At 42.6% G+C, this 57,671-nt stretch carries 44 protein-coding genes and 1 pseudogene (1 of these 45 running past the window's edge); 9 read left to right on the top strand and 36 right to left on the bottom strand.

The window, feature by feature from the left end:
- The 9 genes and pseudogenes from DQQ10_RS28450 to DQQ10_RS27780 all read right to left on the bottom strand — a co-directional run.
- Positions 1 to 2,251, bottom strand: a pseudogene (locus DQQ10_RS28450) (two-component regulator propeller domain-containing protein) (its annotated part extends 410 nt beyond the left edge of the window); the annotation flags it as partial.
- 1,217 nt (positions 2,252 to 3,468) lie between these two features.
- Complete coding sequence (locus tag DQQ10_RS21540; protein ID WP_112748999.1) at positions 3,469 to 4,398, bottom strand: RHS repeat domain-containing protein; 930 nt, start codon at positions 4,396 to 4,398, stop codon at positions 3,469 to 3,471.
- A 12-nt stretch (positions 4,399 to 4,410) separates the two neighbouring features.
- Positions 4,411 to 4,785, bottom strand: coding sequence for an NTF2 fold immunity protein (locus DQQ10_RS21535; RefSeq protein WP_112748998.1), 375 nt, complete (start codon positions 4,783 to 4,785; stop codon positions 4,411 to 4,413).
- A 3-nt stretch (positions 4,786 to 4,788) separates the two neighbouring features.
- Positions 4,789 to 10,071, bottom strand: a complete 5,283-nt coding sequence (locus DQQ10_RS28015; RefSeq protein ID WP_165824046.1) for an Ig-like domain-containing protein — start codon at positions 10,069 to 10,071, stop codon at positions 4,789 to 4,791.
- Between the two features lie 4 nt (positions 10,072 to 10,075).
- On the bottom strand, positions 10,076 to 10,477 hold the full coding sequence (locus tag DQQ10_RS21525; protein WP_112748997.1) for a hypothetical protein: 402 nt from the start codon (positions 10,475 to 10,477) through the stop codon (positions 10,076 to 10,078).
- Positions 10,474 to 14,088, bottom strand: coding sequence for a hypothetical protein (locus DQQ10_RS21520; protein WP_112748996.1), 3,615 nt, complete (start codon positions 14,086 to 14,088; stop codon positions 10,474 to 10,476). The genes DQQ10_RS21525 and DQQ10_RS21520 overlap by 4 nt, the downstream gene beginning before the upstream one ends.
- A gap of 284 nt (positions 14,089 to 14,372) precedes the next feature.
- Positions 14,373 to 15,860 carry a hypothetical protein gene (locus DQQ10_RS21515; protein WP_133259718.1) on the bottom strand — a complete coding sequence of 496 codons (1,488 nt, stop codon included), beginning with the start codon at positions 15,858 to 15,860 and terminating at the stop codon, positions 14,373 to 14,375.
- Positions 15,861 to 16,012: 152 nt separating this feature from the next.
- Entirely contained in the window at positions 16,013 to 16,369 is a 357-nt protein-coding gene (locus tag DQQ10_RS21510) for a hypothetical protein (protein ID WP_133259717.1), read from the bottom strand.
- Positions 16,366 to 16,587 carry a hypothetical protein gene (locus DQQ10_RS27780; protein WP_133259716.1) on the bottom strand — a complete coding sequence of 74 codons (222 nt, stop codon included), beginning with the start codon at positions 16,585 to 16,587 and terminating at the stop codon, positions 16,366 to 16,368. The genes DQQ10_RS21510 and DQQ10_RS27780 overlap by 4 nt, the downstream gene beginning before the upstream one ends.
- A gap of 604 nt (positions 16,588 to 17,191) precedes the next feature.
- Here DQQ10_RS27780 and DQQ10_RS21500 point away from each other — a divergent pair.
- A complete protein-coding gene (locus DQQ10_RS21500; protein ID WP_112748992.1) occupies positions 17,192 to 17,701 on the top strand; it encodes an immunoglobulin domain-containing family protein in 510 nt (169 codons plus the stop codon).
- A gap of 373 nt (positions 17,702 to 18,074) precedes the next feature.
- On the opposite strand, the gene DQQ10_RS21495 is transcribed toward DQQ10_RS21500, so the two are convergent.
- From DQQ10_RS21495 to DQQ10_RS21450, 8 genes are all read right to left on the bottom strand, one after another.
- Positions 18,075 to 18,899, bottom strand: a complete 825-nt coding sequence (locus tag DQQ10_RS21495) for a hypothetical protein (RefSeq protein ID WP_112748991.1) — start codon at positions 18,897 to 18,899, stop codon at positions 18,075 to 18,077.
- A complete protein-coding gene (locus DQQ10_RS21490; protein ID WP_112748990.1) occupies positions 18,871 to 19,125 on the bottom strand; it encodes a hypothetical protein in 255 nt (84 codons plus the stop codon). The genes DQQ10_RS21495 and DQQ10_RS21490 overlap by 29 nt, the downstream gene beginning before the upstream one ends.
- Positions 19,126 to 19,431: 306 nt before the next feature.
- A complete protein-coding gene (locus DQQ10_RS21485) occupies positions 19,432 to 22,662 on the bottom strand; it encodes a hypothetical protein (protein ID WP_112748989.1) in 3,231 nt (1,076 codons plus the stop codon).
- 916 nt (positions 22,663 to 23,578) lie between these two features.
- Positions 23,579 to 24,295: a hypothetical protein gene (locus DQQ10_RS21475; protein ID WP_112748987.1), complete on the bottom strand. Its 717-nt coding sequence runs from the start codon at positions 24,293 to 24,295 to the stop codon at positions 23,579 to 23,581.
- A gap of 33 nt (positions 24,296 to 24,328) precedes the next feature.
- Entirely contained in the window at positions 24,329 to 25,003 is a 675-nt protein-coding gene (locus DQQ10_RS21470) for a hypothetical protein (protein WP_112748986.1), read from the bottom strand.
- 681 nt (positions 25,004 to 25,684) lie between these two features.
- On the bottom strand, positions 25,685 to 26,431 hold the full coding sequence (locus tag DQQ10_RS21460) for an SOS response-associated peptidase (RefSeq protein ID WP_112748984.1): 747 nt from the start codon (positions 26,429 to 26,431) through the stop codon (positions 25,685 to 25,687).
- Positions 26,418 to 26,621 (bottom strand): hypothetical protein, encoded by a 204-nt coding sequence (locus tag DQQ10_RS21455; protein WP_112748983.1) that lies wholly within the window; start codon positions 26,619 to 26,621, stop codon positions 26,418 to 26,420. Before DQQ10_RS21455 ends, DQQ10_RS21460 begins: the two co-directional genes overlap by 14 nt.
- A gap of 229 nt (positions 26,622 to 26,850) precedes the next feature.
- Complete coding sequence (locus tag DQQ10_RS21450; protein WP_112748982.1) at positions 26,851 to 27,318, bottom strand: JAB domain-containing protein; 468 nt, start codon at positions 27,316 to 27,318, stop codon at positions 26,851 to 26,853.
- Between the two features lie 498 nt (positions 27,319 to 27,816).
- On the opposite strand from DQQ10_RS21450, the gene DQQ10_RS21445 reads away from it, so the two are divergent.
- From DQQ10_RS21445 to DQQ10_RS21435, 3 genes are read left to right on the top strand one after another with little or no spacing between them, the layout of a single operon-like run.
- On the top strand, positions 27,817 to 28,287 hold the full coding sequence (locus tag DQQ10_RS21445) for a (2Fe-2S)-binding protein (RefSeq protein ID WP_112748981.1): 471 nt from the start codon (positions 27,817 to 27,819) through the stop codon (positions 28,285 to 28,287).
- Positions 28,280 to 29,293, top strand: a complete 1,014-nt coding sequence (locus DQQ10_RS21440; RefSeq protein ID WP_112748980.1) for an FAD binding domain-containing protein — start codon at positions 28,280 to 28,282, stop codon at positions 29,291 to 29,293. Before DQQ10_RS21445 ends, DQQ10_RS21440 begins: the two co-directional genes overlap by 8 nt.
- A 29-nt stretch (positions 29,294 to 29,322) precedes the next feature.
- On the top strand, positions 29,323 to 31,578 hold the full coding sequence (locus DQQ10_RS21435; protein ID WP_112748979.1) for a xanthine dehydrogenase family protein molybdopterin-binding subunit: 2,256 nt from the start codon (positions 29,323 to 29,325) through the stop codon (positions 31,576 to 31,578).
- A gap of 25 nt (positions 31,579 to 31,603) precedes the next feature.
- Here DQQ10_RS21435 and DQQ10_RS21430 read toward each other — a convergent pair whose 3' ends face one another.
- Both DQQ10_RS21430 and DQQ10_RS21425 read right to left on the bottom strand, forming a co-directional pair.
- A complete protein-coding gene (locus DQQ10_RS21430) occupies positions 31,604 to 35,536 on the bottom strand; it encodes a choice-of-anchor tandem repeat GloVer-containing protein (protein WP_112748978.1) in 3,933 nt (1,310 codons plus the stop codon).
- Positions 35,537 to 36,026: 490 nt separating this feature from the next.
- On the bottom strand, positions 36,027 to 36,854 hold the full coding sequence (locus DQQ10_RS21425) for a carcinine hydrolase/isopenicillin-N N-acyltransferase family protein (RefSeq protein ID WP_112749075.1): 828 nt from the start codon (positions 36,852 to 36,854) through the stop codon (positions 36,027 to 36,029).
- 304 nt (positions 36,855 to 37,158) lie between these two features.
- Between DQQ10_RS21425 and DQQ10_RS21420 the strand changes: the two genes are divergently transcribed.
- Together DQQ10_RS21420 and DQQ10_RS27775 are read left to right on the top strand one after the other, a co-directional pair.
- Positions 37,159 to 38,433, top strand: a complete 1,275-nt coding sequence (locus DQQ10_RS21420; RefSeq protein ID WP_133259715.1) for a hypothetical protein — start codon at positions 37,159 to 37,161, stop codon at positions 38,431 to 38,433.
- 317 nt (positions 38,434 to 38,750) lie between these two features.
- On the top strand, positions 38,751 to 38,987 hold the full coding sequence (locus DQQ10_RS27775; protein WP_133259714.1) for a hypothetical protein: 237 nt from the start codon (positions 38,751 to 38,753) through the stop codon (positions 38,985 to 38,987).
- A 23-nt stretch (positions 38,988 to 39,010) separates the two neighbouring features.
- On the opposite strand, the gene DQQ10_RS21410 is transcribed toward DQQ10_RS27775, so the two are convergent.
- The 3 genes from DQQ10_RS21410 to DQQ10_RS21400 form a co-directional block, all read right to left on the bottom strand.
- Positions 39,011 to 41,914: a sensor histidine kinase gene (locus tag DQQ10_RS21410; protein WP_112748975.1), complete on the bottom strand. Its 2,904-nt coding sequence runs from the start codon at positions 41,912 to 41,914 to the stop codon at positions 39,011 to 39,013.
- Positions 41,911 to 42,612, bottom strand: a complete 702-nt coding sequence (locus tag DQQ10_RS21405) for a LytR/AlgR family response regulator transcription factor (RefSeq protein WP_112748974.1) — start codon at positions 42,610 to 42,612, stop codon at positions 41,911 to 41,913. The genes DQQ10_RS21410 and DQQ10_RS21405 overlap by 4 nt, the downstream gene beginning before the upstream one ends.
- Positions 42,613 to 42,777: 165 nt before the next feature.
- Positions 42,778 to 43,572 (bottom strand): hypothetical protein, encoded by a 795-nt coding sequence (locus DQQ10_RS21400; RefSeq protein ID WP_112748973.1) that lies wholly within the window; start codon positions 43,570 to 43,572, stop codon positions 42,778 to 42,780.
- A gap of 638 nt (positions 43,573 to 44,210) precedes the next feature.
- Here DQQ10_RS21400 and DQQ10_RS21390 point away from each other — a divergent pair.
- The 3 genes from DQQ10_RS21390 (at position 44,211) to DQQ10_RS21380 (ending at position 45,978) form a co-directional block, all read left to right on the top strand.
- Complete coding sequence (locus DQQ10_RS21390) at positions 44,211 to 44,417, top strand: hypothetical protein (RefSeq protein WP_112748971.1); 207 nt, start codon at positions 44,211 to 44,213, stop codon at positions 44,415 to 44,417.
- 56 nt (positions 44,418 to 44,473) lie between these two features.
- Positions 44,474 to 44,773, top strand: coding sequence for a hypothetical protein (locus DQQ10_RS21385; RefSeq protein ID WP_112748970.1), 300 nt, complete (start codon positions 44,474 to 44,476; stop codon positions 44,771 to 44,773).
- Between the two features lie 74 nt (positions 44,774 to 44,847).
- Positions 44,848 to 45,978 (top strand): DUF748 domain-containing protein, encoded by a 1,131-nt coding sequence (locus DQQ10_RS21380; protein ID WP_112748969.1) that lies wholly within the window; start codon positions 44,848 to 44,850, stop codon positions 45,976 to 45,978.
- 148 nt (positions 45,979 to 46,126) lie between these two features.
- Here DQQ10_RS21380 and DQQ10_RS21375 read toward each other — a convergent pair whose 3' ends face one another.
- From DQQ10_RS21375 to DQQ10_RS21310, 14 genes are all read right to left on the bottom strand, one after another.
- Positions 46,127 to 46,561, bottom strand: coding sequence for a DUF6943 family protein (locus DQQ10_RS21375; RefSeq protein ID WP_133259713.1), 435 nt, complete (start codon positions 46,559 to 46,561; stop codon positions 46,127 to 46,129).
- A gap of 94 nt (positions 46,562 to 46,655) precedes the next feature.
- Positions 46,656 to 47,429, bottom strand: a complete 774-nt coding sequence (locus DQQ10_RS21370) for a hypothetical protein (protein WP_112748967.1) — start codon at positions 47,427 to 47,429, stop codon at positions 46,656 to 46,658.
- A gap of 30 nt (positions 47,430 to 47,459) precedes the next feature.
- The gene (gene traN, locus DQQ10_RS21365) at positions 47,460 to 48,302 is read right to left on the bottom strand and encodes a conjugative transposon protein TraN (protein WP_112748966.1); all 843 of its coding nucleotides are present in this window, start codon (positions 48,300 to 48,302) and stop codon (positions 47,460 to 47,462) included.
- Positions 48,292 to 49,533, bottom strand: a complete 1,242-nt coding sequence (gene traM, locus DQQ10_RS21360; protein WP_112748965.1) for a conjugative transposon protein TraM — start codon at positions 49,531 to 49,533, stop codon at positions 48,292 to 48,294. The genes traN and traM overlap by 11 nt, the downstream gene beginning before the upstream one ends.
- A 48-nt stretch (positions 49,534 to 49,581) precedes the next feature.
- Positions 49,582 to 49,956: a hypothetical protein gene (locus DQQ10_RS21355; RefSeq protein WP_112748964.1), complete on the bottom strand. Its 375-nt coding sequence runs from the start codon at positions 49,954 to 49,956 to the stop codon at positions 49,582 to 49,584.
- A 4-nt stretch (positions 49,957 to 49,960) separates the two neighbouring features.
- Positions 49,961 to 50,578: a conjugative transposon protein TraK gene (gene traK, locus DQQ10_RS21350; RefSeq protein WP_112748963.1), complete on the bottom strand. Its 618-nt coding sequence runs from the start codon at positions 50,576 to 50,578 to the stop codon at positions 49,961 to 49,963.
- Positions 50,579 to 50,596: 18 nt separating this feature from the next.
- Positions 50,597 to 51,706, bottom strand: coding sequence for a conjugative transposon protein TraJ (gene traJ, locus DQQ10_RS21345; RefSeq protein ID WP_245970492.1), 1,110 nt, complete (start codon positions 51,704 to 51,706; stop codon positions 50,597 to 50,599).
- Between the two features lie 38 nt (positions 51,707 to 51,744).
- Complete coding sequence (locus tag DQQ10_RS21340; RefSeq protein ID WP_133259712.1) at positions 51,745 to 52,383, bottom strand: TerB family tellurite resistance protein; 639 nt, start codon at positions 52,381 to 52,383, stop codon at positions 51,745 to 51,747.
- On the bottom strand, positions 52,380 to 53,039 hold the full coding sequence (locus tag DQQ10_RS21335; RefSeq protein ID WP_112748960.1) for a hypothetical protein: 660 nt from the start codon (positions 53,037 to 53,039) through the stop codon (positions 52,380 to 52,382). The genes DQQ10_RS21340 and DQQ10_RS21335 overlap by 4 nt, the downstream gene beginning before the upstream one ends.
- A gap of 2 nt (positions 53,040 to 53,041) precedes the next feature.
- Positions 53,042 to 53,725, bottom strand: a complete 684-nt coding sequence (locus DQQ10_RS21330) for a conjugal transfer protein TraI (protein ID WP_221409769.1) — start codon at positions 53,723 to 53,725, stop codon at positions 53,042 to 53,044.
- Positions 53,722 to 56,193, bottom strand: coding sequence for a TraG family conjugative transposon ATPase (locus tag DQQ10_RS21325; RefSeq protein ID WP_112748959.1), 2,472 nt, complete (start codon positions 56,191 to 56,193; stop codon positions 53,722 to 53,724). The genes DQQ10_RS21330 and DQQ10_RS21325 overlap by 4 nt, the downstream gene beginning before the upstream one ends.
- 10 nt (positions 56,194 to 56,203) lie before the next feature.
- A complete protein-coding gene (locus tag DQQ10_RS21320) occupies positions 56,204 to 56,533 on the bottom strand; it encodes a DUF4133 domain-containing protein (RefSeq protein WP_112748958.1) in 330 nt (109 codons plus the stop codon).
- A gap of 2 nt (positions 56,534 to 56,535) precedes the next feature.
- On the bottom strand, positions 56,536 to 56,811 hold the full coding sequence (locus DQQ10_RS21315; RefSeq protein WP_245970498.1) for a DUF4134 domain-containing protein: 276 nt from the start codon (positions 56,809 to 56,811) through the stop codon (positions 56,536 to 56,538).
- 104 nt (positions 56,812 to 56,915) lie between these two features.
- Complete coding sequence (locus tag DQQ10_RS21310; RefSeq protein WP_112748956.1) at positions 56,916 to 57,404, bottom strand: hypothetical protein; 489 nt, start codon at positions 57,402 to 57,404, stop codon at positions 56,916 to 56,918.
- Positions 57,405 to 57,671: the final 267 nt, after the last annotated feature.

Genomic DNA, 57,671 nt, shown 5'->3' with positions numbered 1-57,671 from the left:
TGAACTCATATGTACCGGGATCGATGTTTGTGTATATTGCACTGTGGTTGGATCCAATACAATTCCAGTCTTTGTCAAAACCTTTTAGCATGTAACAATAGTTGTAGTCCGGCGACAGCGCGAGATCAAGTGCAACGAAATCGATGACAAATGATCGCTGGTCGTAAGCAAGTGTGACATCCGATGTTAAGCTAATGTGCTTCTTTAATGGTGAATCAATATCGCCAGGTTTAATCGACCGATTATTGATTTTCAGGTCACACAACATCAATGCTGCTTGTGTCGGTGTTGTACGAATGCTGTCTGGAAAAAAACTGTCTATACCGCGGTTTCCACCAAAAAGAAAATTACCAGCCCGCGTTGCAAGACACGCCTTCCTGTTAAAATTGGTTGACTTCAGCCCGTCTTCACGCGTGTAGTTAATAAAGGTTTTCGTCTTCGCATCAAATTTCAACAACCCGTTACTAGCACCGAGCCACACGTTCCCGTGATTGTCTGGAAGAATGGACCTGACTGTGTTTGCCAATCCATTCCTTTGCAGTGGATATCGAATAAAGTCACTCGTACCATGCCTCCGTACATTCAGCGCTTCGGTGGTACCAACCCACAAGTCTTTGTTTTTATCCTCGACAACAACCTGAATTTGTGCTCCAATAATAGTTGTATCTGTCGCATCTGGCAGATGTAGGCGATACGAAAACGAGTTGGTTACGTCCGGTGTTAATTCGTACAACCCATACAACGTTCCTACCCAGAATGTACCTTTTGAATCTTCCATCATATCTGATACATACGCCGTGTTTGGGATATGATTGACCTTCTTGTATTCTGTCGCACTTACAAATTGATGCCGCTGCGAATCAAAGTAAAACAGTCCACTGCCCCATGTTCCAGCCCACACCACGCCTTTCCTATTTTCATACACACAAAATACCTGATCGTTTCCAAAGCCCTCTGACGTCAAAGAGTAGTTGGTGACTTCAAACGTTTTTAGATTTACTTTGAAAATTCCTTTCCCAGCAGTGCCTAACCACAATGCACCGAATCGATCACAAATGATCGAAGTAATATTCTTGTTACTGATCTTGCGATTGATTTTATCCATCAATTGAACACGCTGCTGAACGGGATTCATCTGCGCAATACCAATACCATTCAACGCTAACCAAAGATTGCCCTGATCATCTTCAGCAAAACTTCTAACCTCATTTGCCAATCGCGGAAAATTATTGATTGATGACGTGTTAAATTTCTTGGCGTTGTTTTCCAACAAAAATGCGCCGTTGTTGAATGTGCCAATCCAAATAGTACCTGAGTTGTCTACATAAATGGACTGAATGTAGTTAGACGGTAGACGCTTTAGATTATCTTCCTCAGCAAGTAATCGCCGCACGCGAGTACCATCGTGCGAGATTATGTTAAAGCCAGAGTTTTCACCACCAGCAAGAATATTTCCATTTGCATCAACACAGAGACTGAGAATCTTATTTGCGCTTTCGCCCAGCATAGTTCCTGACAATACTTTATCCACGTCATAGTCGCCGTTTCCTGGCGTCACGCGCATAATCTCACCGCCCACGGTGCTAACCAGAAGACTTCCTTTTTTTTCTGGTACAATGGCGCTGATCTGCGCGTTCGAAAATTGCTCCAGAGACCCAAGCGGAAGACGTTTGAAAGAGTGCGTGTCATATAACAACAGGCCACCCTTTGTGGAGCACCACATTTTATCATCCATATTAACCAAACTGTTGACAAAATTGGATGACGGTAACCTTCCACTGCGAGGCTGATCGACAAGATAAGTGAACGCTTTCTTTACAGGATCGTACACGTTGATGCCACCTTCGTGTGTACCTATCCACAACATGCCCTTAGCATCAAATTCAAGGTCGGTTATGTATCTGTTGTTAAGATAATTTCTATTTCCTTTGATGGAATCTACGGTAATAAAGTTATCCAGCTCTCGGTTATAAATACTGAGACCTTGTGCCGTGCCAATCCACAACTGTTTCTCATCGTCTTCAGCCATGCAGTTGATTGTATTGTGTGGAATTGAATTCTTGTCGCTAACGTCATGCGTGTAGCGATAGGTATAATTTCCATCATATCTAATCAGCGCATCTTCCGTTGCTATCCACATAAATCCACGACTGTCTTTGTAAAAGCAGCGAACAAATGAATTCGATAATACATCGGGGGCTACGGCATGAAAGGTTGGCGATTGCTCTTGCGCGAATGAAGGGTACGCCATCGAGAAAATGCATCCAAAAAAAATTAATAAACGAAGAGCCCAATTGGATGAAGTCTTCACATGTTTATAGCCTAACGTGATCATTTTCATCATCTGCATCTGCATTCATTTTAGCTCCTTCAGTACGCACACGTTTATTCGTGTATAAATCGAATAAGTGTTTAATATACTATTATACGAATTTTCAATCGAATGCAATGAATTTAAATTAGGGGTGCACCCATGACATGGCGCCGCATGGCGAGCGAGCCCACATTGTCGACGAATTGGCACGAATTGTTCGAGGAAACAAAAAAAGACCATTTTCATACGAAAAATGGCCTTTTTGCTTTAATGATAGTATAATCGCGGAGAGACAGGGATTCGAACGTTCAACTTAAGTTGTTGGTAGTCAACGTTGTTCTATTCAGTCAAAATCAGCTACACCGAATTTTACACCGATCAATTCGTATTCAAAAGACAATCCGAAGATATAAAAAAATCGCTGGTAGAAATATGGATCTGACATTTTACCCTTACAGCTTATTGCGAAAACAATAACGATAAAATTACAAAGGGTAGGCCTCGGCGTAAACGCTCTGTCAAAAAATTAAATTTGGTTCGCGATTGCTTGTAGTCGTAGCATGAGACCGTACTGATTGACATCAATATATCGAATTCCGAAACACCATAATGTCTAACACATCCTAACCTTTCACCAGCCAAAATTAACGTGCTTCTTAGCGCGGATTACCGAATATATTCACCTTTACTATTTCTGCGATAAATTATTGCGAGGTCATCGCTATCATTCGATTTAATGGTCAAAGTCGTAACCACGTCTATTCCATACCAACGCTTAACCCGAGGATATTGACTCTTTTTAATCGGGCGTCGATCGACCTTAAGGGTCCACGATGTTCCCTCGTAAAACAATTTGAGCAATTTTGGATATAGGATATCGCTAAGAAGGACCCCTTCAGAATTTTCAATGATCAATTCAAAAGGCATGTTTGTCGTGTCTACAAGCGAAAAACAGAACTTCTGATCATCGATTTTGGCTAAGAAAATCTCATTCTCTGAAATTAACTTGATTACTAGGTCTTCATTTCTAATTGGGATCTCTTCAACTTTTACAGAAATGTTTAAACATGTCTGACTGCAAGCAATAGTGGAACATAGGAAACACATAACAGTTAATACTGTAATCTCAGGGAAGAATCTATAATAGATTTTGGTCATGGTGCTGTTGCAGATTGAAAAGTGTTTAATGGAAAGGTTGCTACCTCACCGGTTTTGTCAAAAAATCTCACAAGGTTGTTTGCAGGATCAAATAAAATATGTGGCCCTTTTACATCGGGATGAAGTTTTGCTGCAGTTTTGTCGCCTTCTGACACTGTAGGGTAGGAAAAAAGAGTACCTCGGCTGGTGTTTATTTCCCCAGTTGGATGCACATGGAATGTTGTTATTGTTGTTTTTATTTTTGCACTAATGTCCGGTTCCGCGGAGTTATATGGGCCTAAAGTCGCTTCATTAACCTTTCCATTTTTATAACTCATTGGTTTGCCCGGCTTCGCATTGGCAACGACTTCATTTCCGTCGCTGTCCTCACCCACCACACCGCCTTCTTCATGCAAAGCACCTACCGGGTCCGTAGAACTGGGCGCTCGCATTCTCCCAATTGAACTGTACATTTTTTGTCTGTTTTCGAAAGTAGGTAGGGTAATAACTTTGGCCTGCCCTTGCTTCAGATCATTTACAGTCTTAGTAGCATCTTTTTTATTACCCTTATACATCTTGCTGAGAGTCTTAGTACTCGTATTTACAACATGAATTTTGCCATCTTTTTTTCCATCAGAAAAAACTTTATCGCCTTCGCTGGAATAATAGTCGCCAAATGGCTTTCTACCGTCGGGGTCTACGAACCTTACCGCGTTACAGTAAGCATAATTATATACGCTATGTCTTCTCATCTGATCAGCCAACGGATCTACCACCATCCATCTACAACTCGCGGGGTCATACATGCGAGAGCCATAATCAAACCAGTTTAAACTAATCTCATTTTGCAATTCTTTACCATTGTACTGTAGATCCTGCGCTTTAGTGTTTTCCCTCGTATATTGATTAAACGGCAAGCCAAATGGATAATAATCATTCAAACGCACGAACGCATCTCTCTACCTGCTATGACCAAGCTGAACAAATCTACCGTCCATCGCATTTATGACAACTTCAAAAGTGCCGCCATCTGCACCTTTGGGCAAGGTGCCATTAATTACCCAATACCCGTTGATCAAATAAGCTTCATAAGGTTGTTCACTCCGTATTTTGTCCTCACCATAAAACTCAAATAGCGCTGCCTCGGCAATCGTAATGGCAGATTTTTCATTTTTAATGAGCGTGTCTCCCCGAATTAACACATATGACGTATCTGATAAAATTTTCTCAAGCCTCTTCTGAGCACGCTCCTTACCTAAATACCTTGGATCCTTTTGACAAGCCACAATAGCACAAAAACAAATCAAAATAACAAATGATACTTTATTTTTCATAATCTAGTTCTTTATGGCTGACGCGCCTTTCATTAATGGCAAAATTATGTTGTCCAGAATGTAGCTTCCAACTCCACGCACCGGTTCATCTTTTGGCAAGTCTTTGCTGTTGATATTATTTTTCCGTCCATTTTTTGCGTGATGATTTTCATCGCTCGGAATGCTTTCCGAAACAGTGGAAATCTTATCAGAACTCACATCATATTGTAAAAGACTTCCGTTTGGAGTAGCGACATAAGAATTCAATCCTAAGTCTTTCGCATTTTCTATATCGGTATCAGAAAATTCATCGACAGCTGCCACGGGAGGATCAGCACCGTGAGTATGAGCACGTGCCACAACTTCACCGTCTTGCATAACGTTTGGATAGTAGGTCGTAAAATCCTCAAATCCTTTGTTAGGCACATTGTATGTATAATGTGTTTCACCGCTCTCCTTGTCGGTCACTTTATAAATTTTAGTGGCATATTCCTTATTATCAGCTATAGAATTATCATTATACAGCATGGCAAAGTCCGTTGCCGCATCTTTTTCCGTTTTAAACTTGTCTCCCGGATCCATAGCTGCATTACCATCCGGATCGATGAATCGCATTGGGTTATTAAACACATAGGCATATGGACTATGTCTTCTAGATATTTCAGAAAGTGCGTCTACCACACCCCACCTTCCAATATCGCTCATGTACATCCTAGCACCGTAATCATACCATCCAAGATCAAGTTCATCTTGTTTCTCTTTTCCGTTGTACAGAAAGTTTTGTTTGGTGCTGCTCTCTCTAGAATAAGAGTTGTAAGTCAACCCGAATGGATAATAGTCATTTACACTCTCAATAGCCGATGGTTTAATTGCGAATGTAACATCGTCAAAGTACACGTCTACGTGATTGTAATGCTCATTACTTAAAAACACATATGCATATCCAGCCTCAGGCGCCTTTGCCGAAATCTCAATTAGATCATGCGGTCCCTTCACAGTCGAGCTTGTTTGCGCACCAACCGTCGAAATCTGATCAAATGCGGCGTCAAGAAAGTTATAATCTTTATCGAAAAACAAAATCGTAGCAAATACCTTAGGTGCTGTGTCATCGTCGTCTTCGTGATCCCCGCCAACTACGCTTAGACTGTAACTCTCCAATGCGTCATATAGAATACGTTCGTCTCCCGTTGAAGAAGATGAAACACCAAACGCACTTGACAACGAATTTATTAATCCCGCTGGGCTTGCTGACGTACTAAGATTCATGTACTTCGCCCAAGCTTTCACAGAAATTTCGTCTCCAGGCATCACCGTGTACGATCGTGCGACCCCGACTCTGCCGTTCCCATACCCATTGAGTTTCTGCGTGTGAGTCGAAACGTTGGCTGCGTCAGTATGCTCGACCAAATCAAAATCATGCCGAGTGTAATTCTCAAATTCCGGATTTGTAGCAGTTTCAAAATTTGCAAAAGCAGTGGTCGCTTGTTTGGGCCTCGCGGTAAACGCGATGCGTACGTTGCCAAGGTGATCCTTTAAAAAATATTGGTATTCCCAGTCTGACCCCTTTGGTAGAACGCGTCCTTCTGGATGAAGGATAAACTGCAATACATCGTTCTCATAAATCATTTCTCCTATGTAGTCAGTCCGTTTTACTAAGACATTATTACCGTTGAATACTTCCTGCGCCAATTTTCGGCCAGTAGCATCGTACGTATACCTCACTTTTTCAGTACCCTTAATTACCTCAACCGGCAAATTCAAATGGTTGTATTTAATTGCTGCCACATCCGTAAGGCCCTTATTCCTGTCGCTAGTCAAGTTGCCATTTACATCATAGCTGTAATCGTTCGCACCAGTATTTCCATTTACAAATCCCTTAGTCGCGTCAGCTGCATCGTTAACGTACATAAGCTGATTCCCTGAATATCCATAGGCCAATTGATCCATGCTAGTGCCAGAAAATCCTTTTCGGACTAGTGAGCGTATATTTCCATTCAGGTCATATGAAAGTTCTTCTCCAAACCCGTTGTTATTACTCTTCCATTCCCAAACAGTTTCGTCCTTCTGCAAGTCGTAGTGATTTGCAGTCATTAATCTATTTAAACTATCGTAGACATATGCATAAGCATGCTTTTTCACAGGACCACCATTCCCCTTGCTCCACTTTACGGCCGAAATATTTCCATTAAAGTTTCCCGACGTAGGTAGCCCATTTATTGTGTCATTGTATGCAAGCCTCATTCCAAAGTAATCAACACTATTATCACCAGATGCTATCGCGCCAACATCTGCGTCATTAATATTGGTCAGCCAACCACGAATATTATAACGATAATCTATACTCTGCTTTGCATCATTCCCAGATCCGTTCACACAGTGTAACTTCTTGTCAACAAGCTGACCTATTTCATTGTATTGATTTGCAAGCAGCACCACGGCAGTATCACCGTCAACGGAATGTGTTGCAAATTTTAATCTTGACGCGTGATCATAGGAGAAAGTCTCGCGAATGGACGTCGTCACGTTATTAGTCGTTATAGACCTTCGTGCCGAAATAACTTGCCCGCTGAAGTCAAAGAGACTAGTCGTTACAGTTTTTCCTTTTTGGTGGCCCGATACAACCTGGATAATTCTATACTTATCATCATAATAGTTGGTTGACCATAGGTATGTCGTCGTGCCCAAGACGATTACTTTTGTTCCAGTCATTTTCCCAACAACGATATTATTTTCGCTTCCGGGTTGTCCTTCTATTTCCGAGTTTGAGTAGTTGTAAGCGGCACTTCCGATTAACGTCTTAAATCCATAACTATCATAGTATGTTACTGTCAACACTGTTAGTCCAGAAGTTGGCCACACTACGTTCGTATAACCATGCGTTGCAGCCGTTCCATTGTAAGATTCAAAAAAGTTTGTTGCACTAATTTGACCTGCCATGGTAAATTGGCTAACCATCGTAGCATGCGTATAGATTCCGGTAATAATTGGACGGTTCAACGCATCGTACTTCGTAAAACTCCATTGTTTTGACATACGCTGTATACCATCTTGAGAAAGCACCAACCTATCACGCTTATCATAAACCATCAACACCGAATCTGACCCGGGGGCTTTCTTCATGATCATTCTTCGTGATGCATCAAACCGGTAACAGAATGCAAAATCGTGCAAGTCGGTTGCCGTCGGATTTAATTTCCCACTCACTGAGAGTTTTTTCGATAACTCTGGTTGAAGTACAAAACGCAACTGATTAAAATCATCATACACATAGTAAGTCTCCGTCCAGTTTCCTGCTGTATTGAATTTTGCTTTGACACCCTTCACATACATCTTCTTAAGCAATAGCCTGCCCAACTTGTCTTTATACTCTCTACTTTCATGGCCTTGCTCATCTTTAACAACATTTACGGTTAATGATGATGAAGGAAAATATCCTTTTCCACTTCCCGAGATAACCGTCGTATCCCTAGTCGGCATATTTCCAGAAACTTTCCACACAATTATTTTTTCCTTGCCATCAGTAGCCCCATCAACATTGTACAAATAGCCAGTTTCAACAGCTTTGCTTCTGTCAAACCAATCTTTGCCCGATCCAAAACTTTTCAATGGCCGGTTCAAAGGAGATATTTCAAAAACAGTTTCGGAAAATGGTCGCTGATCTTGAGCGATCATTCCTGAAGAATTGTTACTGTAAAAATTTGCGGCTATGCCAGAATAATTGCCGGAAACGTCATACGTGATTGTCTTAAAGCGCCCGTCTTGTCCATACGTTATGGGAAGATACTCGCGATGCTGCCGGTTGAATGCGTCATACACTACCGGTTGAATAACATCTTTCTTAGACGGTGACCCTTGTGCAATTATAGTCTCTAATGGTCTTCCGAGACCATCGAAATACTGGATGGACTGAGAGCGTTGATCAACGGTGAGGCCTTCTATCGAAGCCACATCAATAACGCTATCTTTTAGAATTGTGTTAGTGACTATGTAATTTACATTCTGGCCGTCTAGCTGACCTTTAAGTTCAAAGGGATTGGCCGTATCCGATAGCCCCCCTTTTGTCACTGTAACCGTGTAGCTGCCTTTGATGTTAGTTGAAAGTGTACGTGCGTTTCCGACTACTACGCCGGACGAATTCTTCCATTGATACGAGTCATACCCAACGCCTGCATCCATTGTCACTGACTTATTCATCACAATGAACGATGTTGGTGCTGTAATAACTGGTTTCGCGTACACACTGACGTGAATCAAAGAAAAGGGACTCTCACAACCTGCGGCACTCACTGCCTTCACACGCATGTATGAATTGGTGGTAGCGCTCAAAACCGGCGTTACATAAGTTGGCGCCGTGGCTAGTAAAGTGCCCGCACTGTTATACCATTTATATGTTCCACCCGTAAGCGCGCCAGTCCCGGTTAAAATGAGCGTTCCACTACCAAAACGAGCGTTACCGGTCGCGGTCGCAATTGGAACGTTTTCAATGGAAACTGCAACAGGCGTTCGTTGCGTGCCCTCGCAATTTGTAGATGCATTGAAGCTAGCTGCATAATATGTTGTATTCGCCGTCAATACAGGCGTTGTAAATGTATTGCTCGTCGCAAGAAGGCTACCACCCGAGGCCGCACTGTACCACTTTATTGTTGTCGCGTTCGGAGGTGGCGTTGCATTAACCTGCGTGGATGTACTAGCACAAAACGAAACATTATTTGCCGTCGGCGCCGCCGGTGGACCAACGAATGCTGTTACTGGTACCCTAGCAGAGTAGGCGCCATTGTATGGGACCATCGTAGCTGCGTAAAAAGTCGTCGTCGTAGATAAGGATGGTGTGGTATAGGAGGTTCCTGAATTAAGAGGGCTGCCGCCAGATGCCGCTGCATACCAAAATACAACTTGGTAGGTATAAATTTGTGAAGCATTCAATGTCAACGTTCCCGTATTACATCGACTGCTCACCGACGACACTACTGGTGGAGCTGGCACTGGGTCATAGATAATTACGTTTGCAATCCCCTTCTGCGTGCTGCCATCAAAGAAAGCAATAAATGAGTTTTGTGGCGTGGTCGTCCATTGCACTTGGATATTGTAGGTAGATCCATCCTGCCACTCAGCTAGGACTGTACTCGCGCCATTTCGTTCCCAACGTGGCATCACCGCAACACCAGTGTACTTGTAAGTACCGGTGGACCCAACAACAATGGGTCCTGATGTTCCAGTAAACTGTGCATATGATTGGCCCGCTAGAATTGGCAACATGAAACACGCAACCAAGGAAACTCTTAGAACAAAAAAAATTCTTTCACGCATGGTATTACTCTGTTTCACTGATGATATATCGTTGATGCATGGCTGTCGCGGCAGCTTGTGTAAAATCCACAACAACTGCAATCACATTATTTATTCGTTCGAACTTAATGTGACCTTGATGATTTTGATAATTAACAACGTACGTCAGGAAGCCATCTTCGTTAATATTATTCCAAGTACCTTCCACTGAAACGATTTCGAATGAAAACGTTTCACTTGAATAAACAAGCTGAATTGGATTGTTTGCATGTGTCTCAAACCGGCAAGTGGCGGCAACTTCAACATTCGAATGCAATTCATTGCTTCGATTGGAATGCCATATCAAATGCTGATCAGCTAATGATGATTGTCCTGCAACGAGAAAAGGACAGAGGATAAAACAGAAAAGAAATATGTAGTTGATCATTGCTGTGTACGGTAATGATATTGATAGTGCTTAACAATTTTTTTTTGATCGTCAGACACGGTGAGTAATCTGTTAAAGTTGTCATACTCGTAGTAAGTGAACACACCATTCGGATCACACGAAGATTTTAATCCTTTCAAAGGTTCATAGACATATGTTGTCATTTGTGCCTCTTGAGGATACAATCTAAGCTCATCTATAGTGACCGAACCAGAAATCGTAATTGAAGTTACATTCGCCGCCATGACGTGACGGTATAGCGTCCAGCCATTCCGGCTCTTTAATACTTGTGCCGCAACATTATTAACGTTCGCCGCCGCGCCACTAGACCAGTAAGAAACGACATAAATCTTACCTGCAGGAAGTGACGTCTTGGTAATCGAGCCACTTATCGTATAAGATCTTTCTCCTGATACACCGCCAATGGCGCGTGACGCGCTTACTCCAGACCATCCACCAGTCCCTTCACTTGTTTCAAAGCTGGTATATGCGATATGCGTCGAGAGTGCATTAACAACCGACGCTGTTTGATAATTGTTGCTATATCCCCATACATAGGTTGTTATTGTGTTACTAGTGGGTTGGATACTTTTGATGTTTCCTGACCCATCGAATTCAATAGTTCCCTTGAGTTTGAACTCTGCTGGAACCGTACCTGTGGTTGTCGAAGCAATTACTTTTGGTGCTGTTGTTTCAATAGCATAAAGCTCATTCGGAGTTGTCAGGCCGGAAGTAGTTTTATACTTTGTAAAACTTCCTCCTATTACTTTACCGTTTACTTTTTCAAGTGTCTCAAGTGGCGAACTCATCATATTCTTGGACTTTAAATCATTCAGCCATGTCCAGCCTGTTGCGACGTAATCATTTGGATATTTTATTTCCTTTGTTGAAAAAATATTGTTGCTATTTTGAATGGATTCGGAGGACACATAACCCATGCTATTGTACTGAAAATCTTTGCGGGTCTCGAAGGTCAAACCATTTTCATAAAAACGTTCAAAGCTAGTTTTTAACGCTGCCTTAGCCGCTCGTATTGGATAGAAGTGTAAGATCTCCATTCCGCACGTTTTACAGTTTGTTTGAAAATGCGCTTGTTCCAGTGGACAAGACACAAGAGGAAATTTGATGACCGTTTTAAAACCCCAAAAAAGCTTTTTATTGAATAAGTAGTATTCGTTTTCAACCTCTTTTACTTTAACGTACATATTATTCTCAAACTTAAAATCCCTTCGAAACTTCATGAGCCCATTGTCCAAAATATTCTCAGTAGGAATTCCAGGAGGCAACCTTTCAACGCTATCGCGCGGTGCACGAAGGGTGAATACATATTCCGTTTTGCCGCTCTGTGCACCGTCGAATTCTTCTGTCACAAAACGATATCCCACTGGTGATCCATTAGCAGAATTAGAGTACCGCACGAAAGTATCAGAATAAAGAGAAACAATTTTACCAGGACGCTCGACCAAACATGGCACTGGTGCGGCTTGCGTAGGCGTTCGTGTTTCAAAACACATGACTAACTTTTGATCGTTCTTATCCTCGTATGTCATGATTGGCATGTTCAAGTTTAGACTCTCCCCATACGTGTATTTCTTTTTCCACGAAGTATTTGTAACAGGCTCATTAAATTCGATACGCTTTATACGAAGGCCACCACCTTTTAGGGTTGCATTATCCTGAGTTGAAACAAAGTACTGCACGTCAATTGTGGCGTACGAATTATTACGAATGTCTCCCACAAACTGATCCGGATAATGGGCTTGAACCCGATATGTGCCCGCCGGTAGAGATAAGTTCAATATGTTACTCATCACGTTTGTGCCTTGGTAGCGCCATGATTCAAAAATTGACCATGTGCCATTCGCGTTCTTTTTTTCAATAGAAGCCCACATGCAATCACCCAGCGGGCCTGCGGTGCAATTCATTAACTCTGAAGAACTTTTGGTGAGCGCATAGTTTATTTTAACCACCTGTGCAAGAATTGTGAATTCGTTAGAGACAGGATTATTATATACAACATCCTGCGATGTGGCAAGTGGATTAAAATCTGTAGCACCCCTGTTTTGAACTTGAGACCCATTAATTGAGTTTCTAAAGCGATTGGATTCGTAAGTAAACTTTATTGATCCCCCCGTTGGGTATCTGATTTCAGTAAGAATACCAGCTTGCATCTTAACTGTATCAGCTTCACGGTTTGCACCGATGTAATTCATAAACCAATCATGAACTCTATAGTACTTCATGAGCTGTGCTCCTGTTGGAAGTAATGTGTTGTTGTTTACCCCATTGAAATTACCCCAATAGTCTGTGGCAAGCGAAGTTTTATAGGGAAGGCTTGTGTTATTATAGACGAATTCATGGCGCAGCACTGCACCATCTGATCCGACCTCATCAAGTGACACGAGTTTCAAACGCAGTTTGCGAAAATTTGAAGTGTAAGACGGCAACACGGTTCCACCGAATTGACCATACCGATCACCGTACATCAGGTCACCTTGAAAGTAGTCATAATTGAATATGTATCGTTTTATGATTTGGCCAGCATTGTTAACAACCCGAATCTCATCAATCTTCTGACCATTCAGAAGATCCTGCCGAGCGCTTTTTATAAACTTAATTGTTCCTGCACTAAATCGAATTGAATCAAGCTGCGGCGCTAAGCTTTCAGGATTTGACTGTGTACTCGAATTTTGCGGCGTATTTGATCCTATGTGTGCTTCAAATGAAAAGCTCACTGACCTTGTTCCTGCGCCGATCGCCGCACGAGGAGCATAATGTAAACTGACAGTTCTATTAAGCGCACTCTTAATATTCGTAAGTTGGAATGAAGTGTTCATGAGCTGCGTTCCACCGAGATAAGTTTTCACGGGGGATGCCTCTGCTGCAGCGAAAGAAAACTGAAATCCGTCGGGGCTTACTGCTTTCATAGTGCCCACGGCATCATGACTAAACCAAATATTATCACCGTTGAGACTCTCACTTTTCACAAGAGTTTCACTGTATCTTTTGAACAGAAATTTACCGCTATAGCCAGGGAAATTATAAACGTACATGTCCGGCTCGCCATCCAGATCCATCACGGTTGTTCCATAGTTAACACTCGTAGTGTCTTCTAGATAATACGAACAATTAAGCGGTTGCTCAACGGTGTATCGCGCAGCGTCAAACGGGATCGAATAATGTTGGCTTGGTAGTGGATACGTAGAAGCAAACGCAGCCATTTCGAAATCATACCTGTTTCTTACCTCCACGCTGATATTTCCACCCGCATCGAGAGACCAACCGAGTCCTACATTAGATGATTCTTCATTAACACGGATTCCAGCGGCGTGATATTTTAAACTTATAGGAAGCCTAATGTCGCCATCGACAATCTCATACAATGGTATGCTAATATCTGGAATGCCATTAAAAAGGCTGACAGGTATTTCCACATACTTAGCAAAGGCTGCAGTCTCTGGCGACTTTACCGTTACGTTCTGTTGATACTGTGATATTATGTTTGTTTGAGCTAAAGTAGATTCAACTATTGCGAGTGCAAAAGCAATAAAAAAAAACTGTCTTCCTGCAGCTGCAAGAGTAAAATTCTGAAGACGACTATTCAATGTCATACCGCGTGATGTTTATCCTCAGTCTCACGCGATCGGTTAGCTCACGACAAACTCGCAAGATGCTGTTGCACTTGAAGTACGACTAATGTCTAAACAATCTGGGATGCCAATTCTGCGACAAATTCTAAATGCCTGCTAACTGGGGAACCGGAGAACTAAGGTTCGCAAATGTCATAAAGACATTTTAAATTACAAAATGGATCACGTCGTTTTCTAATTGTTGTCAGGAAAACCAGACAAATCGTGACAGGAATTGTCACGCCATAAACGCCAAGTCAACAACTTTATGAATTGTTTCCTCTCGCCGCACGCACTTTCTTCTTCATCGGAAACTCAAATCCAGTGCGGATATTCAACACATCTGCATATGGACTTTTTCGATCGGGATTGAAGAGACGAAACATAACCATCGATGTACCGCGAACTTTGCCGAAGAAACGGTAGTCTTTCTTAATACCAACAAACGCACCCGCCACCCATTGGCGATCAGAATAATCACCGCTCGTTCTTTGTATTATTGGCGGTACGGGCGCATTCATCATTTCGAATTCTACACGCGGAGAAAATCCTTTGCCAATTTTATACGCCGCGAAACTACGGATACCATATACGCGCGGCAATGCAGAAAATCCGTCGCGTTTTTTACTGTAAGCAACGCGATGATTCCAGCCAAGTCCCGCAGTGAGTTTACCATTGAAGCGATAACCCGCGGCGGCGTTGAAGTCCACGAGAACATACTCTCCTCTCCCATGCACTTGTAGTGTAAGTGAAGGAATGATTCGTTCGATCAGCGCCTTGCCGCGCATTTCGTTCGGACGTCGCTTCGGAATATCACTCAAGCTATTCAAGCTCGAATATTTCTTTTTCAACTTCGCCATTTTGTCCATCGCTTCTTGTAGCACTTGCTCTTTGCCTGCGAAGTGATTCACTGCTTGCTGAACCTGCTGCGTCGCCATCTCTTTCGCTTCTGTTCCATTTGCTGGCATCTGCGGTACATCACCCATATCACCCATCAAAGACTTCGCATCGGGTGTGGCTGGCAATCCTGCAGCCTCTGCCGCTTTGCCTTCAAGCGTACCTGGCAAATTGTTAACATCACCCACTGCCCCCGTAAGTTCTTTAATATCGCCTAGCCCTTCCGTTAGCTTTCCGAGCTCTTCTACTTTACCGAGCTCACCACCTAATTCACCTACCTTACCCAAACCATTTAAATCAGGAACGTTTCCAATCTCTCCCACCGGCGACGACGCTGTTGTGTTGAATCCATCAAGATTTTTTAGTGGATTATCTGACAACGACAATTCAGGAATATTTAAATCCTTTACGGGCAGTTGAAAGTCCTCCATCTTTTGTGTAACAATTACCCCCTTAGACTGCAATTCATTTGGCAATCCGAGATCGGCAACACCTTTCGAGGCCTTCTCTTTGAGTGCTGTCATTTTTTTATCGAGTGCCGCTATTGTTGCTTTGCGCTTTGTATCGATACTATCGAGTTCATGCGTGACTTTGTCGGTGTTCACATTAAGTGACCGTAAGCTATCCAGCTTGCTTGTAATTTTTGTACGCGATGCGTCGAGCGAGTCCATCTTCGTTTTGTAGCTCGCTTTTAAATGATCAGCTTGACCATAGAAAGATTGCTGGATGGAATCGAGTTGCTGAGATTTCGGATTGACGAGCGAATCCAGTGATGGCGTTGAATTCCGCAATGAATCAGGCACCTGAGCAGATGCACTCAGCACGACGAATACCATGGGGATTAAAAGCCAACGCATGGTGCAAAGGTAGACAAAGTTTTGTCAATTCATGTGATGATTCGATTCGCTGCCCTGATTCATCATTCGTCCTTACTCACTCCTGCTAAACTAATGATTTAACACCACGGTTAAGTAATCAGCACTTAACACAGACAGTTTTCCTTTCGTAATTAAAAATCGCATTGAATATCGAATGTAAACTTATAACTATCGTTCAATGTAAATTGGAACGAGTTCGGGACTTTTGTGATTTTGTCGCGGACCCTGATCTTTTCAAAATCCTTATTGTTCGAATCTGGAATCAACAGCAATATGTATTTCTTATTCCCATCCACAAAGACAACAGTCTCAGTCGCATGGTTTAACGTGTCGATAAATTTTTCTATTACCATACCTGACTTAATTTCGGAATGGAAAAGATCCTCGTGCTTCTTGCAAAGACTGTTGCTCGGTTTTACTGACAATAACATAACGATCATGCCAAGTATAACCAAGATCATGAAGTAGAGCATTGAATTCTTTGTCATTTGTAGAAATTGGTCCTACTAATTTGATAAATCACCCCGACGTCAGTAGGCGCAGGAATGGCGGCGAATGGCGAGTAGGAGTTAGTTCTTTCTTTGTATGCATCACCAAAGTCTGTCGGGTCCATACTTGGATTGCTGCCAGTATTACCTCCTCTTGCTTCACTTGTAAATCCGACGCCGACTGTTAGGTTTTTCCCTCGCCCTTGGTAATCGGCCACCTTAAAATCTTTATCTCTTTTTTATTTAATCCAATATCGAGACCAAATCCGAAGTTTGCCGATACCGTCCAATAGCTTTTTGAATTGCCCGACGCGTCTGTAACCACTACCACTCCCCATTCTCCGGACATACCAAAAACTAAAGCGAATCCAAATGAAAACGATGTCGCACTTCCACTACCTGACGTCCCTTCTTTCTTAGAAGTGTCTTTTTTCTTTTTTTCAGGGTCCTCTGCTCCACGCCCCCGCCTGAACCTGTAGCAATATAGCGAGATGATCCCTCATTAAAGTTTTGATCCGTATCTGGTAAATCAAATTCCCATTTACCTTTCGAATTAAACGGATCGTAAGGTAGATCAAATTTGGAGGCAAATAACATCGACGCTTGTCAACCGATTCATCGCATCATAAGAGAATTTATACCCTTTCTCTTTGGCGCCGCCGCCGTCGTTGCTCCATTTGATACCGCCGATGTGCCATTGTACACTAACTCGAATCTGATCTCAGTTTAAAAAACACCAAGCGGGATTCTCTAATTGAAATTGGTGTTTTGCGGAATCACAAAGTTTTAAGTAATTATGAAATGTAAATACTTGACTTACAAATGAAAAACCAAAAAATCAAGGTAGGAATATTCGTATGCTTTTTTCTAGTATCATTGACAATTATCGGTTATAATTTTCTAATTGTGGCGCCGCAAGAACTCGAGGACGATAGAATATTTAATAAATGGTATCGTCAAAGTTTCAATCATTCGTTCAAGGGAATCATCACTTCATATGAAGAAAAGCGTAACGAAAGAGGGAATCAATATGCAATTGTTGATCTAGATCTTATCAGTTCTGACATAAGTCAATACCCTCCAGACACTTCAACCGTGTATTTTTGTAGGATCTATGATCGAAAAGCGAGAGTAATGATTCCCATTCTCAACAACCTCGGTAGACTATCAACAGAAAAACAGGATATAGTGCGAATATCTGACACCTTGATTTTTGATGGCGATCGAGATGAATTCAAGCTCATTTCACGAGGCAAGTCAACGATATTTAAATCTATTTCAGTATCTACAAATAGAGCATTTCGTGAGCGAAGAAATGCCGACCTTCGATGATAATCCCTGCCAAGTTGATAACCTGCATAAATATTTTGTAGCATAAACTGGTTCCAATCGCATAAGCGGTTACACTGGAAGAACGTGCGCAACAAGGCCTGCCCTGAAATAAAAATTTCACTTTGTACACATGTTAATATTCAACATTTAACACATCATTGATTTGTGTAAGAAGCGACGAATCGATTAAGATCAAAGGAACAGCAACTCTGTTCTAGAAAGCTTGGTAGAACCAGGGTAAACCTTCAGGAATAAATCTAGTCCTGTACATTCAATTCAAAATTCTATGCGTACTATTTAACTGTGAAGGGTAAGCATTGAATCTTCTGTCATCTCTTCTCGGTGAATCGGAAGGGTGGTTGCGTTGTGACTTTCATCTGGCTAACGTTACACCAAAGCTGAATGCATTATTTTCCTTGAATAGCGGTTCTTCAAATCCGCAGTTGTAAGTAAAATTTACAGCTAGATTTTTCAGCAGGTAAAAATCTGTTTTCACGTTGAAGAAATCAAAACTACGCTCATTGACTTCAATATCATTAAAAACCTTGTTAAACTTATACGTCGCCGATAGATGCAATCGCATCTTTTCCCCTTCAGCAAAATTAAATGCGCGGAGCTTCATCGATACTGGAACGCTTGTCCTCGAATAAGCATGATCCAACTCGTCAAGTATGCTTCTCTTCCCTAGCGAATAAGAAAATCCCGCACCTAAGAAGATACTGATGCCATCCCAAGTATTGTCTACCTGAAAACAAGGCGTAAGGGACAGGTATTTTAAAGAATTCCTCAACGTTTTGTCTCCGACAAAATCGGGAGACATTTCCAAACAAAACGACGCAATACCAATTTTTGATTCTTTAAAATCATACGCGAGTCCGAAAGCAAGCCCTACTGATACGTTATTAGGTGCGGCACTCGTTCCACTTCCAAGATTAATATCAGCTGTCGGCTTTGCATAATAGCCCCATCGCGTACTATCGATGCGTTCATTAACAAAAAAGTAGCCATTACCTTTTTCATTTGATCCAGGCACTCTGTTTAAGTCAATGGAAATGGTGTAGGTAGAAGAGTCGTTGTTTATCAACGCTTTCCCATAGCCTATTGAGAATATCCTTTCCTGTGCAATAGCTGAACTCGCGACCGTTAACAAGATCACGAAAGTACCTACATTAAACTTCGTTATAAACTTGGTATACATGCTGTATTAGATCTTTAACTTTCTTTATAGTCACAAACAATTCATTGGTAAGCTTTATTGTTTTCACCTTTTGAAATTTCCCTTTTACCTCACGCGCTAGACGCGCCTTCATATCGGAGGATATATATTTATCTAGCGGTTTATTCTGTTCAATTTCGTCTTTCGTAAATCGGCTGTTCATTGCAATAACCTCAATGACTCCGTCTGTAACTTGATTTAAATTCATATCACGTTGATCGTATCTGTTAAAATAAACTAAAAAGCCCATCCATAGCTCTCACTGTATAAGAGCGATGGATGGGCTTCCATAACGAAAATAATAAATCAGATGATACACGCTATATAAACCGTCAAAATAATTTCACTCAGGCTAATTTAGGCCATTCTTGCAAATGTAGATTTAAACTGCAATAATGCTAAAGACAAATCTTCAAGTCAGTAACACGCTTTTAAAAACGTTACCGGGTGATCAATGAGTGTAAATAAAAAAAAGTCAATCCGGATCGGATTGACTTTCTAAACATGACGAAAATTATTCAACCTGGTTTCTCAAATAATTCAACACAACATCATCGAACGCATCATCATAATCAACATCCGTTGGTTGACGTTCAGCATACGCCCAATACGCGTAATGAGCTTCATATGTTGACATTCCGGCATCAATGTATTCTTGACACGCAGCCGCTGCATCTGTGGCATTGCTACCACTTATTTGATGAAAGTAGCCACCTTGTTTGAATGCTCCACCAACGAGCTCAACACTACCCAGCTGCGAAGCGGTAAGCGCGACGGTTGGTTCTGTAGAATTGCTGTAAACATAAGTCAGCCCATTGGTCAAATCACTCACGCGCAGGTAAACGCTACCCTCACTGGCGATGCCATACTTCACAGCAAATTCGAATCTGAGACGCTTGGTGCCCGTGTATAGTATTGGTGTGCCTCCATCTTCATACGGAACGCCGTTGTGTGTTGCCATCCAGTATTTACTTGATCCACCAGCGGAATGCACATTGTGACAAAAGATAATCGCACCTGCGGGAGCTTTGATAGGAGTTCCCGCTCCCTTATCCTGCACATATTGATCAGCTCTCGCAATCTCAATCGCAAAAATCGGGTGATTTGTTGTATAGCCAGGTGCACTACCTGGATGATCCTGGTGTATGATGTATTGCAATGGCGGCGCTGGCATTGAGTCGATCTCAACTTCCCACGTGATATTTCGTTTTGTCCCCAGCTGAGTCATTGGCTGCCACTTTAAGTAATACTCAGCCCTCCTTTCAATTAAGTTGAGGTTTGCAGGTGACACACCGTTGGTAAAGTTTCGCTTAAGCTTAAAAAACTTTTTACTGTTTCGCGTTACGATACTGTAAGTCGGATCACTTGAAGTATTAATCGCCTTTTCCCAATCAGGAGCACCTCTGTTCCACAGTGTCTGATCAGAGACACCGTCCTTCACCGCAATTGTTGAATTAGGTTGGAAAGCCGGATGGTGAATGAACGCACAGCTTGGCACATAGGCTTCTGCCGCGGCAGTCTGACGTATACGAATAAAATGGGTCTGACCAGCAGGTCTTCTTACTGCGTCAGTCCCTGTCGCGGTTGCAGTCAATGTCAATTGAGATAAAGTCTCTGCTGGTGAAGTCACCCGGTACAAAGAAGCAAAGTGCTCACTATCTTTTCCTGAGTTGGCAGGCTGCTCATATAAATCTTCCACCTTCGCGAATGTTACGCCGCCAGTACCTGTCAGGCTTTGTGTGCTACCCCAGCTGTAAGCGTCAGTGTTCGCACCAGATGCGGCAATAACAAGATCATCGTTTCTTAGTGCAAGATGTCTGTTCGCAAGCGCGCTCCAATTCAGCGACATGGCCACTGTATTGCTTGCAAAATTATTTCCGCCATCTACAACATCGACATATACTGTCGCAGCCTCATCACGTGAGAAGACTAAGATCTGCCCGGAAATATGATCTGCTCGCGTCGATGCTGGTTCAAGATCAATTTCAACGGAGGTACGCGTTGTATCCGCTGTGTCTGCGATCTTGAAAAAAGTATTAAACACTGTCGGACCTACATCTGACCCTGCTTCATCATGATTCGACAAAGACTCTGCAAGGCGTCTAAAGCCAAGGTCAGTCGGTGTCTTTGGACGACACTCTGCATGTTTCGAGACAACGTTCATGATCATAATATCACCAACACTGATACCCGATGGTACTGGAATGAAAGCTTTCGCGGTACCTTCAATATTTTGTCCAAGCGTACCAATTAATTTTCTGGTCACCTTCTTGAACGATTGAAGTCCCTGACGTAATCGTATAAACAACGTTGCCCCTGAAACACCACCACCTACCGGAGCGGTCGTATAGTTAAATTGATGGGTGATCAGAACTTCACCACTTCCACTTGTGACCGGATTTTCCGTTACTAATAAACCTGAATGATATCCTCCCGAAGATCTGCTATCAATCACTTCTGCAACCGTACCAAAAGAAATCCCAGTCGCAGACGTTACATTATCTTGCACAGCTGATGTACTTTCGTTATGCGCCGTCGAACACAAGATCACATCACCCGCGGTAAGATTTAGCACGCTTTCAGCCTGAGCATTGTACGCAACACTTCCACCTGCATCATCTTTCCCAATCGCAAATGCAAGTTGCCAATGTAGATCGACATCTTTTGCATAGACCATTGGTCTACACAAACCATTGTTTCCAGTTGCTGCTGGCGCAGTGATTGACAATGTTTGACCTCCTTCTGATCCATCGGCTATCTTGTACCACACCGTCATTCTGATCGGCCCTGAATCCACACCGTTAGCACCCGCACCACCAATATATTCACCTGCTTTTGTAAAGCCTGCAGTGACCATCGTTGGTGCCTGCGTTGAAAGTTTACTCGCTAGTGGAACAATGATCAACATGCCAGCCGTGATTCCACTCGGCAATACTGGAGACCAGCTTGAAGAACCATTGGTGTGACTACTCACGGCATGAAGAGAAATAGGTTGAATTGAACGTTCACGTATTCGAATGAAAACTGTCGCCCCGGACACACCTGCAGCATTCGCCGGAGTCCCACCAAAAGTATACTGACTTGTCACGGCACCTGCGCCGATTCCTGATGAAACAGAAGCGTGGGTAACAAGCAGTGAACTATGATTACCGCCAGAAGATCTATTATCGACAATCTTAGAAAGTCCAGTGAACGTGAACCCCGTCGCTCTTGTGTTATTGGCAAGACCATTTACACCTGTCCCAGATGTGGCATTCGACGATTGCGTTCCATCTGTTTGAGATGTAAGACACAATACATAGTCACCAACGTTCATATCTAAGTTTGTTTCTGACGTGGCCAGGTATAGCGTGGATGCACCCGTATCATCTTTTCCCTTTGAAAATTGAAGATCCCAAAGTTTGTTATCGTCTTTCTTATAAACGATTGGACGACAAACACCATTGTTACCACTTGCAGATGTTGCGCTAATCTCAAGCGTTTGACCACTTTCATTTCCTTCAGCAACTTTGTACCACACTGTTATACGCGCAGGGCCGGAATCGGCGCCATTTGAACCCGCACCACCGACATACTCCGCGCCTTTCACATAACCTACTGACAACATCGTCGGCGCCTGCGTTGAAAGTTTATTTGCTAGTGGTACAACAATTAACATTCCTGCTTTAATGCCAGGAGGAAGTACCGGAGACCATGATGTTGAGCCGCTGACTGCAGCGCTCAACGCGTGTTGAATAATAGACATCGTTATTAATATTTATGTTTTACTTTTCAAATACTCTTTAATAGTCGCGCTTGTGAGTTACTGCAATGGACATAATTATCACGAAGTACATTTTCACTTGTACTGATCATCAGATGACACATAACGGTTAACTTTTCTTATGACGTTAATTAATGGTTACGATCGCAATCATCACTGCTGATAATTCCGTCCGACAATTCAAAGATGATTTAAGAGAGTGTCAACGACTGACAACAAAAACGAATCAACCATTCAACAAAAAACAATAACATGTCACGGAGTGTAAATCAGGAAGTTGCAGCTCATAAAGATTCTGAGATTCCGTTGATGACTGGAATGCATTAGAAAATAAAAAAAAGAAAAGGGCGTGAAATTAGTTCGCGAAATTCAACGCTACATTTGACTACCGGTCAAGCACCGCAAAAAAATATCATATAAAAAAAAAGAAAAAATCACGCTATGGAATTTCTAGAGCAATTGATGCAAGTTATCATGTGGGTATTAAGGACATTAAGACTCATCATTATTATCCACAACGACTGGCACGTGATCTTGCATTCGTGGCGAAGTGTGATCGAACCCCAGTGCCGAAATCTTGCGCACTTATTAGTGGCTGCAATGTATTATCCTATCGAGGATATTCAAACGAAACACTTTGGGAGGTTTACGATCAGTTTTATGACCATGTTTCGAACATATATAATCATTTTGCCGTGGATAATTCGTCCTGTTTTGGTGAGCATCATTTTTCTGCAACTTAGAGGAGTTTCCATCTTACACGTGTTCTTTATTATAACGGCCATTGAGTTAGTCGTATGGTGCTTATCAATGTCTGCAAAAAAACTGAAAGAAGTTATTTAAACGAAACGACAAAATGAGCCGCCATGCCCAAGAGCGGCTCATTTTTTCACCAGCATCAGGATACAGAAAATGTTTTTTGCGCAAATCCTGTGTTAGCGATTTCATTGATCATAACAGTGAATTGCTGTTTTTCAAAAAAGCCTCTAAGCTTATTTGCACCAGTAAGGACCAAATCCATTTCCTTGAATTGATAGAAGATAGATTGGATGGTTTTGACACCATCTCGTTCACTGGCAACACGATTGTAAATATTAACAGCTTCAACAAGTTCTGTTATCATCGCACTTCCAAGACCGTGATCACTCTCGAGCCATGCACTACATTCCTCGATAACCAAACGGTTATCAACCGTTCTTGCATAAGTGCGACCTACAGCGCAATAATGTCCCGGATCAAATATGAAGATTTCAATTTCACCTTCTACCCTACTCGGAAATTGATCTATGGTCATTACAAATTTTCGGAGCGAATCTTTTTTCGAAGAAACTATCTTGCAATACTTACGACCATCCTTGGATTTCCTAATGAATTCTTGAATAAGGACATCCAGCTCGTGATTCCTTCTATATGCCTTGAGCACGCGATTTTGTAGATCCTTGCGTTGCGCGCGTTCTTGATCGAGTTGGCGTTTCGTGTCTTCCAGTTCAAGAACAATTGTCCCAAACAGCAACTTGACAATTGAATTTCGAATGACGGAGGGCATGTTGGTGTAGTTATTTACAGCAACAAGATATTTATAAATGGTAAGATAGGCCGTCGGAAAACCTGACAAAGATTTTTGGGATTTCCGTTGCTACAAAAGAGATTAACTGTGGACAAAATGCTTTTCAAGAATCGCGTCTACTTCAAGTTCAAAAATTTCTTGACAAGCGTCAGAAATCTTCTCATACTTCTGCCGCTTGAACTTGTCAAGCATCTTCGCGTAGTCAATGGGTGTATTGTAGAAATAATTCCGGAGCTCATCGAGCAAATAGTGTAGCTTAGCATGATCGTTTAATCGCGCATTGTACGTAGAATGCACATAATCTTTAATGCCAGGCTCGGTCAAAATTTTAGCAATCAGTCCGCGTCGGACTGATTGTATCAAATCTATATCATCAAAAGAATAAGTACTCATATGTTTATATAACGCTGGCTGCATCGATAATTTGATCACATGATCAATCTCAGCATAAGCAAACGCGGTGTCAATATACGTACATTCTTTTTCCAAAACAGCGTTTAGAACCGATCGGTAATTCTCCATGTCGATACCAGCATTGCGCAACGACAGCAACCGTCCTTTAATTTCTAACAACGCAGATGCGTCGGCGGTAAAACTTAATGTTGTTGATATATATTTTTGTAAACTATCCGCCAGCAACTTATCGATCAACCCAGCGCGCACCTCTTGCAATATTTGCCTTAGTTGAATAGAGATTAACGCTGCGTCCCAGTCCTCTATTTTCTTTTCACCAAATGCAGTAACAACAGTTTTCATTATCAACAATAATTAGAATAGCTTGAAAAATTCTGAATATTAACATCTCAGTGCGCCTGTATGTGGATCGTCCTTGGAACTTTACCGGATTCATGAACATAGTTCACACTCAATTTTTGATTACTAAACACAAAACCTTTATGATCATATGTTATACAATAAGGCGCATGAAGATCATGATCAATCCAGCCACAGAATCTTTCCCAGTCATTTCCGCCCAGTTCGCGCTCATGGTACCTTAACAGGACGTATAAAATAGCACCGCCCAAAGTTTTTAGCGCTGCGTTTTTCGTCTCTTCTCGAGAAGGTTTAGGTAATAATCGTTCGGCCTCCCTATCCCTTTCGTTTTTTTTTGAGCGATCCTATCTCTGAGAAGAAAGCGAAGCAGTGATTGAACAGGCGATTGCTTTCGCTGAAGTAACACACACAAGTGGGGATCGATATGTTTTGCTGTGAAACGAATAAAAAACTCCTGCTTACTCACGGCATGCGGCTGAGCCAAAAATTCCTGTTCAAAGTCCATTCGCCAATTGCGGGATATATGCAAGACGCCCTCCAAGTAATCGAATGCCTTAGCACAATCACTCGGTGTCATGACTTCTCCTATATCATCCGGCAACAACGTTAGTTCTCTTACACCTCTAAAACGACCATCCGAATTCTCCATACATCACGCCTCCCCTAGTCCCTAACTTCTTCATACACGTGCGGCAACAACACTTCCGGCACATCACTACTCTCCTTCTTGTCGGTGATGCGTTTGGAAATAGTGTGCGCATCTAAATCAATTTCATGTACGACATTACAAAGCGCTAGTACGTCATCCTTTGAAAGTGCTGGATTCAGCCAATCTTTTTCATACTGCTTGGGAATAATCACAGGCATTCGCTTTTTACTATTATGAATTTTAGTCATAAGCGTATTTGCACGGGTCGTCAAAACTGCATACGAATGGTAATCCCCAGATGTACCCATATTCTTATTCTTCGCATATAATCCAGCGATCGAAAACAATTCCTGATCTTTAAAGTGGATGTGGTAAGGAATCTTGGTCTTCCCTTTTTCGTCCATCCATCGCCATTCATAAAAACCCGTGCTTGGTATCAAGCAACGTTTCCCTTCCTTTGCCGAATCCCTAAACGACGGCTTATCATACATTTCTTCGCTGATACAATTGAGGGTCGACACACGAAGTTTTGTTCCTCCGGCTGCGTCCTTCACCCAAAAGGGAACCAGTCCCCAATTAAAATTCTGTAATGCGTTTGGAACACCCGCTGTAACAATCGGCGTTGCTTTGAAATCGAATCCATTTTCATGATAAGAAATTGGATTATCACCATAAAGCTCACTCATGGTTTTATCATACTCCGCTTGATAATATTCAGCAAGCTTCTCAAGTTTTACTTTTAATGATTTATGATAACACATATATCTTAAAATTATCTATTCCCTGTGCCATTTCGAGCGCTTGTAGATCTGATATCGAAATCAGATAACTATCGGTTGACAACAGCAACAAATCTGTCGATACCACAGCATAATCACCAAACGCTTGATAATGGATGTGCCTGTACCCTGATAAAATCCAACTCGCCAAAATCGTCTTATTGAATTCCATGCTCAAAACTATTACTAATATTATTAGTTGTCAATACTATTTAAAATAGTATTGACATTTTAATGAATTTACCACATTTGCGGTGAAAAAATCGCTACACGCCGACCACACGACGCGAAATAAATCGCAGCACTCGGCGTATTTGGAGATAAAAACTTATCGCAAGGCGATTGGGTGTAAAGCACTCAACGAGTTTTGAACCTAGGGAAAGGGCTATTGTGGATGAGGGTTATAGTAAACCCTCATCGGCAAATGAATAGTATGACTCCTGTGTGAGAATAATGTGATCAAGTACCTGAACTTCCAGGAGCTTACCGCCGTCGCAAAGTTTTTGAGTGAGGTTGATATCAGCTTGACTTGCTGTCAAGTTACCCGAAGGATGATTATGCGCAAGAATCAACCCGCAAGCGCCAGATTTTAATGCAGCAGCAAATATCAGTTTCGGATCAGCAACAGTTCCAGCGATACCACCTTGTGATATTTTGAGGATACCGATAACCTTGTTGGCACGATTAAGAAACATGACTTTAAACTGTTCGAGCAATTCAATATTTCCGTCGTCCCAGGATTGCCGAAACAAATTCGCTGCGTCTGCGGAGCTCGTGATGCGAGGCCTGGATGAAGCCTTTACCTTTGGATAATACTGTAAGGTGATTTCCGAGATTTGAAGTAATGGGTTGACGTTCGTGTTTTCCATAATTGTAAGAATTAATTATGGCGCATCCACACAAAGGTCGTCAGCCTTGTCAAAAGGAAACGGAATAAATTTGAACAAGACATTGAGCCGAAGGCACAAAGAAATTTATGCCGTAGTCTTTTGACAAGGCCACGCATTCGACGACCGAAGTAACTAGTGACAGAATTATTTCTGATGGGAAAACGAGAACAGAAATTTAGATCGGGCCTTACGCAGTTGACCACCAATTATCAGCGCGTTTAAACCGTTCTTGTTGTGTGGTCGGGCTACGCAACAAAAAGAAATGATGGAATCGTTTCAGTCAAATATTTATTACTAATCCTCTCCACAGTGCATATCGAATAAGCACTCCAATTCCGTTAACTGCTCGTTCGGTAACGAATCATTCCCGCTGAAACCGATCAATATTCCCGTCCCTTATATAGAATACGCTGATGGAGAACTCGACCAGACAGGGTGGCATCATCTTTAAAGACTAAAGCGATATCAATTAAGCGTATGCCAAGAATTCAGCTCAATGTCAACAAGCGAATGTATGAACTCGAAATATCGCCATGGGTATCGCTACTCGATGCACTAAGAGATCGTCTGAATCTCACGGGAACAAAGAAAGGATGTGATCATGGACAATGTGGTGCTTGTACAATACTGTGTGACGGCAAAAGGATACTAAGTTGCATGACATTAGCAATAATGAAAAACGGAGCCGAAGTCGTGACTATTGAGGGTGTTTCCGAGGGCCAAAAGTTACACCCTCTTCAGCAAGCATTCATTGATCATGATGCTTTTCAATGCGGCTACTGTACGCCTGGCCAAATCTGTAGTGCTATCGGCATGTTAGCAGAAGGTAAGGCGAAGACACGTGAAGAAGTCAAAGATCTTATGAGCGGAAACCTTTGCCGATGTGGCGCCAACATTGGGATAATCGATGCAATCATGGAAATACACGGAGGATTATCACATGAATAACTTTGATTATTTCAAACCAAAAGGAATCGAAGCGGCACGTGAGCTTATCGTATCCATTCCTAATGCTGCTTTTGTAGCCGGTGGCACTAATCTTATTGATCTTTGGAAATATAACCTTACCAACCCATCCGCCCTAATAGATCTCAACCACACCGGCAACAACATAACAGTTCAGGAAATTGATAGCGGTGTCCGGCTTAGTGCATTTGCGACGAATGCATCAACAGCTTATCACCCGCTCATTGAAAACCGTTATCCGCTTCTCGCCAAAGCAATTCTAGCGGGCGCGTCCGGGCAAATTAGAAACATGGCAACTAATGGAGGCAACTTACTACAGCGAACACGTTGCTATTATTTTTACGACCCCGATTCCCCTTGTAACAAGCGAAACCCTGGTTCTGGGTGTCCCGCAATTGATGGCTACAATCGCATGCATGCAATCCTCGGCACGAGTAAGCATTGTATCGCTGTATTTCCTTCGGACATGTGTGTAGCACTTGCTGCACTCGACGCGCGCGTGAACATCGCTGGACAGAAAAGCAGTCGCTGCGTACCGTTTACTGATTTTCATCGTTTGCCTGAGGATACACCTGAACTCGACAATACGCTAGGTCACGGAGAAATCATTACATCCATTGATCTCCCGCATAAAGGATTCGCCTCAAATTACTCCTACTTAAAAATCAGGGATAGAAATTCTTATGCTTTTGCTCTTGTGTCGGTGGCAACTGGTCTTGAGCTTGAAGGGTCAATAATCAAAGATGCTCGAATAGCCTTGGGCGGTGTCGCGCATAAGCCATGGCGCATCCGTGAGGCAGAAGACTTCTTACGTGAAAAACAAGCCACTGAAAAGACTTTTGAAAGCGCCGCAGCGATTATTCTAAGTGGCGCACAAGGTTTTAAATTCAACAAATTTAAAATCGAATTGGCAAAGCGTGCAATTGTACGTAATGCAGCAATGGCATTGAATCCCAGCATACAAAAACCTGGCGCGCAACCATCATAACAGCAGCATCACCTAACAACAACTTATCGATGACACAAGATAATAACGCGGTCGGAAAGCCTCTTAGTCGCCTGGAGGGGAAAGCAAAAGTGACCGGTGAAGCGGCGTACGCTGGAGACTATCAAGTTCCTAATTTACTTTACGGCTACGTCGTCAATAGTACGATCACAAAAGGCAAGATCGTCAGCATCGATGTAAGCGATGCTAAAAGTTACAATGGCGTCATTGCAATTTTCACCCATGAGAATCGCCCTGATTATGCGTCACTGGATCTGAAGCACGCCGATATGGATGCCCCACCCGGAAAAGTATTTAAGCCGCTCCAGAACGGTGACATAAAATTTCATGGTCAGCCTATTGCACTTGTCGTCGCCACCGATTTTGAAACGGCACGATATGCTTCAACGCTCGTTAAAATAAAATATGAAGAACAACCGTTCGAAACTGATCTTGAAAAAAATCTTGGTCGAGCTCGGGAACCAAAAAAAGGTTTAGCCACAGCGCTTAAACCACCACCGCCAAAACCTAAAGGCGATTTTGAAAAAGCGTATGAGCAATCGCCATTTAAAGTTTCAACTGAATTTATTCACGGCACTGAGCATCACAATCCCATCGAGTTATTTGCTACTACCGTTGTCTATGAAGGCGACGGTAAACTGACGATTTACGACAAAACTCAAGGAACAGTTAACAACCAAGTTTATGTGGCTAACGTGTTCGGCCTTCATTATAAAGATGTGCGCGTATTGGCTCCGTATGTAGGTGGCGCCTTCGGCTCAGGGCTGCGTCCGCAGTATCAACTATTTCTTTGCGCTATGGCTGCACTGGAACTCAAACGAAATGTTCGGTTGACCCTTGAAAGAAAACAAATGTTCTCGTTTAGTCATCGACCGCAAGCGCATCAGATATTAAAGTTCAGTGCAGATAAAGAAGGCATGGTAACTGGGTTGTCTCATGCAGCCATTGGAGAAACGTCCTTGTATGAGGACAATATAGAAATTGTCTCATCGTGGAGTAATCGACTATACCCAGCGGAAAATACGCATTTCGAATACAAGCTTGTACCATTATGTCTTCACTCACCTATTGACATGCGCGCACCTGGCGGCTCAACAGGTATGCATGCCATTGAGTGTACGATGGATGAACTTGCTTTCAAACTGAACGTCGACCCGTTGGAGTTCAGGCTGAGAAACTACGCCGAAATGGATCCTGAATCAGAAAAGCCTTTTACAAGTAAAGCGCTGCGCGAGTGCTACATCAAAGGTGCTGAAAAATTTGGCTGGCATCAGAGAAATCCGATTCCCGGTAGCATGAGCAAGGGCAACAAACTTATTGGTTATGGCATGGCGTCTGGAATCTGGGACGCCTATCAATTTCCTGCCCGTGTTGAAGCAAGCATCTCAAGTCAAGGGAAACTCCTTATCAGTAACGCAACAACCGACATCGGTACAGGTACGCTCACCGTCATGACACAAATCGCTGCCGACGAATTTGGTTTGTCGATTCAGGACGTCAGTTTTGTTTATGGAGACAGTAAGCAACCTTTTTCTATGTTCCAAGGGGGTTCAGCAATCACCGCTTCTACAGGCGTGGCCATCGTGGTAGCAGCCAAAGCACTTAAAAAAAAGCTGATCAAGAAAGTGAAGGCACTCGCTAATTCACCATTTCACGTTTTCCAAGATGACGCCATTGTATTTCGGGGCGGAAAGATGATGGTCAAGCACGAACCGTCGGTTTCGATTTCTTTGGAAGAAATTATTGTGGCCAATAAAGGGCGCGCAATCAAAACAACCAACATGGGCAAGCCGCACCTTTTGAAACTCAGAAAGTATAGTAAGGCAACACACAGCGCAGCATTTGTAGAAGTTGAAATTGATCGAGAATTAAAAACAATCAATGTCACCCGTGCTGTCACAGCCGTTGCCGCAGGAAAAATTATCAATCCCAAGACAGCCCGCAGTCAAATACTTGGCTCAATGGTTTGGAGCCTGAGTAAAGCGCTAAGAGAGGAAACTATTCTTGATAGTACGCTAGGAAAATATATGAACCCTAACCTTGCCGAATATCACATCCCCGTGCATGCCGACGTTCATGATTTTGATGTAGTATTTGTTGAAGAGAAGGACGAACTCATCAATGAGCTTGGCGTAAAAGGTGTGGGCGAGATCGGGCTCATCGCAATGCCCGCGGCGATCACTAACGCCATATTTCACGCTACTGGGAAACGCATCTACAAACTGCCAATCCATTTCGACGAATTACTTAAAGATAGAATTGCCTAAGAAGGCAATTCTATCTTAGAAGAGATTATTTCTGTTCTCTAATTACTTTAATGGTTTCCACGTAAGATGATGTCTTTACCTTCAAGAGGTATACACCGTTTAGCAGATTAGTGTGCAGCACGTGATCATTATTCGAAGAAATTATCGCAGCATGAACCTCTCTACCCGTTAAATCGAACATTGTTATCGCTACGTCCTCCATTCTTGACGTGTGAACATTGACGACAAGTTCATTCATGAATGGATTAGGAAAACTGCTGACGTTATGTTCCTGATAGAGAAGTTCATCCTCGACAGGTGTTGTTACTCTACCAATCGGTTGGTTAGGCGGCGGCGACTGTGTATAAAACTGATATACTGGTCCGCGTTCCCCAAAAGCGAGGTCGGTCCAAACGCGGGCATAATATGTCATGCTGGTTTGTAACGTGAAAACCTTATTACGATACGGGCCATCCAGACTAATCATAGGTCCTGAAAAATCTGGATTCGGACTTACCTCGATACCGTAGAGCGTTGCGTTGTGTATAAGATTTGCGCGTAGCCCGACCGATACTGTTGTCGATGTCGGCCAGCCATATACTTCTTCATCGATGATGGTTGCGCGACTTACAGGATTTCCGGTCGTAAAATAAGTCGTCTTACCCCACGCCGTGGAAAGATCTGTTTTTACCCTCACAAAATACAGTTGGTCATAGTCCAATTCAAATTGGATTTTGTTGGTACTTGCTGATTGTACAATTGATGTTCCTGAAAAATCTATTTCAGTATTGAGCTCGATAGTATAAAGGCTCGCACCACGAACATTATTGGATTTAACATCAAGCACGTAAGCCAAGTTATTCGCCCCTGTCATTGGCGATTCAACATAAGCATATGCCGATGCATCTCGGGTTGTAAAGTGTCGTATTTCACCGAACGCTGATGTCAGGTCGGTTTTGACGCGATTGTAGTACTTCGTGTTGTAGGAAAGATCCGAAAACGTAGCTGATGGATAGTTTGTCGTCTGTTCAAAATCAATAGTAGAAAAATCTGCGTGCGTGCTTAATTGAAATGTATAGGTTTCTGCTCCTATGTTATTCGCATGCACATAAACTACTTCAGCATTGACGTTAGTCGCACCTTGAATTGGTTGCGTGACATACGTAGCAGATAAAGCAGTTTGTGTGGTAAATGAACGTAGTTCACCCCAAGCCTCATCGAGGTTCGTTCGGACGCGACTGTAATAGGTGGTACCGGGCGTTAGGCGACCAAAATCAAATATTGTATAAGGTTGCGTGCGGGTCATGACAGTCCCAGGATTGAACGTTGAATCTTCGCTTAATTCAACCGTATAAGATGTTGCTCCTGCAACTGTGTTGGCTATTATCTTCTGAGATAATAAAATATTAGTGGCCTGATGCGATGGCGTTTTTACAAACGAATAGAAAGAGGCGCCAACTGTTTTAAAGGTTGTGATTTTTCCCCAGGCAGGAGAAAGATCCGTTTTGACGCGCGTATAATAAGTTGTATTAAAGGCAAGTGAATCGAAACTTTGAGAGATACCACCCGAGTTCGTTTTAGTTCCCTCTCCAAAGAGCGACGTCGGGCTTACTTGAATGGTATAGATAGACGCGCCTGTCAATTTCTTTGATGTAAGATTCAGTTTGATCTTTTGCCCCACAGAACCGTCGGCGGGAGAAGTAATGAACACATTAGGAATAGGAAGAGGCGACGGTATAACAACAGGCTTTGTAAAAGAAGGATTGAAGCCCGAGGACATCGTGAAGTTGTATAGAGATTTATAGATGCCTTGAGACGGTTCGTACCAAAAGAGATATCCACCACCAGCACTTGGACCATCACGTTCTGCTGTTCCGTACAGCTTACCATCGCTAAGCGTCAAGGCCCCTTTTGGAGCGATTCCGCTCGCATTGAACATGAAAGAATATTCAGCCTTAAACTCATTCGACGACAGATCTAATGAATATATGGTACCTACTCCGTCGAGTCCTCCGTTAGAAGCCAAACCATAAAACTTTCCATTGACATATGTAAGTTCTCCATGCGCGGAAGTTGCTACCGCACTCGTGAAACTTTTAAGAAGCGTATAGTTATTGGTTAAAGGATCCCATTGAAAAACACCACCGGCTTGAAATGTTGGATCAGGTCCACCATCGTTTGTCGTTCCATAAAATTTACCATTTTGAAAAGTAAGCGTGCTGGTAGGGCGATAGCCTGTTGTTCGCTGAAAATCATATCGTTTTGTAAAAACGTTGGTAATCGGTTCCCATTCGAAAATTGTCCCTCCATTTGTGGCACCGCCTCGTTGTGTCGTTGCATAAAATTTTCCGTTTTCCCAGGTCAAAGACCCTTGCGGTAGGCACCCCGTTGTGCCGCAATCAAAGTCAACTTTCTTCGAATAAACATTGGTCAACAAATCGTAACTGAATATAACGCCATCATGATGAATTCCCCCGGCAACGGTCATCCCGTAAAGCTTGCCGTCACGATGAACTAAAATACCTTGAGGATTGCGGCCTTGCGTTACACTAAAATCAAACAGCTTCGTGAATACATTTATTGCGGGATCCCATCGGAAAAGTACCCCACTCCCATTGTTTCCTCCTGATGAAGTCATACCATAAAATTTTCCATCGACAGCAATCAGATCACCGAGTGGTGTACTTCCGTCTGGTGCCGTATTGAAGTTGATTTTGTTCTTATACGAATTTGTTCCTGGATTCCATTCGAAGATGACACCCCATCCGCCAAGGCCCCCTGAATTCGTCATCGCAAAAAATTTACCTTCTTTAAATACTAATTTTCCCGCAGGGAATGCAGCACCTTTAGTGTTGAAATTCACTTTCGTTTGCACTGTGTTTGACAGTGGATCCCATTCGAAGATTTTCCCATCAGGAACTCCTGCAGTAAATCCATAAAGCTTTCCATTGAATGCGGCGAGTGATCCAAAAGGCTGGCACAAATTGTTATTGGAGCAAAACATCGATAATGTTTTCGTAAATGCGAATGTAGAAGGATCCCATTCGAATAAAATTCCGTCGCTGGATCCACTTCGGGCTATGCCATAAAACTTCCCATTGCTTAATATCAATGGGCCTCGTGTGCTATTACCATTTGTAGTCGCCGCTAGTGCTGCACGAACAGTAAAAATGTTAGTAAGAGGATCCCACTCATACAGCGTTCCATTGTCATGAGGTCCGCCATACGTAGTCTGTCCATAAAACTTGCCGTTGTATAGTGTCATTGATCCCGCTGCCTCGAGCCCGCGTGCTGTAGTGAATTCTATTTTAGCGTTGTAAATATTACTCACGGGATCCCATTCGAAAATGACACCGTTTCCGTTGGAGCCTCCGTCGACTGTAACGCCATAGAATTTTAAGTTATGATATTGCAATTCGCCAATGGGTGAACGCCCCGAAATCTGTTCGAAGTCATATCGTTTAGTAAATACGCCGGTGGACAGATCGAACTCAAAAATGACACCGCCACTATATATCCCACCTGTTGCAATCGCACCATATAGTTTTCCATCACGATGAACCATTGACCCGGAAGGATTAAATCCATTTGTACCTTGTAAATTATTCTGACCGAACTCGAAAAGAACATTGTACTCATTCGTGATCGGATCCCAAGAGAAAAGAAGACCGAAATTATTTTCTCCACCAATCGGCGAAAGTCCGTAGAATTTTCCATTGGCTTCAACAAGATGATTGTTTTGGATTGCACCACCGGGATATGGTGTAGTAAACTCGAAATCTTTAGTCCAAGTCGAAGTAAGTTCATCAAAATGACCAATGGCCCCCATGTTATCCGAGCCACCGCGTGAAAGTGTGGTGTAAATGGTTTGACCAATCGTTGTGTTGACGATCGATGATAACACAAGCGCAATACCAAGAATTTTCAGGCCACGGTATAGTTTGTCCGCGACATGACGAAAGGGTTTTAAATTTTTCATAGGATTAAAAGATTAAAATATAGAAACAGTGATTACTACATGACAGCCGTAATAAAGCGCGATTGGGAATTACCTGGCCAAGAATTTCAAAACACTAACCCAAACTTTCGATGCGAAGCATGCTGTATTGTCCTCCAAAACCTTCCGACAACAGGACTAATACAGCACAAAGATGCTACATGAAATTAGAATAGATACAACAATGTAAACTTTTATTTACTTGAGTAATAGCAACTCTAAGAAGCGAGCGTGCAAGTAAATGATGTGCGCTTGTGACTAATTATTTTGACCAATTCATTTAAACGTCTGAGAACGTTCGAAAAACAGTATCAATACCAACTTACAATATGTATTCATTAGCTGCACCTGGTGCTTTTCTATTGGATGATTGGATCGACTACTTAAATTAATTAATTGAAGGATCAGAAACCATTTTAACCATGCCTACACGAACAGCTTGAACATTACTTTTTTTGCGAACTTAAAATGTTTAACGATTTAATTCGAGATTTTTAAGTGAAAGTGTAAATCGCTTTCGCTGTCGGAATTGCTCATTTAAGTTGAGTTTTAGAACTTGCTTGCCCTCTAGTTTGTAAACGATTACGAACTCCATGTCTGTAATGTTAATAAATGTGGAATACAAAGTACCCCCTACTCTACCGCTTGCGTCTGTCTGTGGTTGTTGAACTGCGGGACTTATCGCGTTACCGAACCTTCCAAGCCCAATCGCTGTCGTATCCTTATCTAGCATGCTCAATTTCTCATGAATAGCGTAGTACCGCATGCAAGGGTAATTGCCCCTTGTTGGATCGGCCAATAAAAAGTTCGTCATAATAAGTTTATTTCCAGCTATGTAATTTAACACCCTTCGACTATCAACCCATTCAACAACGACGGCATTGCCATGTCGATCTCCAAACATCATGTGACCATTGCGCAGTGCAATTTTCTTCGTCTCCAGAAATGTAACTGCTTCATCAACCGAAGCACATGTCGCAAGAATATCGTCGCCTAGGTTACCTTTAGGTGCGCCATAACCCGACGGTATTCCCCCATCCGGGGTAACGGCTCCATCAAAAAATAGTCCCTGAGCATTAACCCCACCTTGAGCAAAGCCATCCCACCCGTACCATAATCGCGCATTTTTCTTGTTTGTTCCGGGAATCACATAGAGTTTCGCGTTCGTATCATACCAATAATCTTCGTTGTTAGCCACATATATTTTACCTACAGCGTCTCGGTAGTATACAACTGAACATGCTTTCAGATCCGCCGTGAGCAAACAACATATTACAAATACAAAAAACACTCTATTCATCATCGAATTATTTACCGTCTATTGCGCACAGGTAATAAGTTTACCACTACGTACGTCATATGTCGCTCGACCTAGCCAAATATTACAGCCAGCAAAACTGGTCAATTTATTTTTAGGAGAATATATGTACGCACGCATTCACACCGATTGAAAATACAGATTGTCTTCTTTTAACAAGTTGACGTCCACTTGGAATTTCTGTTTATAAAAGGAATCCTGTCACTCGTAAAGTCACTGCGTTCACGCACAATTCTTCCTGTAACTTCACAATCCTAACACTAAAAATTAATTCCCCTGCAATACTATGCACCGCATTTTAACATGCGTACTGTTGACAATCACGACGTGCATCCAGGCGCAAACCATAAAGAAGTATCTCTTAAAAAATCGGGAGAACATGGTTGCGTCAGACTTTCAATTTCATCCAGACACCTTCCGAATATTAGGGTTTGGGGCATATCATGGCAGTGCAAAAACTTACTGGGCAGAATATGCGTTGCTCTCATCGTTAACCAAACAAGGTCGTGTAAAGTATTATATACCTGAAACTAACTTCGCTCAAGCCTGGTTCTTTAACCATTACATGGAATTCGGAGACACAATTCTATTAAAAGATCTAGTCGCGCAATTTCAGACAATCGTAGGGCAAGAAGGAACGATTGACACCTATCAACATTGGAAAAGAATTAAAAATTTAAACGACGAACTTCCGCCCTCGGGTCAGTTCAAGGTTGTAGGGTTAGACATCATCAATGAATATAAGTACCCGATTAAACTAATCACTCATCTATTGCATCGTGGTGATAAAATAGAGAGTGTGGTACTGTTAAAGGAAATATTGAAAGCCGACACATCCGATTATCGACGCCGCCCGAAAAGCTACATAGGCACCACCTTAAAGTCCTTTCTTATAGACAATCAAATGCATCCCAAAAAATATCAATCTATAGTTAGTGATTCATTAACCTATTATCACCTGTTAAAAAACCTCGACTACGTATTTAATTCGAACCTCCGCCGTGAAGAAATTATCTATCGTAATTACATCACATTGTCACCGCATTACGAGTTTGATTCCAAAAACCAATTTCTGAAATATGGATTTAGCCATATATTGAAAGCCCGAGAAGGCAATAGTTCATCATTCTTTTCAAAGCTAATTGAATCCGGACACTGCAAGCGCAATGAAATTATCACTGTAATGGGATACCTGACAAAAAGTGAAGTACTGTGGGATAAAAAATACGATCAGCAAAAGCGTTATCAAGGCTTCACGATAGAATACGGATTTGGAATCGGGGACTATTGGAAAGAATACTTTAAAGGTATCCACCATTTAAAAAAAACGGCATGCGCAGATATTACTTTATTTAAATTAAATAACATGATATCCCCTTATCGCTGCCGCATCGATCTCATTAAGGTAAAAATGTTTATGAAAAAATCTAACCATCGATACTGGATCAATAAAGCTACTACCGATTTTATCGACTATGCAGTGCTTATAAAAAATTCCCCAGCACAGATACCAATAGAAGAATTAGAATCAGACTTAACGAAGACACACCATCGACAGTAAACTCACGGCCATTTGCATGTCAGATGAGTCGTCCATCCCATTAATCCATCATGTTGTCTATAAAACATTCAACTTATCTTAAGATCATCTCCTCGCATAGCCGAATTATTTGCCAAGTAATTGAATTATACGCAAACACACCTGAAGACAAGATTTTCCTTTATCAGGAAATAGTTATTCAAGGTTGGAATGCTTATAGCAGGTCAACACGTGATCATCAATCAAAGATCAAGCTGTTGATATACAAAACGTGTTTTATAGCAGCTTTAACTTATCCTAGCTCGTCAAAAAAATCTTTTACTACACAATTAAAAGATATGGACCGGTCGAAGGATCACCAGACGGCTTACCAAATCCTTCTTGCAAGGCTGAAGCAAATGAATTATATCAATCGCATGCTCATGTGCCTATATTTGGACTCGGTTGCAATGGAAGATATCTCGGAAATTGTCGGCATCAGCATAGAGGCAATTGCCGCAAGAATTTCTAAAGGGTGCCGCCATCTACTTTCACAATCATCGATCGCCTCTACTGCATCGATAGATGAACCTTAGTTATTGTTTGGTGTGTAAACAATTTATGACAACATGGGTAACCATATTTCGACGCGCGTACCGGATAGACGCATATCAAGCTTACTCCGATCGATTATTTTAAACGAATGACCCGTACGAATTCTGTTCATGACCGCAAATCTTTTTTCTACAATCGCAAGGCCGCGGGAAGGTTTATCATCGGTAGTCGTTTTTCTCATCGCCATAGACGCAAGAATACCTATACCATTATCGTCAATTGTTATGTACAACTTGTCATCTATGTTCGAAATACAAATCCATAACTGGCCCTTTTCCTCTTTCGGTAGTATGCCGTGCCAGATAGCATTCTCGACAAAGGGCTGAAGGATCAGCGACGGCAGGCTTACACTATCAGCATCTATTTTTTCGTCTTGCGTTATCTCATACGAAAGTCGTCCTTCAAAACGAAGCGTTTCAAAAGTAAGATACAATTCGAGATTACGAATCTCTTTTTTTAAAGGCACCACACTATTTTCGAGCAGCTCAAGATTTGCCCGCATCAGCTTTGCGAATTTCGATAGGTAGCTTAATGTACTGCGTTGGTCGTTTCTTGTGACAAAAGTCTGAATGGAATTAATGGCATTGTTGAGAAAGTGCGGACTAAGCATATTATTCAATGCCTTATGCTCCAAGTCCATTTGTTGTTGAATAGCTAACAGCACCATCTCCTTCTGTAAATTTTTCCTTCGAACGAAATATCGCGTAACCCAAACGACCGCTGCGACAAAAGCGATCGTCATGAAAATGAGAAACCAAGCTTCACGAACTAATGGAATAGGATTGTAGACAGTCAAAGTGCGGGCTGCTAGAACCTGATTATTGAAATCAATTATTTGGAAAACAATTTTGCTTTCGCCATAAGGGATTTCATACATTGCAACAGTAGTTTTACTATCAAACACTTGCGGCCTCTCGGCGTTCACCCGATATCGAATACGCCACTGTTTTCGATTTTGATAATATGGAACTGAGTATTCTAGCGTAGCATAGTTTGCAGATGTCTCGAGATTAACCTTATCCGTATTTCGAAACACCTGGCCTTCAAAGTTGATTTCTTTAAACAATAAGTTTGCGGAGCCGGTATCACGGTGAGCGTGCCAAAAATATTTTAAGTCGATAGCTGTGAGATTGTTCCAAGATAAGGCATAGAGGCGCTGCAAATCATGATCATAAACAAGTTTAATTATATCAGAAGGGAAGCCATCTACATTGGTATACAACTCAAACCTACCCTTGTTAATCGCGACCAGTCCTTGATTTGTTGCAACCCATACCGTTCCGTTATTATCAGTGACAATAGCATTGCAACGCTGACGCGCAAATGGATGCTTAAAAGTTGTTACACGATGCTTTTGATCCAGAAAAGCGAGGCCTTCATTAGTACCAATCCAAAATCCAGTATTCCACCTATCTGAATGCAAAGTATTAATATGATTGTTGGGTAGGCCTTCATCCATACTCAGTCGAGTCCAGCGATTATTGTTACCAATAAACAGGCCATCATCAGTACCCACTAAAAGCACGCCGTTAGCATCTTGCCCAAGGGCGCGGACTTTACGCTGGCGTAATTCATCAATCACAACACTGTTTCTAAATGACGAGTCTATTTTAAGCAGTCCACGACCGGTACCGACTAACAGATCACCTTTCGTTGTACGCTGCAGGCAGGATACCGCCGCAATACTTTTTATACTGTCAATCCTTGAACTTTGTTGACGATAAATGTATGTCCCCGCCGCAAATACTTCGTCATAAGTAGTGTCGAGCAAGGCTACCACGACTTTCTTTTTTAGAACGGCCGGAAATTCTGATTTTGTGTCGGTTATTGTTAGTGCACTGTTCTGAGGAATCAGTGTTGCAAAAAAATTGCTGCTCAAGATCAATGGCTGTCCGAGATCAGGATAAATTTGTAAATCTGTGACTAACATGCCGCGCGGTGAATGATAGCTTCTGATGTACATTGCTGGAAAACAGAAGACACCTTCACCGTAGGTAGCAAGCCAAACATTATCCGCTGCATCTTGAAATATTTGATTGATGATAACCCCTTGGTGCAAGCGTTCTTGTTTTGCAAGATCACCAGAACAAAACCAAAGCTCTCCGTTCAAGGATGTGATCCAAAAATTGCCCTGACGATCTTTGAATAGCGCTCGACTGTGATTTTTGAAACTACCTTTCATGAACAGCTTTGCGTTACGTCTAGTGATGTTAACCTCATAGATACCGTCGTCAGCTGCCACCAGCACACGCTCATCATCAACGCGAACCATAGAATAAGCGCCTGACAAAGGGGGAAATCCCCTGAGGGGAATCGCTTCAAATTTGTTTTGATAAACATCGAATTGGGCCAGTCCATGACTATACGCTATCGTCACGCCTATCAAGGGCAGGGTCATGATTTGGTAAACACCCAGGAGCTCACTTACATCGCGGATTTTAACTGGGATAGGTTTTATACCGTTTTGTGTTAACGCGTACATTTGCTTGTCGCGATCTACCACAAATAATTTGTTTGCTGCAGACATAAAATCTATCGGATGTTTGACAGCATGCGTTTGGGGGAGAGCGTTGAAACGATTTTCATCTGCGTGATATGCAGCAATTCCTTGGCCGTACGCTGCAACAAGCAGCGAAGTGTCGTTTTGATGCAGGCTAAAAATAAAATTCGAGCCTAGGCCATCGCTCGCAGTAAAGTTTTCAAAAGTTTCCCCATCATAACGCGTCAATCCATTATCGGTCGAAAACCATATAATTCCATCTCGATCTTGTGTTATCCGATAAACAACCGCGTGCCCAAGGCCGTCACTGGGTGTAAATTTTATCATTGGCCGCTCCTGCCCCAACGTCGAGTTCCCAGCCCAAATTACAAGCACGCAAAAAGTAAACAGGCACTTATTTAAGTTCATAGTACTGTCCCTTTCAGCTGCGCTTTATATTTACGCGACGCGCGGGCAACGACGTCATTGCTTAAAAAGATTTTGAGTTCGTTGCCTGTAACTTGATAACGTCGAATGTGCTGGATGTTGACTACATAAGATCTATGGACTCTCTTTAAATCAGGGTGACTCACTTCCATTGTTATCTGCTTCAAATTTTTTGAAAGCAAGAGCGTTTGCTGGCCGGTCAGGTATATTTTAACATAACTACCCTCAGCTTCCATACATATAATATCTCTTGCATTTACCATGATATGTTCGCCATTATGAAAAACACGGAGGAGGCTCGGAAACCTCTCAGGAAGCCGACGATGCTTTAAAAGTTTTTGCTCCGAAGCGATTAATTCATCTACATCAATCGGCTTTACTAAATAGTCGGTAGCTTCTGCTTTGATCGCCCGTATACCATGTTCTTCTGAGCCCGTGGTAAATATGATCTGGAAATTGCGGTTCGGAAAATTTTGCACGAGAGAAAAACCTCCAGACTGCGGCATATTAATATCTAGAAAAACTACCTCGGGCTGATGAATGTTAATTTCTCGAATAGCCTCCTGGATATTGCTGGCTTCTGCGACGACGATGATCGAACCACAATATTGTGCTATCAACCTTGTCAGCAACTCGCGATCCAGCGCTTCATCGTCGACTACAAGGGCCGTTATTTTCATTTTAGGTCTAAATCTTTTTCCTGCAGGAAAGCAAAGATAATTGAAGTCAGTTAAATATAACGAGACCGGACAGGCTATTGAAGCCCATCCGATCTCAACCTGATTGCGAAGTAAGCTAGCTTAGCATAGTAGATTAGGTTATATCGCTAACTGCCGACATTGACATTACGGGCACTCATAGTTAAATTTCATTTCAACTTTATTTCCATCACCTAATGTTACCTTATTTATTGGAGCACCAGATACCCCGTATTCATAGGTTGAAAAAGTTGTGCTTGTTGTTTCGCCACGAGAAGATATTTCCTTCTTCCACAAGACGTTATTCGATGAAAAGAATGCTATCGGATCTATTTCATAGTATAAATGGATTCCTTTCAACGGATTGACATGGTCATCGTAGCCATACTGAAAAGTCACATCTTTGACCAGATACTTGCTTCCTTCCATTGGAATAAAGTGCTCCTGAGCAATCACATTTCCGTGGTGATCAAATATATTGACAATGTACGACAGGGTATCTGTTCCCGCGAGATCATTTAAATATGTAAGTTGTGTCACTTGACCAGCGTTATCATATTCAAAGGTTATGTTAGATTCACTGCCAGCCAGTATTTGACGGTTTAGTTTGCCCTCCTCATACTCAAATTCTAATGAATAGGAATCAAACGGTTCACCAGTTGTTTTCTTGCTGCTAATCAACGTTATCCTTCCTTTCTGGTCGTATGATATGTCAGAGGTGACATACAAGGATTCTAATACGCCATGCTTCGTATAAATGTTAGTCGTTATTATTTCCCCATCTTGAATAATATTTTCATACCGCGTTGAGAACTCGTTTGCATAGTGCAAAGAAAAGCCCGTTAGCGGACATAATCTTTCTATTCTGTGATCATCGTTATTGCATGAACTGATTGTCATGCTTATCACTAAAACGAGCGGAATGGTCAATAGATTTTTCATAGTGTGTAATGTTGATTTCCCAAAGATGAAGAAACATACCTACGGACAAATAGCGTATTTACGAATGAAAGGTTTTTGTTTGTGTAATGCAGTTTAAAGTCGGTCATTGACTAAGTCGAAACATGTTGAATGGTATTTTGGTCTGCAGACGCTCCGCACAACAACATTCAGAGTGACGCGAACTGTTGGTCAGGAGGGTAAGTGGGCGGCAGGGAAATGGATATTAATTTGGTACGGGTGCTCAAACACAACCGAATTCACATGACGTTAACTTTCTGTTCGCAAACGCAACCGCAAAAAGAAATGCGAATGGATATGGCGTCGTTGAAAAAAGAATATAAAAAGCTCGAGGGAAAATCGTTTACAGACTGTTACTACTTGGAAGAACCCCTGTATCCTCAGACGTGAGCACAAAGACATTGCGCTAGCCCCAATTCACTTCACTACATACTTCAGGTCCTTACCAAGCTGAGAAGCAAACCACATCAGCTCACTGTGGAATTAATATTCCAACACGTAGCGATACAGTTGGCCTGCTGCGACAAACTTTGCTCGCAATGATACTATCGCTGGTGAAAGCTGGACCATTATTACGGTATATACTTTTGCATAACTTGAAATGTTAAAGCTCTCTAACTATGGAAAATAACGATAAGAACAAATCAGATCAAACCGGATCGTCTTTTAATGAACTTCAAAGTGCTGTTGATAAAGCTAAGAATGAGCGTATTAAGTCTGAGACAAACAGCAATAAAATACACGGTGATAATGCTAACAACCCTGAACTACGCGATCATACCACAGATGTATCACTAAAGAAAACAGGGGGCGGAAAACAGAGCTGACCCGGCGACTAACGAATTTTAACGAACATCAGAAACGAACCACTAATCAATAAACTATGGCTGTAATAGAAAAACTTAAATCCAAAGCTGCTAGCATAAATCCTGACAAACGTGAAGGCGAAGTGGCAAAAGCAATCGAAGAACAAACGGCGAAATTACCTTCCGATTTGTTTCTGTGGGCCGCCGCAGGAGCGATTGGAACGTCGTTGCTTTTCAAAATTGCACGCAAGGACCACCTGGCCCTATTTATGGGACAATGGGTACCGTCGTTCCTTCTACTCGGAATCTACAACAAGATCGTCAAGGTAAGTGGCCACGATAAGGCTACCCAAAACAGTTACACTACAAACTCTTGATATAATCGAGGCCCTACCGGGCCTCTTTTCTTCCCAGGAGCGGTCTGTCAAGCGTTAACTAAATTATTAATCATATGGATGGGACACTACTCGCGGTTATTATCAGCGTATCGTTACTCATATTAATGCTACTGACATTACCATTCATTGCGAAAGCAATCATTAAAGCCAAACTTCACAAAATAGAAAATTACGATGGCGTTGTCGATGATATAAAACTCAACATATTTTCGAGCAACTTTACATTAATCGGTCTTGACTTTTCTCTCCGGCCACAAGCAAAAGACCAAACCATTACGGAGATTCATATCCCGTGCATATATGGCTCGTATAACCTTGGATCGCTCTTAAGAAAAAAGATGGAGATCAGGATTACTTTGAGTGCTCCGACACTGATAATACAAGATAACAGTTCATCCGACGCAACAGAGGTGAGCAGTAACAGTGGCGAGATCAACATACATGACCATCTCGTTAATTTCATTCCCTTTAAGATTAACATTGAAATCGAAAATGGAACAGTTCGATATCAAAAAACATCGATTCCATTTGACATAAGCCTGAACAACATTACCGTTAGCATAGCAGAATTTAGCAACTACGCGAACCAGTCTGAGCCTTGCGAAATAAAAGCCAGTGCATTTTTAGATCAAGGCACCATTGCACTTGCATGCAAGCTACACCCGATGGAATTTAAATTATCATGTCACGCCATTTTCGAAGTCAAAACAATTGATCTCACCGCTTTTAATCAGGCTATCAAGAAGTATGGAAAGCTGGATCTCAACAGCGGCCAAATGGATTTATTCGGACAGTTATCCGTGCACGATAATTTAATTCACGGTCATATCAATCCTGTGTTATACAATTTGGATTTCATAAGCGTGCAGGACAAAACAGATACCCTGATGAACAAAGTTTGGGAAAGGATAGTGGCCGGCGGAGTTCACCTTCTCCTGAATAAGCGCGACGGCAAGCTCGCAACGACAGTTCCCATCGATGGTGATCTTGATGATCCTGCTTTCAATGTAAAGGCAGCGATTTCAGGTTTATTCAGAAATGCTTTTGTCAAGGCGCTAACACCCACGTGGGATGACGTCTTCATTGAAACGCCGCTTTCGCGCGGCGTTCGCAAAGTCGCTGGAAAAATCTTGAACACCTTCTCTAGAAATAATAAAAATCTCAGAAACGAAGTCTCGGAATAAACTCAACATCGAGACTTCGTTAGTGAGCATTAACATCAATTCTTGAATATGCTTTTGCCTGCCACGAGGACTAAAACAAACCCAACAAGGAAAATAAAGAACAGCACCTTAGCAGGATATACGATTTAGTTTTACTAAAAAATCGTGTTTAACTTTTTCGAAGCATATCGGCAATTGCCTTTTTCGCGATTGCCGTTTTTGTTCTTGCTATGAATCTAAGCTGGAGTTGCAAAAGACGTTCAAGCTTTGACAAGTCGCCAAGTCGGGAAACGGCGCATGCGAATTTCTTATTCTCGCTACCGGCCCCTGCAGTATTGATTAAATTCCTGACATCATTTACGTGCAAAACCGGAACAACGGATCCGACTTGCAATGGTATAAAATGTCCGGCTTTCCAATGGCAATACACTATCCAGAAAAGAATCTTCTTAGCAGACTCCGAAGATGTTTGTAAAACAAAACAATTTGGACAACATTTCTTCAATGGTTTTCCAGCATTGTAGCCATGGGATAGTATAAAAAAATGCGGCATATCTGGCGAGAAGCTTTTTTCAGACGAGTAACATGTAATGCTAAAGTTCATAAGCGGAGGTTTTTTGTTGCGCCTCACAGATCAGGGCGCGGCGAAAAACCTCCGCGAGATCTTGTCGTTACTGAAAAGATTGCATCAAGAGACGTTAGAGTCGCATTCCTTTCTTAGATGATTTTTTCTGTTCCCCGTCGTCTTCATTTCGAATTGCTTTCTCTTTTTTTTCACGCTGTTCTTCCTTGGCTTCTGGCACCTTTAAAATGCCATTGAATTGTTTGATCATATCTTGATCGTAAACATTAACTGATTTGTATTGAGGTACAGCTTCGATGAACATTTTTTTATTGCCCTCCCTTTCCGAAACGAGCGTTAAATTTCCTTTCTTTAAGGAAGCAATCATATTCTCTTTATCCTGCGGATTATCGAGTTGCTTAATTGGATATGCAGACAATACCTTTTCCAAGTCATAGCCATAATTGCTAGTAAAATGTTTGATCTTAAAGTTGCCATTGCTTGTTTCCTCAAAGTTGAGCTGGATCCATGCTGAATACATCTCCTTATCCTTGTTGACAAAATCTTTGAACACGGCCCTGCCATTGAGCAGATTGAAAGCTTCTTTTGCAGTAACACCGGCATTTTTATCGATGTAAAAAGTTTGTTGCTTCTGCAAGCTGGCATCATCAGAAACGACCGAAGCCTTGTAATTGTTAAAGTAATAACGGTCATTCTGAGACGACTTACTAAACTCCAACGCGAAGTCAACACGTGACGGATCCTTTGCATTGTTAAATTCCCCCGCGTGTGTTAAGGTGAATTTTTCAGGTTGACTAGCAATGGCTTTTTCAAGGTCCGCGTCTAGCTTTTGTCCAAAACCAAAACGCTGCAAACTGTTTTTTAAATACTCGAGATTCTCTTTGTCCATAAATTTATTATTTAAGTGTGAGTGTGATTACTAGAATCTATTGGCGCGCATGATGACGCGATACGGAACGGCCAATCGTAACAAGCGTCCTCCCTTTTCTTCAATGAATTCAATCCAAAGTTTTCTCACCTTGGCCATGGGAAACTTCGGAAGTACAGCAACGATCACGATGCTACGCCCGTGCTCAACTTCAATGGGACCTGATGGACGCAAGTGCAAGGGCATAATAGTGAGTTGCTGAAAGGCAGTTCTTTTAGTGGCATGAATGTCACGCACAAAAAAATTGACAGCTTTAGCATGGTAATCTATTGGGCTGCGATTAGTCAATTTCATCCTGGCAATTACCCGTTCTCCATCCGTATAAATCCCGGTCACCGAAAGGGTGATACCATAAGCATTCGTTTTCAACGATGCTATATTTTGTTCCGCCCCAGTAGCGAGATTGACATATGGTCCCCATGCATTCTGCTCATCTGAAAAACTAACCGTAGGATTATAATGATACCCAATGAGCCAATTCAGAAACATTGGATTGTCTTTGTACTCAACGATAATGTTGTAAAGATTTCCTGCGGCGGTGATGACCGATAGATTCGTCTCTTCAAACCCCTTTCTACCTGCCTTCACCTGGAGAACATTTTCGGCTTTACTGGCATGCTGTGCTAAGACATCGCGGCTGCCCCGATCAACACTGACAATGGCACTATTGAAAATCAAGTTCGTTGTTTTGTTGAAGGTCACTTCAATGCGATAGTCATGACCGGAAACGGAGTCCTGGAAAACTTGTGCAAGACATGCGCTGTATGTCGCGGTGAGGATAGCAACCAACGTCGAGAGGTTGATTAACCGGAGGAAGATCAAGTTATATCCCATGGCGGCTTCCTTTATCAACCAGCAATACTCTGTGTCCCGCGCTTACTGTAACCTTGATAAGCTTCGCCTTGCGATTAAAAAAAGTCTTGGCCGCCTTCAATCCCGTGTCGGCGAGTTGCGCTTGCATGGTCGGATTTATAGAAAGCAGATCAAGATCCTGTATAGATTGATTTGAACTTTGACGAATGATGTCTCCTTCTAATGTCCCTGGTACGTGTATGCCTTCCATTCCGTCAAGGTCGTATACACTGATGGCGACAGGATATACTGTGCGATCAGAAATCACAGACTTGATCGATATCAACAACCGCTCACCACTAAGATTACAAACACCGAAGATTAAGCTTCCGGCCTTCAAAGATTTTCCGGAAACGACGGCATCATGTAAGATCCGAAGTGCTACTGTGGAACCTGAGGTTATGGTTTGCGTCTGAGAAATTTCCGCTTCAAGTGGTAACGGATTCTCATCGATAGAAACATCATCAAGTCCATAAAACCGATTTATCACAAGCGCGTCATCGTGGACAACTGAAAGCTCTCCCTCGGTACTATCACTTAGATTTGTGATACCAAGATCATCGCCGCGTGCGCGAAGGGCGTGCACATCCTCGTGTATTGAATCTGCGGAAACAACTAGCTCCGGGTGTTGTATGCGTATCAGCTTATCGAGGATATTGTCAATTTTAGCAAGCTCTGGATCCTCACTTGCGGTCAAGGAAGCCATCTGCGTTTGCAATGCTGCGATGTCCGTCGGAAAAACGGCATCGGCAGGGATGTCATTGGAAGACAGTTCGTCGTTGGAATTTGTTGCTGCGTCAATCTCTGCATAAAGCTGTTTGAGCTTATTTTCGACACTTGTGGACGTAGTGTGATCGGCAGGGTTCTTCTCTCCGAGTGAGCTGTTTACAAAACGTGTGGCGCCAGTGTCGATTGATGTTGTCAGATGTGTGAATTTAAAATACGGATCGCTTCGCCTAGCCTCTTCGAATTTGAGCGAGTCCCGCTTTGCTTGATCATAGAGGGTTAGCTTGTTCCATTCCTTGTCATCGTCTGGCAATTGAGCTTGGGGGAGTTCAGGATTCAGACCCGGTGTGTTTTCCATGGCTTGCGCCGGCGTTCCTTGTCCTCCGCCCAAGGCCCAAAAGATCATGATTAAGAATGGAAGAACTAAAGCAGGAAGAATCATGTAGAATCTCCGCTGACGTAAATAGTTTTCAGTGTGTGGTGTCATATGTGTGTTGTGTGTTTAAAGTGTTTATGAATGACGATTACGTGTTGTTTATTTGCGTGGTACATAATGCCTCACCAATGAATCAAAGTGACGGTATTGATCATTGAGCAAACTATCTAGGCTTTTATAGTGCTGTATTGGTGCTATTCGCTCAAAGCATGTATCCGGCAGAAAAAATTCTGGAATCGACGGCTTTAAAATGTTACGGAGCACATGTAGGTTTGCAGGGGTAAACATCACATGCAACAAAACTGCAGATGCTAGTGCGATACCCACCCATAAGATGATCGCCTTAGTGGTACGTGACCAAGCATCTGATTTTTGTGTTAGCCATTGTGAGGCGACTTTCCAGCGAGAATCAACCTTCGCTGTAAATGCTGACAAAAGCTTTGACGCGGATGGTTTATATTCTTGTTTATTCATAGGGCTATCGATTCTGCGTTTTGAGATCCTTGTTTTCTAGCGTCTTCCACCGTTCGATTAAAAAGCCGTGTGGATTATTATCTGAGCGCGCGACGTTGCGCAGGTACCCTTCCGTAATGAGGGAGCGTGTCGCGATCGAAGTCGTTCTGATGATCGTTTGTATCGCTTCGCATCGAAACCGGTACGGATAACTTGATACATCAATTTGAATTTCCGTTACCTCCACTTCTTGACTGATGTTTCCAGAAATGATGTTAGCGTAATAGCTATTCTCACGCAGGTTATCATATTGTTTTTTCGCCGTACCGTCAGCCAAGTATAACGCCCTGCTAATGTTATCCTGAATAAAACGATCGTCAGGGTGCAGCGTAAAAAAAAACAGATGAAACATTTTTACATGATCACGTGCTTCTACAGGAATGTTGTCCTTGCGCTCTGCAGCAAATGCTTCAAGTGCCTTATCATTGGCCAGGATATAAATTCGTTCTTGTGTATCCTGCACGATTTGATAGCTTTTAAATATTACACAGCAGCAAAGCAAAAGGCTTCCGATGAAGGTGATGATTGAAAAACTTCTGACGTAGCGAAAGGCAGAGTCAATATTTTTGAGTTGTTGAAACATTTTATTTTCGTTTGATGATTATTGCCCCGAAATCTTTTCTTTCATGTAGCCCGATTTTTCATTTGGATTGTCGCTTTTAGTTTCTTCTGGACCGCGTGCGGTCAATGCGCCCGAAACTGTGCTGGCAACGGTGCTCGCTGAAGAAAATGTAGTGCGGGCGGTGCTATAGCTAAGGTTAGACAACTTGTAGGTTAAGTAATTTCCGCCTGACCCGGCATGCACAATGTAGCTCGCGATGGAGGGCACAGTGAAATAGCCAACAATACCGATGACAAGAAATACTAAATAGGCTGTATCCGCAGTACTAAAGAACGTATCGCCGTAGCGTTCTATTTGCGCGACGTCTATCTTGAGCATGTTCTCCTGAATTTTTCCGATGATGCTTCCAAAGATGTTGGCAACCGGGAGCCACAAGAAAATGTTGATGTAGCGCGCAAGCCACATGGTCAAAGAGTTATGAAATCCGTCGAAGACTGCAAATCCGAATACAAGTGGTCCGACGATGGCAAGCACGATCAAATAGAAGGTCCGTATGGTATTGATGCATAGGGACGCGGCTTCGTAGAGAATGTGGAGCACTTCGGACATCCATTGTTTAATCGTATTTCGAAAACTATACGATGCTTTCTCCATGGCAAAGCGCATGTGATCGCCAAGCCCATTGGGTAGTGCATTGTCTTCTTCGCCATAGGTGTATTCGTACCATTTTTCAAAACTGCCTCCCCCATCGCTGCCGACATAGATTTGCCACATCGGACTTTTCATAATGGCCTCTTCCTTCTTTTTCAGTAAGAATGCGATGGATGAGCGAGAGCCCTCAACCATTGCTGAAGTTCCAGCGACAGTAGGTTTTAGCACACCGTTGATCAATGCGATCACCGAGGGAAAGCTCACGATGCAAAATCCTAGTACGAATGGACGAAGGAGTGGATAAAAGTCTATGGATTCCGCATTGGCAATATGTCGCCACACGCGGACACTGATATACCACAAGGCTGCAAATCCAGCAATTCCCCTACCAACGGCAATGAGTTGACTGCACAAGGGCAGCATCTCATCATAGAGGTTATCGAGCACTTCCTGAAATCCTAGCATATCGCTGGGCTGTGCATGAACAACGATCGGCATGAGGATTATGCAACTGATAAATAAAGCTCTAATGCACATCACATTTCGATTTGGTGTAATTGTTTTGTTGTATTGATTTCACTGTTTGCTTTTGCCCGATGGTTCGAAAGCATCTTGCAATCATTGTCAAAGCGTCTAAAGACATGAAGCTTCGTTTCGAGTGTTGCGGAAATGCGATCAATGGCACGCAGCCGCTCCTGGTCACTCATGCGAAGCTTAGCAGCGGTGATCACCATGAGAAGTTCTTCCAGGTTATCAAGGCTTCCCTTGATGAGTCGATCAAATACCGATTTCATGTATTGCACATCCTCGGAGGAAAAATTATTATCTGCTCGAATGCGCTGAATCGATCGACGACATCCCTCCACCAAAAGCTGTTGATGTCTGACAATGCGCGCTACTTTATGATATTTTTTTACAGCGGGATTGACCTTGAGTAGGCGATCGAGAAAAGCATCATGCAAATTGAAGTTTCCTTCAGCGATGTTTTTGATGTTGTCATATCCGTCTTGGAGTATTTGGTAGGTTTTATACATACTTTGAAGAATCGCCTTAAACTGCCTTAGCTTTTCTAAATTCAAAGCAAGCTGCGTTGCTTCCTGCTGTTGGGCCTGGCAATACCAAGTAGACGCGAGTAGACAGAGAACACTCATTGAAACTATTCTCAAGGTTTTCATAGATGTTCCTGGTTAAGTCTGTTCAATCGCTTGATCTCATCGGACTCGAGGTGTCGTTGATTGACAACGAGACGCAAATTGCCTTCGAAAACTCTCGCGAATCCAACCAAGCGCTGTGCGTGATCAAATGCCATTTGCAATTGCTGTAACCGCTCATCGTCGGTCATTTCAAAATGCCTATCACGATTAATTTCAACGAAATGCGCCTCATTTTCCCTGGCACTCTTCAGCAGAGAGGCCATTACAGCGCGCGCATATTGACTTTCGCCAAGATTTAGAAGCCCGCTACTGCAGATGGTTTGCACATTGCCACCGCTTTGTGCAATCGCGCGCGACGATGCTGCTACGGCCTTGGCACGTGGATCAGAATTGATTACGGCCTTCGTATGTCCCAGTGCTGCCAACACGTTTTCATCCAACTCAAACTTTCCATTCTTGATGGTATGGATTACGCGTAGTCCACCGCGGACAATGGTCATACCTTGTTTGACATAGCTGTGGTATAATTGCAGCTGCGCGATCTGCTGAAACAAATACTTGATCTGCGTTTGATTCTGTTTGGTCAATTCATCCTGATTAGGCTTCTCCTCAAATTGAGCCTGACAGGTAGCAGACGTCATGCTCAGCACGACAATCGAAATCAAAACTATCTTCATACTTAATCATTTGTAAGGTCATATAACTTTCTTGTAGACTCGATCTCGTGCTTGTCTTTTGCACGGCTGATGCTTAAGAGCATATTATGCTCGTTAAACTGGCGTAGGTCATTCAAATTTTTAATGGATTGATCGGAAGCTTGCGCAATAATGGCCATCCTGCTCTCGTCTGTCATCTGTGTTTGGAAGGAGTTGATCACCATCGACAGTTGTTCTAAGTTGGTGAGGCTCCGCTCCAGGATGCGGGTATAGACGCGGTACATATAATCTATTTCCCACCCGGAAAAATGGGAATCCGATTTTATGATATTCCAGGTCTTTTTGTATTCATTGACCAGACGCTCTTGACGCTTTACGATCGCACGTGTTTGCTCAATGGTTGAGAGAAGATTTTTTACTTTCCACAATTCATTGTAGTAGTCCGCGTAAAGCTTCCGATGTTTCTCGGTCCATTCCGCAATCTCACGAAGCTTTAACTTCGAAAGTGCATTCTCTAGAGCCTTTTGTGTATTCTGCAACGCAATGGTTTTATTCTGCAACCGCTGAACCATCAAGTCTAGCGCCTTGAGTATTTTCTTGATGATCTCCTGGATCCATCCTGCGGCAGCAGCTTCTGCGACGGGCCATGCGGTAAACAAGCCGACCAGGGAGAAAATGACAATCAATTGGATTCGCAAATATCTCATGCCTTTGAGGGTTTAGCGTTTCGAATCTCATTTGCCAACGCTTGAATTCCTTTCTGGATACTCCCATATCGCGCTGCATATTGTTCCACTTTCACTTTCTCCGATTCTTCGGTGGTATAGATCAAATATTCTTCGAGTGAAACTTCGGTTGCATATACGCGCGAGAGCATCCCGCCAAGACTGATGAATACTTCCTTATACTTTCGAGACGGATCGTTGCTCTTATTCATGGAAAGGATCATTGCTTTCTCCTTGTCACTAAGTCCTAGCAGTTCCTGAATGGCATCGAACTTATTTTGATACTTGCTTTGATCGAGCAAGATTTTGCAATCCGAGTTGTTAATGATTGCTTGCTTTACAACAGTGGAGCTAATGATATCTTCCACTTCTTGTGTCACCACGATGGCTTCACCAAAAAACTTGCGCACTGTTTTAAACAGATACTTGATATATTCCGCCATACCTTCCCGCGCAATGGCTTTCCAGGCTTCTTCGATCAAAATCATTTTTCTAACGCCCTTTAGCTTGCGCATCTTGGATATAAAGACTTCCATAATGATGATGGTCACGACAGGAAAGAGTATAGGATGATCCTTGATGTTGTCCAGTTCAAAAACGATAAACCGTTCGCGAAGCAGATCCAGGTTTTCTGTGGCGTTTAATAGATAGTCAAATTCACCGCCGCGGTAGTAGGGACGCAGCACGTAAAGAAAGTTTTCGACATCGAAATCTTTGTCTTTAACCTTGTCTGCTTTAAGTACATCAATGAAGACATCCCGCAGATACTCATAATATGTATTAAAGCATGGGATAATATCCTTCGACTGCTGAAGGTGTGCGTAGTATCCTTGAAGAGAGATGGACAGTGCTACGTACTCGGAGCGATTAAAAGACTCGTCGCCTTTTTTCCAAAGTGCCAAAAGCAAGGTTTTGATACTCTCCTTCTTCTCAGTATCCAGCGTGTCACCCTCGCTTATGAAAAAAGGATTAAATCGAATTGGATGACTTTCGGAATAGGTGAAGTAGTAGCCGTTTACGGCGGAACATAAGCCTTTGTAAGAATGCCCTACGTCAACAAGGACAATATGCGTCCCTTGTTCGTAGTATGACCTAACCATATGGTTGGTGAAGAACGATTTCCCTGAGCCCGATGGACCGATGATGATTTTATTGCGGTTGGTACAAATCCCTCGGTGCATAGGTTCATCAGAAATATCAACGTGTATTGGTTTTCCGGTAAGACGATCACCAAGCCTAATGCCGATGGGACTTAATGAAGACTGGTATGCTCCTTCAAGATTTAAGAAGCAAGTCGCCTGCTCCAGAAATGTGTCGAATGCATCGTTGATTGGAAAATCTGATTCGTTTCCGGGGATAGCTGACCAGAAGAGCTGCGGCGCACCATGGATCTCTTGCCTTGCGACGGCATCCATTTGTGCCATCGCCGAGGAAACCTTCGTTCTGACTTCTTTAAGTTCCTGCTTATCTGTAGTCCATACTAACACGTTAAAATGTGCTTTCACCGGCAGTCGTTGTGCAGAAATCGCTTCGTTCAAGAATTCGTTTGTCGCATCACGCGCGATTGCATTCTCCCGCGAATAGGTAGAGAGTGACTGCAAGCGGAGACGTTTGCTTTCTAATGCTTTGATCGTCTTTTGCGCATCCTCGACAAATATGTACTGATTGAAGATGTGATTACAGGAGAGCAGGTGTCCCAGCGGTGAGGCAAAACCAACGCTAAACTTTGTTCTGTCTGTTGAGAATCTATCATAGTTAATGCGTGCGCCGCAGAGCGACGGCAGGTCCTCGACATCAGAAAGGGCAAAAATTTGGCAGCGTTGATCACCAACCGTAAGCTCATCCTTGAATTGAATGTCGCGTACGATGGGTAAATCCGAATCATTAAGGGACCAATACTTTTCGATAAGGCCAACGTTGCGTGTTGTTCCTATCAGGTCTTCACCTGAGAGTCGCGATAGTTTCATAAACCCGCTGTCGGACAGAATTTGCTGGAACTGAGAAGTGGCATCTAAAAATTCTTGCAACCAAATTGGACTAAGTACATCTTTCACCACCAGGTCACCGCGCAGCAAACTTGACGCGTAAGAATTGACCGCCGTCGTTGACGCCTTGCGTGTTAAGATGATATTACAATGATGGTCGAGAAAAGGTCTTTCATTAAAGAAGCGCTCCGAGCAATGCGACAAAAAAGGAAGCTCGTATTGAAAGTCCGCGACATTGCGTTTACTGACAAACCAGTCTTGCTTGTGAAAGATTGTATTTGACGGGAGGACTTTAATAGCCTTTACTAGAATCTGATGAAAAGATTCGTACTCCTTGTCAGACAGGGTAAAAATTTCCGGCAAGGTGGATTTGAAAGCAATGGAAATGTCACCGCGCTTCGACAGAATGCAATCATTCTCCACCTTGTAAATCGGAAATGTATGGGCATGCGTGTGAGTGTGCATATTTTATTACTTATTGTTTTGTTTTTCCAAGTGAAAGGAATACCCATCTTGAAGGCAATCGAACGGTGTGTGGTATGCGTCCATAGGCTCTTCGCTTCATCAGACCATATTGCCCGTATTTATCGCTGATGCGATACACCATTACAAACAGCAGCACCCCAAGGATGGCGACAATGGCGATGCACAGGAACATGTTCGTACCTATGATATAGAGCACAGCAAAAAGTACGAGAAGACTTAACACACCAATAGCGACATAAACGATGTATTGCGCCTTAAGTCCTTTAAACACAACGGGTCGATTGATCCCCTTGTTGATTGTATACACGGTGGTAGCCATCACTAAATGCCGAAAAATGAACGAAGTACTGTTGCTACCACGACAAGGAAGATGCAGCTACCAAACCATGCTGCTGCAACGCGGCCGGTGTCTTGATCACCACCGTTCCATTTCTGATAAACTTTTACAGCACCGATCAGACCAAGCACGGCGCCAATGGCGTACATCAAATCGGTTCCTGTTTCAAAGTAACCACGAACAAGCGTGGTGGCTTCATTGATACCGGCATTTCCATCCTGCGCATGCGTTTGATGATGCGTGATGATTAAAAGCAGCATGAATAACAGGATGTAATGAAAAGGCATTCGCCCCTTCCCTCGGAAAGGAGAATTTGAAAGTGTGAGTGTGTGTTTCATAAAAAAAATAAATGTTTGATTGATGTTTAGTTGTGTGCTGGCCACCAACGCGAGACAATGCTGTGATCAATGCCGAATTGGTCGCACAAAAATTGCGTCGCCATGATCTGATAAACCGATCCTGCAAATAAATCATAGCGAAGAACGAGCGATTGTAACAATGAAGTGGGATCCTGATCAGCATGTTCTTTACTGATCCGGTGCAATAGCGCGACGTCGGCGAGAAACTCGGTGAATTTAACTTGCGTAGCATCCGCAGCCTCGTCAGGCACATCTGGTGTGGCATCCGAAAACATGACTTTCTCCGCCGACACTGACTCGTGAAAGATCTCTGGATCGGCAAGCGGTTCACCAAGTACATCAACCTCACCCAGAGCATTGCTTGAAGAAGATATGCGGGGAGAACCGAGTTGTTTTAATTTGTGCCAATACAATATTAAAACAGCGACGGCATAGTAGACGGCTACCATGATTCCTACTATGGAAAGAAAATAAGTCCAGGTAATGAATTGCATAAGTGTTAGCGTTTGTGAAAGCAAATGTGCAATTCAGGACTAACGCGTATTCACAACGTCGGCCCACGTTGTGAAACATTTCCTTAAAAAAAGAAACATAAGAAAAATAAAAAGAGGCTGTCTCAAAAGGGCAGCCTCTTCTTTTGTATATGGATAAAAAAAAAGAAGAGAACGTGAGTCCTCTTCTAGTTGCAAGTCGTTATCTTGCTTGTGTGTACTAAAACAAAAGTAGTCTTTAAGAACTACACGCCCAACCAAGTGATGATG

Source organism: Pseudochryseolinea flava (assembly GCF_003286915.1).
Taxonomy (GTDB): domain Bacteria; phylum Bacteroidota; class Bacteroidia; order Cytophagales; family Cyclobacteriaceae; genus Ohtaekwangia; species Ohtaekwangia flava.
The sequence above is the reverse complement of the archived record's forward strand: the minus strand, read 5'-3'. Positions and strand labels throughout refer to the sequence as shown.

Coding starts and splice junctions, on each gene's coding strand:
- DQQ10_RS21535 (WP_112748998.1), bottom strand. CDS start 4,785: ATGAAAAATAAAGTATCATTTGTTATTTTGATTTGTTTTTGTGCTATT.
- DQQ10_RS28015 (WP_165824046.1), bottom strand. CDS start 10,071: ATGCGTGAAAGAATTTTTTTTGTTCTAAGAGTTTCCTTGGTTGCGTGT.
- DQQ10_RS21525 (WP_112748997.1), bottom strand. CDS start 10,477: ATGATCAACTACATATTTCTTTTCTGTTTTATCCTCTGTCCTTTTCTC.
- DQQ10_RS21520 (WP_112748996.1), bottom strand. CDS start 14,088: ATGACATTGAATAGTCGTCTTCAGAATTTTACTCTTGCAGCTGCAGGA.
- DQQ10_RS21515 (WP_133259718.1), bottom strand. CDS start 15,860: ATGCGTTGGCTTTTAATCCCCATGGTATTCGTCGTGCTGAGTGCATCT.
- DQQ10_RS21510 (WP_133259717.1), bottom strand. CDS start 16,369: ATGACAAAGAATTCAATGCTCTACTTCATGATCTTGGTTATACTTGGC.
- DQQ10_RS21500 (WP_112748992.1), top strand. CDS start 17,192: ATGAAAAACCAAAAAATCAAGGTAGGAATATTCGTATGCTTTTTTCTA.
- DQQ10_RS21495 (WP_112748991.1), bottom strand. CDS start 18,899: ATGTATACCAAGTTTATAACGAAGTTTAATGTAGGTACTTTCGTGATC.
- DQQ10_RS21490 (WP_112748990.1), bottom strand. CDS start 19,125: ATGAATTTAAATCAAGTTACAGACGGAGTCATTGAGGTTATTGCAATG.
- DQQ10_RS21485 (WP_112748989.1), bottom strand. CDS start 22,662: ATGTCTATTATTCAACACGCGTTGAGCGCTGCAGTCAGCGGCTCAACA.
- DQQ10_RS21470 (WP_112748986.1), bottom strand. CDS start 25,003: ATGAAAACTGTTGTTACTGCATTTGGTGAAAAGAAAATAGAGGACTGG.
- DQQ10_RS21460 (WP_112748984.1), bottom strand. CDS start 26,431: ATGTGTTATCATAAATCATTAAAAGTAAAACTTGAGAAGCTTGCTGAA.
- DQQ10_RS21455 (WP_112748983.1), bottom strand. CDS start 26,621: ATGGAATTCAATAAGACGATTTTGGCGAGTTGGATTTTATCAGGGTAC.
- DQQ10_RS21450 (WP_112748982.1), bottom strand. CDS start 27,318: ATGGAAAACACGAACGTCAACCCATTACTTCAAATCTCGGAAATCACC.
- DQQ10_RS21445 (WP_112748981.1), top strand. CDS start 27,817: ATGCCAAGAATTCAGCTCAATGTCAACAAGCGAATGTATGAACTCGAA.
- DQQ10_RS21440 (WP_112748980.1), top strand. CDS start 28,280: ATGAATAACTTTGATTATTTCAAACCAAAAGGAATCGAAGCGGCACGT.
- DQQ10_RS21435 (WP_112748979.1), top strand. CDS start 29,323: ATGACACAAGATAATAACGCGGTCGGAAAGCCTCTTAGTCGCCTGGAG.
- DQQ10_RS21430 (WP_112748978.1), bottom strand. CDS start 35,536: ATGAAAAATTTAAAACCCTTTCGTCATGTCGCGGACAAACTATACCGT.
- DQQ10_RS21425 (WP_112749075.1), bottom strand. CDS start 36,854: ATGAATAGAGTGTTTTTTGTATTTGTAATATGTTGTTTGCTCACGGCG.
- DQQ10_RS21420 (WP_133259715.1), top strand. CDS start 37,159: ATGCACCGCATTTTAACATGCGTACTGTTGACAATCACGACGTGCATC.
- DQQ10_RS27775 (WP_133259714.1), top strand. CDS start 38,751: ATGGACCGGTCGAAGGATCACCAGACGGCTTACCAAATCCTTCTTGCA.
- DQQ10_RS21410 (WP_112748975.1), bottom strand. CDS start 41,914: ATGAACTTAAATAAGTGCCTGTTTACTTTTTGCGTGCTTGTAATTTGG.
- DQQ10_RS21405 (WP_112748974.1), bottom strand. CDS start 42,612: ATGAAAATAACGGCCCTTGTAGTCGACGATGAAGCGCTGGATCGCGAG.
- DQQ10_RS21400 (WP_112748973.1), bottom strand. CDS start 43,572: ATGAAAAATCTATTGACCATTCCGCTCGTTTTAGTGATAAGCATGACA.
- DQQ10_RS21390 (WP_112748971.1), top strand. CDS start 44,211: ATGGAAAATAACGATAAGAACAAATCAGATCAAACCGGATCGTCTTTT.
- DQQ10_RS21385 (WP_112748970.1), top strand. CDS start 44,474: ATGGCTGTAATAGAAAAACTTAAATCCAAAGCTGCTAGCATAAATCCT.
- DQQ10_RS21380 (WP_112748969.1), top strand. CDS start 44,848: ATGGATGGGACACTACTCGCGGTTATTATCAGCGTATCGTTACTCATA.
- DQQ10_RS21375 (WP_133259713.1), bottom strand. CDS start 46,561: ATGAACTTTAGCATTACATGTTACTCGTCTGAAAAAAGCTTCTCGCCA.
- DQQ10_RS21370 (WP_112748967.1), bottom strand. CDS start 47,429: ATGGACAAAGAGAATCTCGAGTATTTAAAAAACAGTTTGCAGCGTTTT.
- traN (WP_112748966.1), bottom strand. CDS start 48,302: ATGGGATATAACTTGATCTTCCTCCGGTTAATCAACCTCTCGACGTTG.
- traM (WP_112748965.1), bottom strand. CDS start 49,533: ATGACACCACACACTGAAAACTATTTACGTCAGCGGAGATTCTACATG.
- DQQ10_RS21355 (WP_112748964.1), bottom strand. CDS start 49,956: ATGAATAAACAAGAATATAAACCATCCGCGTCAAAGCTTTTGTCAGCA.
- traK (WP_112748963.1), bottom strand. CDS start 50,578: ATGTTTCAACAACTCAAAAATATTGACTCTGCCTTTCGCTACGTCAGA.
- traJ (WP_245970492.1), bottom strand. CDS start 51,706: ATGCCGATCGTTGTTCATGCACAGCCCAGCGATATGCTAGGATTTCAG.
- DQQ10_RS21340 (WP_133259712.1), bottom strand. CDS start 52,383: ATGAAAACCTTGAGAATAGTTTCAATGAGTGTTCTCTGTCTACTCGCG.
- DQQ10_RS21335 (WP_112748960.1), bottom strand. CDS start 53,039: ATGAAGATAGTTTTGATTTCGATTGTCGTGCTGAGCATGACGTCTGCT.
- DQQ10_RS21330 (WP_221409769.1), bottom strand. CDS start 53,725: ATGAGATATTTGCGAATCCAATTGATTGTCATTTTCTCCCTGGTCGGC.
- DQQ10_RS21325 (WP_112748959.1), bottom strand. CDS start 56,193: ATGCACACTCACACGCATGCCCATACATTTCCGATTTACAAGGTGGAG.
- DQQ10_RS21320 (WP_112748958.1), bottom strand. CDS start 56,533: ATGGCTACCACCGTGTATACAATCAACAAGGGGATCAATCGACCCGTT.
- DQQ10_RS21315 (WP_245970498.1), bottom strand. CDS start 56,811: ATGCTGCTTTTAATCATCACGCATCATCAAACGCATGCGCAGGATGGA.
- DQQ10_RS21310 (WP_112748956.1), bottom strand. CDS start 57,404: ATGCAATTCATTACCTGGACTTATTTTCTTTCCATAGTAGGAATCATG.